Genomic DNA, 54,234 nt, shown 5'->3' on the forward strand with positions numbered 1-54,234 from the left:
GTGGGTCACGCGCGACTCGTTCTTGCCCATGGTGCTCGAGCCATGGTTGCGTGATTCGCTCTTGAGCATGACCAGGCGGTCCGCGACAAAGCCGAACTGCTGTTCCTCCTCGCCCTGGCTCTCGAAGCTGAAGACCAGGAAGGCACGGCCGGACACGGACTCGCGCACCTTGGCCGCCAGCGGCACCCCCTGCGGACCGACCCACAGCTCCAGCGTGCCGCTGTAGTTCTTGACTGCATCGGCGAATTGGCCGCTCATCTTCTGCTTCTCCAGGTCGAAGCTCAGCAGCGTGGCCGGTTTGCCCTGCCAGGCCTCGACCTTCTCGCCCTTGAGCTTGGCCCGGTCCAGCAGACGGCCCAGCTTGGCAGCCGGATTGAGCAGCTCGCGCAGATTGCTGTTGTCCAGCTTGGCGATGCCGCTCAGGGTCACGGTCTTGGTCTTGGGGTCGCGGGCCTTGTTCTGTGCCTCGGCTTCGCCGCGCTGCAGCAGCTCGCGCGCATACATCACCCGCAAGCCCTGGGGGCCGTCCTCGACCTGGACCGCGGCCTCGCCCTGCTGCTCTTCCAGGTCCTTGCCCTCGCCATTGCGGCTCAGCGACTTGACCTCGATCACGGCCTTGACCGAGGCCTGGCCCTGTTGGGCCAGCACGGCGCGGACATCGGCCAGCGTGTCGGCCTGGGCCAGCAGCGGCAGGCTGCAAAAGGCCAGCGCGGCCAACGAGATGGGGTTCTTCTTGTTCAGCATGGGGCTCCCTCGGGTTTCAGGTCGTGCGCTCATCGCACGGGCGCCGAAGTATAGGAGGCGATCCAATCCAGCCAGCGCCCGTGCGGATGCGACCAGGCCAGCGGCTCGTGGATCAGCTCGCCCTGCTCGGCACGCTGCAGACTCCAGAGCGTGGCGCTGCCGGCTTCGGGGCCTTCGGGAGAAAGATCCGGCCGCACCAGGCCGGGCGGATGCAGGGCAGCCATCTCGGCATTCAGCCAGACCAGGCCGCGGCTGCGCACCAGCTCGGCGACCCGCTGGTAGTGCAGTGCCAGGCCGTCCTTGTCGAAGTAGAAGAGCACCCAGCTGTTGAGCAGCACCGGCTGGACGCCGGCCGGCAGCCGGTCCAGCCATTCGACCAGCAAGCCCAGGCCATCGGCCGCCCGCTGCACCGGCCAGGCCGAGGCTCGGGCCAGGCCAATGGCCAGCTTTAGCCTCAGTGTGCGCTCACGTTCGCTGGGCCAGAGGCAGGCCTGCAGCCAGCGGACCTCGGCCGGATCCGCCAGGTCGATCGGATGAGGATCCACGCCCAGGCGGTCGCCGAGCCGGAAACCGGCAGCCTCGCCCGGCGGCGGCCCGCCGCGCCATTCGCAGCGAATCAGCGGCCGGCCGGGCTCGGGGTGGGCGCCGCGCTGGAAGTCGCCGTAGTCGTAGCGGTAGGCATCGACGCCCAGGTTCAAGCCGGCGCTGCTGCCGAAGTCGAACAGGGCCAGGTCCGGCCGACCGGTGACGCGGGCGATGTGCTGCAAGGCCGGCCAGAGCACGGCGCAGCGGCCGGTCTCGTTGGTCTGTGTGCTGCGTCGGCGCAGCGTCTCGACGAGTGCATGCCGATGGCGTTCGACGAAGTCGAGCAACAGGGCTGGCAGCTCGGCGTCGGGCGCCCGTTCGCCGCCGACGCTGCCGTAGTAGGCCGCCAGCCCATGTCCCACCGCGGCCAGTACTTGCTCATGCAAGGCGGCCAGCAACAGCACGGGCTTGCGCTGCGTGGGCGGGGCTTCGTCCATCAGGGCCAGCAGCTCCGGCGTCGCGGCGATGCAGCGGCTCAGCGCCTGGTAGAGAGGATCGTGGGGGCATTCGCGCTCGGCGAACCGGCGAAAGAATTCGGCGATGTCCATGGCCCGCAGCCTAGGGCCAGGTCGGGTAGCGCCAGGCAGCCGATCCGGCATGAAGCCATGCGCCCGGGTTTGCGCCAATGACGGGGCCGTCCGCTCGGCCGGACACTGCCGCCCAGTCCGGGCTTGCAGGAAAGAGTGACATGAACGACGTCGTCAGCACCAACGACAGCAACGACCGCACGCTGGCCATCCTGGCCCACATAGGCGGGCTGTTGACGACCTGGGTCGCGCCGCTGGTGATCTATCTGATCAAGAAGGGCGAGCCCGGCGGCGGCGGCTTCGCTGCCGACCAGGCCCGCGAGGCCCTGAACTTCCAGCTCACCGTTTTCATCGCCTACTGCGTCTGCTGGGTGCTGGCCTTCGTGCTGATAGGTATCCTGCTGTTCTGGGTGGTCGGCCTGGTGAACCTGGTGTTCTGCATCGTGGCCGCGGTCAAGGCCAGCAGCGGCGTGGCCTACCGCTACCCGTTCGCCTTCCGGCTGATCAAGTAATCAAGCGCCCAGCGCCGCCTCGATGTCGGCGCGCAGCTTTTCCGGTTCGTCGCCGGGCGCATAGCGCTTGAGCACCTGGCCATTGCGGCCGACCAGGAACTTGGTGAAGTTCCACTTGATCAGCTCGGTGCCCAGCAGGCCGGGCTTCTCGCCCTTGAGCCATTGCCACAGCGGATGGGCGCCTTTGCCGTTGACCTTGACCTTGGCCATCATCGGGAACGAGACCCCGTAGTTCAGCTCGCAGAACGAGGCGATCTCGTCGTTCGTGCCCGGGTCCTGGCCGCCGAACTCGTTGCTGGGGAAGCCGATCACCACCAGGCCGCGGGCGGCGTAGTCCTTCCACAGCTGCTCCAGGCCCTGGAACTGGGGCGTGTAGCCGCAGGCGCTGGCGGTGTTGACGATCAGCAGCACCTTGCCGCGCTGGCTTGCCAAGTCGGCCGGCTTACCCTCGATGGACAGGGCGTGGAAGTCGTAGATGCTGCTTTCGGCCATGGCCATGCTCCGCGGGAGAAAGGGGCGATATTAGGGCCGGTTGGATCGCCGCAACACTTGGGTCTTGTCCTCACGATCAGGGCTGGCAAAGCCAGGGGCCACCGCCACAATGCCCCCCGGGGTTTACCGCATGGCGGACCGAGGGAGGCAGGCCTTCCAATCGGGGCGCCGTTCAATCCCTCGCTGTACTTCGATAGTCTCGCGATATGGAGCCTGCCTTTGGATCACCTGGCCTGTTTCTCGCCTGAAGATTTGCGGTCCAAACCGGCCGCCCTCGAGGGTTTCCGCTGGCGCCTCTTGGCCCAAGGTGATTCGTGGTTCTCCACCGCTGCGGCGCAAGCCCACGGCAATCTGCTGCAGGAGCTGATGTTCAAGCAGCCGGCCGCGGCGCTGAATTGCGCGGGCCGGGGCGAATCACTGTCCCATGTGGTGGATCTGGAAGCGGCCCCCGAATTCGTGCGCCTGCTGGGCGACACCTCGGCGCCGGCGTGGGACGGCATCCTGCTGTCGGTCGGCGGCAATGACGTGATCGCCGCCGCTCAGACCCCCGCCCATCTGCCCGACGGCAGCGAGGTGCCGCTGGAAAAGCGCCTGCTGCGCCGCCAGACCGAATGGGGCCCGCCCTCGGCCGGCGTCGGCCGCTATTTCTCGGAGCCGGGCTGGACCACGCTGGCCGACTACCTGCGCACCAATCTGCGCCACCTGATCAGCCTGCGCGACCAGGGACCCAGCGCCGGCAAGCCGATGTTTGTCCACTGCTATGCCGTGCCCATGCCGCGCCCGGCGGCTGCCGAGGACGGTCGCGGCCCCTGGCTCTATCCCATGCTCAAGGCCTATGCCGTGCCCAGCGCCGACTGGCTGGCCGTGAGCCGCCTGATGGTGATGCACCTGGCCCAGCTGCTGAAGAGCCTGGCGGCCGACAAGGAGCAGTTCCCGCACCTGCATGTGTTCGACAGCACCTCGGTGCCCCTGGCCACGGCCACACCGGGCTCCAGCGGCGTCAGCGGCGACTGGCACAACGAGATCCATCTGAACCACAGCGGCAGCTTCAAGATTGCCCGGGCCTGGTCCGAGGCGATCGAGAACGTGCTGGTGGGGCCGCCGCCCAAGCCGGTCAAGGCAGGCAAGGGTCGCTAGGCAACTCATTCGGGCCGAGCGCCGGGCCGCTCCCAAGCCGGCCCCTTGTGGCGATGTGATTGCCGGTCGATCCGGCAAGCATCGCCGTCCCCTCGGGGGACCGGCCAAGGTACCCCTTGGCCGAGGGGCTCAATCAATGCCCGCAGTCGCTGCGGGCGATCTCCAGCAGGCGTTCGACCTCGGGGCCGTGCTTGACGCAGTTGTTCTGGTGCCAGCGGCGTATCAGCCACATGGTGCCGGCCACGATCAGGCCGAACACGGCGATCGCCGCGAAGGCCGACAGGCCGCCCTTGGTCATGCCGGTGTAGAGCGCGCCCAGGGCCAGGATGCAGGCCTGTTCGTTGAAGTTCTGCACCGCGATGGAACGACCGGCGCCCATCAGGTTGTGGCCGCGGTGCTGCAAGAGCGCATTCATGGGCACGACCAGGTAGCCGCCCACCAGGCCCAGCACGATCAGGAAGGGCACGGCCACGTAGAGACTTGTCGCCACATTCAGGCCCATCACCAGCAGGCCCATCGCAATGCCCAGCGGGATCACCGCGGTAGCCCGCTCCAGCCGCATATACATAGAGGCCACCACGGCACCGACCGCCGTGCCTATGGCGACGACGCCGCCCAGGTTGGAGGCCTGGGTGGTGGTGTAGCCCAGGGCCGCCGCGGCCCAGGGGAAAAGAATGATGCGCAGATTGCCCGACACGCCCCAGAACAGCGTGGTCGTGGCCAGCGAGATCTGGCCCAGCTTGTCCTGCCACAGCCGCGAATTGCAGCTGGCGAAGTCGCGCACCAGCTCCAGCGGGCTGGTCGAGAGCCTTTGCAGCGGTGTGCTGGTGCGCGGAATGTAGAGATTGAAGACGGCGGCAATCGCATACAGCGCCACCAGGCTGCAGATCGCGGCCTCGGGCGGCGTGTCTATGCCGGTATCGAAGAAAGGCAGGTCCAGGCCCAGCAGCATGGGCGAGAGCTGCGGGCCGACCAGCTGGCCGCCCAGCAGGATGCCCAGGATGATGGAGGCGATGGTCAGGCCCTCGATCCAGCCATTGGCCTTGACCAGCTGCGAAGGCGGCAGCAGCTCGGTGAGGATGCCGTACTTGGCCGGCGAGTAGGCGGCGGCACCCAGGCCCACCACCGAATAGGCCAGCAGCGGATGCATGCCCAGCAGCATCATCAGGCAGCCCGCCACCTTGATCGTGTTCGAATAGAACATGACCTTGCCCTTGGGCACGGCGTCGGCGAAAGCGCCCACGAACGGGGCCAGCAGCACATAGAACAGCGCGAACATCGGGCCCAGAGCCGGAATCTGCCAGGCGGGCGCATGCGTGCTCTTCAGCAGTTCGATGGCTCCAACCAGCAAAGCCTGATCAGCCAGCGAGCTGAAGAACTGCGCTGACATGATGGTGTAGAAGCCTTTTTTCATGTACCCATCGATTACTGCGGGGGGTCGGCCCTGCACCCGGTGGGCACAAGCTCTCTCGATCTGTCCAGGCCGCGAAAAGGCTGGCTGAGGCCGTTCGCAGCAGCGGGTTTATAGCATGCCCCCCATAGGTGGGACAGTCGAATAGCGCCCGCGTTCGCGGGTGTCTGGAGGGGCCTGGAGCCTGGCCGCAACGATCGGCAGGCCCGGGGCCGGATGCCACAATTCCGACATGCCGCGCCCCATCGAAGCCCTGATCCATCAACGATCCCTCGCCCACAACCTGGCCCGCGCCCGCGCCTCGGCCCCGGACGCCCGGGTCTGGGCCGTGGTCAAGGCCAATGCCTACGGCCATGGCATTGACAACGTGTTCGAGGCGCTGCGCGGCGCCGACGGCTTTGCCTTGCTGGACCTGGACGAGGCCCAGAAGCTGCGCGAGCTGGGCTGGCGCGGCCCCATCCTCTTGCTGGAAGGCTGCTTCGAGACCCGCGACCTGGAGCTGTGCTCGCGGCTGCACCTCTGGCATGCGGTGCATTGCGAGCAGCAGATCGACTGGCTGGCGATGCACAAGACGCACGAGCCGCACCGGGTCTTCCTCAAGCTCAACAGCGGCATGAACCGCCTGGGCTTCACGCCCGCCGCCTTCCGCGCCGCCTGGACCCGGCTGAACGCCCTGCCCCAGGTCGACGAGATCTCGCTGATGACCCATTTCTCCGATGCCGACGCGCTGCGCAAAGGCACGGATGGCATCGCCCACCAGCTCGCCGCCTTCGAGGCCGCCTGCGCCGACCTGCCCGGCGAGCGCTCGGCCTGCAACAGCGCAGCCACCTTGCGCCATGCGGCGCGCGTCGGCGGCGACTGGGTGCGCGCCGGCATCATGACCTACGGCGGCGTACCCGATTTCCCCGAGCACGATGCCGCCCATTGGGACCTGCAGCCCGGCATGACGCTGCGCTCCAAGATCATCGCCGTCCAGCAGCTGCAGCCTGGCGACACCGTCGGCTACGGCAGCAGCTTCACCGCCGACAAGGCCATGCGCATCGGCATCGTGGCCTGCGGCTATGCCGACGGCTACCCGCGCCATGCCGGCAGCGGCACGCCCGTCCTGGTCGACGGCCAGCGCTCGGCGACCGTGGGCAGGGTCTCCATGGACATGCTGGCGGTGGACCTCGACGCCCTGCCGAACAGCGGCTTCGGCAGCGAAGTCACGCTGTGGGGTCAGGGCCCCAAGGGCAACGTCCTGCCTATCGACGAGGTGGCCCAGGCCGCCGGCACGATTGGCTACGAGCTGATGTGCGCCGTGACCCGGCGCGTGCCGGTCACGGTCGAGCGGATCGAGCACTGATGAACCTGCACTGGACGCCGGCCGACTGGGAGCTGGAGTTCACGGCCATCCGCGCCAGCGGCCCCGGCGGCCAGAACGTCAACAAGGTCTCGAACGCGGTCCACCTGCGCTTCGACATCGCTCGCTCCAGCCTGCCGGCGGTCATCAAGGAGCGGCTGCTCAAGCTCTCGGACCAGCGCATCACCAACGAGGGCGAGGTCGTGATCAAGGCCCAGGACTCGCGCAGCCTGGAACAGAACCGGGCCGAGGCGGTGCGGCGCCTGGTCGAGCTGGTGCAGAGCGTGGCCCACACGCCCAAGGCGCGGCGCGCCACCAAGCCGACCTATGGCTCGCAGCAGCGCCGGCTGGAGGGCAAAAGCCAGCGCGGCGATGTCAAGCGCGGGCGGCAGCCGGTGCGCGAGTAGCCAGCCAGACGCAGCCCAGACACAGGGCCATGCCGGCCACGGCCAGCACCGTCGGCTGCCAGCCTTCCAGCAGGGCCGAGATCCCCAGCGCGATCACCGGGATCACCACGCCGGTCAGTGCCGCGCCGGCCGCGCCCTTGCGCTGGGCCAGCTTGAAATACAGCACGAAGGCCGCCACCGAGCCCAGCAGGGTCAGGTACAGCAGGCTGGCCACATAGCGCAGACTGGCATCGAAATGCAGGCCGGCACCGGTGACCAGCGACAGGAACACCAGGAACAGCGAGCCATAGCCCATGCTCCAGGCCAGGATGGGAATCAGCGGCAGCGAGCGGCGCGTCAGCGTGAGCGTCAGCACATTGCCGGTGCAGGCCGCGACCACGGCGCCCAGGCCCAGCGTGAGCCCCAGGGCGGCGGTCGGCCGTGCGCCGGTGGCGGCGATCTCGGGCCAGAAGATCATGGTCACGCCGGCCACGCCGCCGGCCGCGGCCAGCAGGAAGCGGCGCGTGACCTGCTGGCCGAAGAAGATGCGGCCCGACAGTGCATTGCCGAACACCATCAGGCAGAACAGCACGGCCACCAGGCCGCTTGGGATGTGACGCTCGGCCTCGTAGACGCCCCAGTAGTTGCCGCTGTACTGGACCACGCCGGTGGCCAGCATCAGCCAATGGGCCGAGGCCGGCAGCCGTAGCGTCTCGCCGCGCCAGGCAGCCAGGCCGAACAGCAGCAGCGAAGCCAGGGCAAAGCGCCAGGCCACCGAGTTCAAGACCGGCACCGCGCTGTCCAGCTGGAACAGGATCACATGCCAGGTGCTGGCCCAGATCAGGGTCGGGGCCCAGAACAACCAGCGGGTGGGAATGCCTTGTTGCGAGGGAGCTGCTTGATCTGCCATCGTCGTTCAGGCGCTGCGCTTGAACGTGGCCAGCAGCGCGCCGGCGGCGATGAACAGCGAGCCGAACACGCGGTTCATGGCCTTGATATGCGAAGGCGAACGCAGGGCGGCCAGCACCTTGGCGGCCAGGGCGGTGTAGCCAGCCATCACCACCAGGTCGGTGAAGCACAGCGTGGCGCCTATCACCAGATACTGCGGCGCCAGCGCGGCGTGCAGGTCGAGGAACTGCGGCACCACGGCCAGCAGGAAGACCGTGCCCTTGGGGTTGACCGCGTTCAGGCCCCAGCCGCGCAGCACCAGCTGGCGGCGCGTCACCTGGCCGGCCTCCTGATCGGCCGCCACCATGGGTTTGGCCGGCGCGCGCCACTGCGCAATGCCCAGCCAGACCAGGTAGGCCACGCCCAGCCACTTGACGATGGCAAAGCCCAGCGAGGAGGCGGCGATCAGCGCGCCCAGGCCGGCACCGACCAGCACCACCTGGGTCAGGATGCCCAGCACCAGGCCGAAGGTGGTGAAGTAGCCGCGCCGGAAGCCATGATTGAGACCCGAGCTCATCGCGGCGACAGCGCCCGCACCGGGCGAGAGGCTGATCGCCCAGGAGGCGGCGAAGAAGGTCAACCAGACAGAGAGGTCCATGGCGCTACTGCTTTGTAAGTTCGTACGTTCCAAATGAAGACAGGGCCGGCAGGCCCTGACGGAGAAGCGTTTTAGCACGGCGACGCCGGCCACGCAGCAAGTCAGGCTTTGGCCGCGACAATCGCCCCCCATGGCCAAGGACAAGACCCTCTTCAGCTGCACCGAATGCGGCGGCACCAATGCCAAGTGGCTGGGCAAGTGCCCGCACTGCGGCGCCTGGAACACGCTGACCGAGACCCTGGCCGAGACGCCGGGCAAGAACCGCTACCAGGCCCTGGCCAAGAGCCAGGCCGTGGCCACGCTTTCGGAAATCGAAGCCACCGACGTGGATCGCACGCCCACCGGCCAGGAGGAATTGGACCGGGTGCTGGGCGGCGGCATCGTGCCCGGCGGCGTGGTGCTGATAGGCGGCGACCCGGGCATCGGCAAGTCGACGCTGCTGCTGCAGGCGGTCGAAGCCCTGTCTCAACAGGTCAAGGTGCTCTACGTGACCGGCGAGGAAAGCGGTGCCCAGGTGGCTATGCGCGCCCGCCGGCTCGGCCTGGTCGGCGCCAATGTGCGCGTGCTGGCCGAGATCAGCCTGGAGAAGATACTCGCCACGATCGAAGAAGAAGCGCCGGCCTTCTGCGTGATCGACTCGATCCAGACGCTGTACTCCGAGCAACTCAGCTCGGCCCCGGGCTCGGTGGCGCAGGTGCGCGAATGCGCGGCCCAGCTGACCCGCACGGCCAAGGCCGGCGGCTGCGCCATGGTGCTGGTGGGCCATGTCACCAAGGAAGGTGCCCTGGCCGGGCCGCGCGTGCTGGAGCACATCGTGGACACGGTGCTGTACTTCGAGGGCGACACCCACAGCAGCTACCGTCTGGTGCGCGCCATCAAGAACCGCTTCGGCGCGGTCAACGAGATCGGCGTGTTTGCGATGACGGACAAGGGGCTCAAGGGTGTCAGCAACCCCAGCGCGATCTTTCTGTCCACCCATGCCGAGCCGGTGCCCGGCTCCTGTGTGCTGGTGACTCTTGAGGGCACAAGGCCGTTGCTGGTCGAGCTGCAGGCCCTGGTCGATGGTGGCGGGCCCAGCCCGCGCCGGCTCTCGGTGGGCCTGGAGCGCGACCGCCTGGCCATGCTGCTGGCCGTGCTGCACCGCCATGCCGGCGTGATGACCAACGACCAGGACGTGTTCGTCAATGCCGTGGGCGGCGTGCGCATCAGCGAGCCGGCGGCCGACCTGGCCGTGATGCTGGCCATCCAGAGTTCGCTGCGAGGCAAGGCCCTGCCCAAGGGCTTCATCGCCTTCGGCGAGGTCGGCCTGGCCGGCGAGGTGCGACCGGCGCCGCGCGGCCAGGAGCGACTCAAGGAGGCGGCCAAGCTGGGCTTCTCCATCGCCGTCGTGCCCAAGGCCAATGCGCCCAAGAAACCGATTGAAGGCCTGCGCGTGCTGGCCGTCGAGCGCATCGAGGAAGCCATCACCGCGCTGCGCGAGTTCTGACCCATTCCTCCCAACCGCCGTTCGCATGCCATGAAGCCAGGATTCGCCGCCCTCCCCGAGCCGCCCTACTACGCGGTGATCTTCACCAGCCAGCGCACGCCCGGCGATGCCGGCTACAGCGAGGCCGCCGAGCGCATGCTTGCGCTGGCAGCCCAGCAGCCGGGCTACCTGGGTGTGGAGAGCTCGCGCGGCGCCGACGGCCTGGGCATCACGGTGTCGTACTGGGCCAGCCTCGAAGCCATCGCGACCTGGCGGGCGCAGATGGAACATGCGGCCACGCGCGACCAGGGCCGGGCCCAGTGGTACGAGCACTATGAATTGCGGGTCGCCAAGGTCGAGCGCGCCTATGGCTGGAGCCGGGGCGAACCCGAACCCCGCCCGTAGAATCGGCGGCCACTGCATTCAAGCAAGCAAACCGGCTTGCGCAAGGAGTAGCCCCCATGTCCATGGAAGACCGCGACGGCAAGATCTGGATGGACGGCCAATTGGTCGATTGGCGCGACGCCAAGATCCATGTCCTGACCCACACGCTGCACTATGGCTGCGGCGCCTTCGAGGGCGTGCGCGCCTACAAGACGGACAAGGGCACGGCCATCTTCCGCCTGCGCGAGCACACCGAACGGCTGTTCAACAGCGGCAAGATCCTGCGCATGAAGATCCCCTTCACGATCGAACAGGTCGAGGAGGCGCAAAAGGCCGTGGTGCGAGAGAACCAGCTGGAAAGCTGCTACCTGCGCCCGCTGATCTGGATAGGTTCCGAGAAGCTGGGCGTCAGCCCCAAGGGCAACAAGGTCCACGCGATGGTGGCCGCCTGGAGCTGGGGCGCCTACCTCGGCGAAGAGGGTCTGAAGCGCGGCATCCGCGTCAAGACCAGCAGCTACACGCGCCATCACGTCAACATCACGATGACGCAGGCCAAGACGGTGTCCAACTACACCAACTCCATCCTGGCCAACATGGAAGCCACCGACGACGGCTACGACGAGGCCATGCTGCTGGACGCCTCGGGCTTCGTGTCCGAAGGCGCGGGCGAGAACCTCTTCGTCATCAAGAACGGCGTGGTCTATACGCCCGACCTGTCGGCCGGCGCGCTCAACGGCATCACCCGCAACACCATCTTCCACATCTGCCAGGACCTGGGCCTGAAGCTGGTGGAGAAGCGCATCACCCGCGACGAGGTCTACATCTGCGACGAGGCCTTCTTCACAGGCACGGCCGCCGAGGTGACGCCGATCCGCGAGCTGGACCGCATCGAGCTGGGCAGCGGCTCGCGCGGCCCGATCACCGAGAAGATCCAGACCGCCTTCTTCGACATCGTGAACGGCCGCAACCCCAAGTACGCTCACTGGCTGAGCCTGGTTTGAATTCGAAGTAACAAGATAGAAAGCGCAAGAGCAATGAGCAGCAGCCCAGCAGCAAAGGCCGTGGTCGAAGTGACGGCCAAGGAAGTCCAGGGCCCCGGCGTGGTGGCCTGCCCCAATCCCAAGATGCCGCTGTGGAGCAACCACCCGCGGGTCTTCGTGGACGTGACCCACGAGGGCGGCGGCAAGTGCCCCTACTGCGGCACGGTCTACCAGCTCAAGGCCGGGGAAGTGATCCACGGCCATTGAGGCCGGTGATCAGCGCGCGACGGCCCGGGTGAGCAGGTAGTCCTGGACCACCAGGTTGTCGGCGAAATACGGGGCGATCAACGCCTCAAGCTCGGCACGCACCGCCGCCAGCTTGGCGGCATCGCCGGCGAGGCTCTCGACCAGCTTCTGGATAGGTCCAATCGAGGTTTCCATGAACAGGCGGTAATGCGCCGGGCTCAGCATGGGCACGGTCATGCGGCCGCGGCCGAAGAACGGCGGCTCGAAGCCCGCCGCCAGTCGCTCGGTGACTATGGCCGGAATGCCCCAGAGCGGCGGCGGCATGGCGCCGGCCGGCGGTGGCGGCGAATGCTTGGCGACGAAGCTGAAGGTACGGCCTATCAGGTGCTCCGGTGGCCAGGTGGCGAAGGCAATCCGGCCACCCGGCTTGAGCACGCGGCGCATCTCGGCCACCGCCATTTCCGGGCGCGGCGCAAACATGTGGCCGAACTGGCTCAGCACCACGTCGAATTCGCCATGCTCGTACGGCAGTTGCTCGGCATCGCCTTCGCTGAAAGCGATGTTGCCGAAGCCGGCCAGGGCCGCGTTGTCGCGCGCATGGCTCAGCAGGGCCGGCGTCAGGTCCAGCGCCCGAACCTTGGCCCCGGCCCGCGCCGCCGAAATGGCGACCACGCCGGTGCCGCAGCCGACATCCAGCACCGCCTCGCCCGGCCGCACGCCGGCGAAGCGCACCAGGTTGGCGGCTTCCGGCGTGGTGAAGGTGGCGGTGGGAGCGAACGACGCCCACATCTCGCGCTGGCGCTGCTTCAGCTCGGCAAAGGGATCCTGGCCCATGGCGATCTCCATCTGGCGGGCCTGGACAAGGGCCGGCCCCGGACGCGCCCGCGACGCCGGGTCGGCTGAGGAAGAAGCCTCGCCCTGGATCGGGCGGGGCGTCGATATTACGCCGCGCCCCCGGCGCAAAGATGGCCTGCGCAGGCGCTCTCCCTACAATGCAGGCATGCCTCACGCCGCCGTTCCCTCCTCCGTGCTGCTCGCCTCGCCCGAGGCCACCGAGCAGCAGTTCTACGAAGCGCTGCAGCACGCGGACCTGGAAAAGCTGATGGGCGTCTGGTCGGACGAGGACGAGGTCTCCTGCGTTCATCCGGGCGGTCCGCGCCTGGTGGGCCTGCGTGCCATCCGCGCCGCGTTCGAGACCCTGTTCGGCCAGGGACCGATCACCGTCCACCCCGAACGCGTGCGCCGCCTGCAGACCGCCGAGACCGCCGTCCACCAGGTGCTGGAGCGGGTGCAGGTGGCCGGCCCCGAGGACAAGCCCCAGACCGCCTGGGTGATCGCCAGCAATGTCTACGTGAAGACGGCCCTGGGCTGGCGCATGGTGCTGCACCATGCCAGCCCCGGCAGCGCCAGCGACGTGCAGGAGCTGAGCGAAGGCCCGGCCATCCTGCATTGAGCGCATCGCAGCGACCCAGCCTGCAATACCGCGCCCCGCTGTGGTTGCCCGGTGGTCAGGCCCAGACCATCTGGCCGGCCCTGTTCTCGCGCCGCATAGAGGGCCCGGCGCCGCGGTTCCGGCGCGAGCGCTGGCACACGCCCGACGGCGACTTCATCGACGTGGACTGGCTGGACGAAGGCCAGGCCGCGCCCGGCGCGCCGCTGCTGGTGCTGTTCCACGGGCTCGAAGGCAGTTCGCAGAGCCACTATGCCCAGGCCTTTGCCTGCGTGGCCCGTGAGCGCGGCTGGGCCTTTGCGCTGCCGCATTTCCGCGGCTGCTCGGGCGAGCTGAACCTGGCGCCGCGCGCCTACCACTCGGGCGACCATGAAGAGATCGGCTGGATGCTGGGTCGCTTCAAGGCGGCGCACGACGGCGATCTGATCGCCGCCGGCGTCTCGCTCGGTGGCAATGCCCTGCTGCGCTGGGCCGAGGAGGCGGGCGACACGGCTTCAGACATCGCCCGCGCGGTCAGTTCGATCTGCTCGCCGGTGGATCTGGCGGCTTGCGGTCGCGCCATAGGCCGCGGCTTCAATCGACTGGTCTACACCCGCATGTTCCTGCGCAGCATGGTGCCCAAGGCGCTGAAGAAGCTGGACCAGCATCCCGGCCTGTTCGATGGCGAGCGCCTGCGTGAGGTGCGCGACCTCTACGAATTCGACAATCTGTTCACCGCACCGCTGCACGGCTACCGCGACACCGAGGACTACTGGGCCCGCGCCTCGGCCAAGCCGCATCTGCACCGCATCCGCATCCCGGCCCTGGTGCTGAATGCCCGCAACGACCCCTTCGTGCCAGCCGATTCCCTGCCCACGCAGGGCGAGGTCGACAACGACAGGGTGCGGCTGTGGCAACCGCCGCATGGCGGCCATGTGGGCTTCCCGGCCGGCTGGCCCCCAGGCCAAGTGATGGGCATTCCGCAGCAGGTCTGCGCCTGGCTGGCACAGGCGCTCTAGACTCGCTCGTCATGGACCCCATCGTCGAAGCCGCGCTGAAGAAGTGGCCCAACGTGCCGCATTGCTACGGCTGGCTGGCGCTGGACGCACGCGGCGATTGGTACATGCGCGACGAGCGCATCCAGCGCGCCGGCCCCTTCCCCAAGGTCAAGGGCAGCCGCATCGACCACCGCAAGCTGCTCGAGTTCATAGGCCGCAACTACGCCCATGACGAACACGGCGCCTGGTTCTTCCAGAACGGGCCGCAGCGGGTCTACGTGGAACTGGAGGCCGCGCCCTGGATCTGGCGCGTAGGCCCGGGCGGTGAACTGAGCAGCCACACCGGCTTGAGCGCCACCGCAGGGCAATGCTGGCTGGACGAGAACGACCGCCTGTTCATCAGCACCGAGCTAGGCCTGGGCCTGGTCCACAGCATGGACATGCACGAGGCGGCCGCGGCCGTCGAGCAAGGCCTCTGGGCGCCCGGGCCGGGCAACCATGCCGAGCTGCTGAACCGCCATGCGGTCCAGTTGAAGCCACACCCCTGAAAACGAGGCGGGCACAAAAAAGCCGACCCTGAGATCGGCTTCTTCCTGGGCGAGGCCCTTCGATTACTTGGCGGCCGAAGCGGCGGCTGCCGGAGCCTTGGGCTCCTCGAACTTGGCACCGCCCTGGTTGGCCATGTAGACGACGGCGCGCTTGATCTCGAAGTCGCTGAAGTCGCCACCACCCTGGGCGCCCATATTGCCCTTGCCCTTGAGGGCCGAAGTCAGCAGCGCCTCGACGCCACCCTTCAGGCGAGGGCCCCAGGCCGCGGCATCGCCCAGCTTGGGAGCACCGGCGGCGCCGGTGGCATGGCAGGCGGCGCACTGAGCCTGGAACACCTGCTCACCGGTCTTCATCGAAGCGGCATCGTTGGCATCCTTGATCTCGATCGTGCCGACCGGCTGGATGCGGGCGGCGACGGCCTGCTCATCCAGGCCCGAGCTGCCGGCAGCCGGCTTGACGGCGGCGGTCACGTACATGGCCAGCATGACGATCACCAGCACCGGCACCACGAAGGCGAAACCGACCGCCCACATCAGTTGCTTGGGCGTCTTGATCGGGCCTTCATGGGCTCCGTGGTCGTGCGCGTGGTCTTGGGTTCCGCTCATGAAATCCTCGTTGGCGTCGGCTGCTCTGGGTAATGCGGTCCGCCAGGTTGATACCTAGCAGGACACAAAGCCGGGGATTATATCTACCGGCCCGCGCCCGGCCCGGGCATCGCTCACGACGCTGCTAGAATCCGCAGCCTTCGCGCCCGTAGCTCAATGGATAGAGTACTGCCCTCCGAAGGCAGGGGTTGTTGGTTCGATCCCAACCGGGCGCGCCAGGTCTCTTCAGCGCCGCTTCATTGCCTTCAATCGAAGCTCGCGTCGCTGCTCCCTCCGGTATCCGCCCCGCCGCTCCAGTCCGAGCTGCTGTCGCCACCGCCACCCAGGTCCAGGTCCGAGCCACCGAAATCGCCACCGCCGCTGCCGAGATTGCTGCCGCCCGACAGGCGGTCGTACTCGGCATCGCGCCGGCGCATCTCGTCTTCGTCATCGCGGCTGCGGCCATGGGCATTGCTCATCGCGCTGCCAATGGCCAGGCCCACAGCGGCGGCGGCTACGGTGGGCAGCACCGACCCGACACCAGCGCCCTGGTTGAAGACCGCCGGCTGGTTGGCCCGCGCCTCCATCTGGCGCGTCCGCATGTCGCGCTCGTAAGCCAGGTTGGCCGCTTCCTGCTCGCGGCGGATGTCGCTGGGCCGCGGCTCGCCGCGCAGGTCGGCGGCCAGGTCCTTGCTGCGCTCCACCACGCGGGCGGTCTGGTCGAAGTCCTGGGCGGACGGCAGTGAAGCAATCAGCCCGTCGATCTCGGCCTTGGCCTGACGCACCCGGTCGTAATTGCCGAGCTTGGCCTCGGGGCTGAGCTGGTCGCTGGCATCGCTGAAGCGCAGCGCGTTGTCGAGGTCGCCGCTGGCTTCCTTCAGCCGGCCACGCCACAGGTCGCGATCGACCGAGAGCTGCTCGTTCTTCTGCTTGCGAATGAACAGATAAGCCAGCGGCCCGACGAAGCCCACGCCGACCAGCAGCAGCATCCAGAAGCCGAAGCCGGAGCGCCTACGTTCGCGCTCGACCGGTGCTTGCGCCGTAGGCTGCGGCGCTTCGACGCGGGCCGCCGGCTCCTGCTGCACCTGGGCGCGTGCCGGCTCTTCCGCGGCGGCCACGCGGGTCTGGCCCAGATCCAGCCGCGACTTGAGCTTGGCCAGCGCCGCCTTGTCGCCGGCGAATTTCTCGGCCGGGTCCAGTTCCACGGCCTTGGCCAGCTCGGACTTGGCCTGGTCCGCATGGCCCAGCTTGAGCTGAGTCTGGGCCCGCCAGTAGTGGGCCAGAGCGTTGTCCGGATGCTTGTCCAGGACCTGGACCAGCTGGCGGTCGGCCGCCTCCCAGCGGCCGGCCCGCATATGGGTCTGGATCTCTTCCTTGGCGCCGGCAAAGGCCGCCACGGACAGCAGCATCAGCAGCCCCAGCAGCAGGCCGCGCCAGGCGCCGCTCGGGCGGAAAGTAGTGGTGCCGTTCCTCATTCCCTCTTCTCCTTGCACGCAAGACCGCGGATGCGGCCGGGCGCAGCGTAGCAAAGCGCCAGTAGCGACAACGCCAGAAGGGATGAACAGTCGAAAGCGTGCCATGGCCAGACGGCGCGGCCGGCCATGCACCAGATGGGCGCCAGGCAGTTGCACCAGGGATGGGCACCCTGGCGGGCGGCACCAAATCCGGTCATGCTGGTACGGCTGGCCTAGTGCCCAAGCAGGCACAGGGCTTGCATTGGTCCGCAGGCAAGCCCGGAGTGATCTTGATGCACGCGCTGACCCTGCCGCCCCCTGGCCACCATGACGAGATGCTGCTGGCCGATGGCCGGCTGCGGCCCCACTACCAGGCCTTCGGCGACTGGCTGCAGGCGCAGTCGCCCGAGACCCTGGCCAAGAAGCGGACCGAGGCCGACCTGCTGTTCCACAAGGTCGGCATCACCTTTGCCGTCTACGGTGACGAGGCCGGTGCCGAGCGCCTGATCCCCTTCGACATGGTGCCCCGCATCGTGCCGGCTTCCGAATGGACGATGCTGGAGAAGGGCCTGCGCCAGCGGGTCACGGCACTGAACCGCTTCCTCTGGGACATCTACCATGACCACGAGATCCTCAAGGCCGGCCTGATCCCGGCCGAGCAGGTGCTGGGCAATGCCCAGTACCAGAAGGCCATGCAGGGCCTGGACCTGCCGCACGGCATCTACGCCCACATCACCGGCGTCGACCTGATACGCCATTCGGACGGCGGCTACTACGTGCTGGAGGACAACCTGCGCGTGCCCTCGGGCGTCAGCTACATGCTGGAGAACCGCAAGATGATGATGCGGCTCTTCCCGGAGCTGTTCTCGCGCTATTCCATCGCTCCGGTCCAGCACTACCCCACCCTGCTGCTGAACACGCTGCGCCACGCCAGCCCGGTGGACAACCCGACCGCCGTGGTGCTGACCCCGGGCCCGTTCAACTCGGCCTATTTCGAGCATGCCTTCCTGGCCCAGCAGATGGGCGTGGAGCTGGTCGAGGGCCAGGACCTGTTCGTCAAGGACGACTGGCTCTACATGCGCACCACGGTGGGCCCCAAGCGGGTGGACGTGATCTACCGCCGCATCGACGACGCCTTCCTCGACCCGCTGGCCTTCCGGCCCGACTCGATGCTGGGCGTGCCGGGCCTGCTCTCGGTCTATCAGAAGGGCCACCTGATCCTGGCCAATGCAATAGGCACGGGCGTGGCGGACGACAAGTCCATCTACCCCTATGTGCCGGACATGATCCGCTTCTACCTGGGCGAGGAGCCCATCCTCAACAACGTGCCGACCTGGCAGTGCCGCAAGGCGGCCGACCTGGACCATGTGCTGAACCACATGAAGGACCTGGTGGTGAAGGAGGTCCATGGCGCCGGCGGCTACGGCATGCTGGTCGGGCCGGCCTCGACGGCGGCCGAGGTCGAGGACTTCAAGCTCCGGGTCAAGGCCAACCCCAGCAACTACATCGCGCAGCCGACGCTGTGCTTGTCCAGTTGCCCGACCTTCGTCGAGAGCGGCATCGCGCCAAGACACATCGACTTGCGGCCCTTTGTCCTGACCGGACGAGAGATCACGATGGTGGCCGGCGGGCTGACGCGCGTCGCCCTCAAGGAAGGTTCCTTGGTGGTGAACAGCAGCCAAGGCGGCGGCACCAAAGACACCTGGATCCTGGAGACAGACGTGCAGCCCCCACATTCGCTTCGCTCATTGCCCCCCGAGGGGGCGCAGGCCTCCCTAGGGGCGGCCCGTCGGGAGTCCTGAGATGCTGAGCCGCACCGCCTCCCAGCTCTACTGGATGAGCCGCTACGTCGAACGCGCCGAGAACCTGGTGCGCATGCTGGACGTGACTCAATCGCTGTCCATGCTGCCGCAATCGCATGGCGCCCGCACCGAACTGGCGGCGCCGCTGGCCGTCACGGGCTCGCTGCAGGCCTACGGGGCGCGCCATGAGCAGCTCGACGCCCAGCAGCTGTTCGATTTCATGGCCCTGGACCTCGACAACCCGGCTTCAGTGCTGAGCTGCCTCAAGCAGGCCCGCGAGAACGCCCATGCGGTACGCGGCCAGATCACGGCCGAGATGTGGGAGGCGATCAACAGCACGTGGCTGGAGGCGCGCAGCCTGCCCAAGCGCGGCGTGGCCAGCGTGTCCAGCTTCTTCGACTGGGTCAAGGAGCGCTCGCACCTGTTCCGCGGCGCCACCTACGGCACGCTGCAGCGCAACGATGCCTACATGTTCATCCGCCTGGGCACCTTCATCGAACGGGCCGACAACACGGCGCGGCTGCTGGACGTCAAGTCGCAGCTGATAGAGCCGGCGGTGGACAGCCTGTCGCCGGTCGATGCCCCCAGCGAGAGTGCGCCCGACTTCTATGCCTGGAGTGCCCTCTTGCGTTCGCTGTCGGCCTTCGAGGCCTACCACGCGATCTACCGCGACAACCTCGACGGCCGCCGCGTCACCGAGCTGCTGATACTGCGGCCCGACGTGCCGCGCTCGCTGCGCGCCTGCAGCGACGAGATCGTGGCCATCCTGCCCCACATCGAGGCCCGCGCCGGCTCGGAAGACGCCGGCCGCGTGGCCAAGCAGCGTGCCGGCCAGCTGGCGCTGCGGCTTTCCTACGGCACGGCCGACGAGGTGCTGACCCAGGGCATCCACGGCTGGCTGACCGGCTTCCTGGAGGAGTCGGCCGGCCTGGGCGACGCGATCCGGCGCGCCTATTTCGAAGCCGGATAATCGCCGCCATGACCTATTGCGTTGCCATGCGGCTGCAGGCCGGCCTGCTGTTCGCCAGCGATTCACGCACCAATGCGGGCGTGGACCATATCGCCACCTTCCGCAAAATGAGCGTGTTCGAGCAGCCGGGCGAGCGCCTGATCGTGCTGCTGAGTGCCGGCAACCTGGCCACCACGCAAAGCGTGATCAGCCTGCTGACCCAGCGACTCAAGGGCAAGGAAGAGCATCTGTTCAACCGGCCGACCATGTACGACGTGGCCGAACTGGTGGGCCGCACGGTCAAGGAAGTGGTCGCCCGCGACGCCGATGCCCAGACCCTGGGCCAGGGCGTGGACTTCGGCGGCAACTTCATCGTCGGCGGCCAGATCCAGGGCGAGGCGCCGCGGCTCTTCCATGTCTATGCCCAGGGCAACTTCATCGAAGCCTGCGAGGACACGCCCTACTTCCAGATCGGCGAGAGCAAGTACGGCAAGCCCATCATCGACCGCGTGATCAAGCCGCAGACCTCGCTGAAGGAAGCGGCCAAGTGCACGCTGATCTCCTTCGACTCGACCATACGCAGCAACCTGTCGGTGGGCCTGCCCATCGACATGCTGCTCTACAAGACCGACAGCTTTGCGCCGGCCGACCCGCACCGCATCACGGCCGACGACCCCTACTTCAACAAGCTGCGCCGCGGCTGGGGCGAAGGCCTGCGCAAGACCTTTGAGAAGCTGCCGGACGAGGACTGGTTCAACAAGTAGCGGCAGCCGCTGCAGCGGCGTGCCGTTCGCTACTTGCGCGGACGCCGGTAGCCTGGGCCTACTGGGGCCCCAGCCCGCTGACGCGCCTTGCCAATGCCCTCCCCAGTCCGCCTGCATCGGCCTTTCTTCATCCTCGCCCTACTGGCCGTCTGCACGGCCTGCGGCGGTGGCGGTGGTGGCGGATCCGGAGCCGCCGCACCGGCCACGAGCACGCCACAGCCCGCGGTTCCCGCGACACCGAATGCCGACATCACCGTGCTGATGATGGGCAACAGCCACACCACGGTGCAGGGGCTGAACATGCAGCTGGAACAGCTGCTGCGCAACGGGTCGGGTGGCAAGACGGTGGCGCTCACGGTCGCGTCCGGCTTCATGTACCTGGATGAGCGCCTGGCCGATGCCGGCAGCATGGCCCTGCTGCGCAGCCGCAGCTGGTCCGTCGTCGTGCTGCAGGCCCAGAAGTACAGCACCTCGGGGCAGTTCTTCTACTCGACGGCCGAGGCCGAGGAGCTGGTGCGCATTGCCCGCACGGCAGGCTCGCTGCCGGTGATGTTCCCCGAGTGGCCGCGCGAAGGCGTGGATGAGACCGCGCGAATCTATGACCTGCATGTGAGCATCGCGCAGAAGCAGCCGGCCTGCGTCGCGCCCATAGGCCAGGCCTGGGAGCTTTCGCTGCAGCGCCATCCCGAGCTGCGCCTGCATTCGGAAGACGGCAACCACTCGGCCCCGGCCGGCGCCTTCCTGGCCGCCGTGATGCTCTACGCAACGATCAGCGGCACGCAGCCGGCCCAGTTGCTGGCCCTGCCCGACCTGGCCAACGGCGTCGATGCCGCGAGCCAGGCCAAGCTGCGCCAGGTGGCCGCCGACACCGCGCTGGCCTATCCTCCGCGCCGCTACTGCCCGGCCTGATTGTTCAGAGCGCGCGGAACAGTTCCGGGAACTCGCCCAGCTTCTGGCCTTCCTGCCAGGGAATGCCCAGCACATCGAGCGGGCTCGGGACCATGTTCGGCCGCTTCTTCAGACCCACGGCCTCATCGGCGTAGAGCATGGCGAAGGCGCGGCGCTTGGCATGCGGATTCATGCCCGGGCCGGCGCGGTGCAGGACGTGGTAGTTGAAGGCGACCACATCGCCGGGCTCCACCTCGTGGCCGACGATGTCGAAGCTGCCGCGCAGCGCCTCGATGGCAGGCAGTTCGGGCCGGCCGTCGGACTGCTGGTCCAGGTAGCTGAAGCCGCCGGTCTGGGTCTTGTCCTGGTTCTGCTCCAGCACCTCGATCTTGCTGGCCACCGCGTATTCCACATTCCAGCGATGCGAGCCCCGCACCACCTCGATGGTGGTGGCACGCGGCACCGGGTCCACCGGCATCCAGATGCGCACGATGTTGTGGCCGTCGAAGGGCGCATACGGCGTGTCCTGGTGCCAGGGCGTCTCGGCCACCGGACCGGCGCCCTTGTAGAACAGCTGGTCGTACATCCACCGCATGGCCACGTCGCCGGCCAGGCGCTTGGCGATCAGGGCGGCGCCCGATTCATCGACCACGCGTCGCAGCACCGGATTGAAATGCGAGGGCATCTGGTCGATCAGCATGTAGAGCGGATCGGCGTCGACGACCGTGGCCATCGGCGAGGGCGTGGCGCGCTGGGCCTCGATGCCTTCGCGGGCAATCTCCACCCATTCGGGCGCCATGATTCGGCGCAGGCAGACGACGCCGTCGCGCTGGAACTGGGCGCATTCCTCGTCGGTGACGGCGCGCAGTAGGGGGCTGTTGTTGCTCATGGTGATGACTTCCTTGTCTCGGTGGGATGGGTCTCGTGTTCAAAGGCCTTCATAGACCCTCGACAGCACGCAGCACGCGCCAGTACTGGCTGGGCAGCAGGCGCACCAGCCAGTCGACCGTGCGTGCCTTGTGGCCGACCAGGATGCGGCGCTTGCCGCGCGCCACGCCGTCGAGGATGGCGGCCGCCGCCGCGTCAGCCGGGGTCTTGAGCAGGTTGGGGATGCGCTCCAGCATCTGCTGCTCCAGCGAGCCGGCCGCAGCGACCAGCCGGGCCCGGTGGCCGATCTCGGTGGCGATGCCGCCCGGATGCACGCAGGACACCTTGACGCCGCTGTCCACCAGCTCGCGCGCCAGGCATTCGGTGAAGCCGCGCACGCCGAACTTGCTCACGTGGTACGCGCCCTGGCAGGGCACGGTGGCCAGCCCGAACAGGCTGGACAGGTTGACGATATGGCCGCCGCCCTGCTCCAGCATCTGCGGCAGGAAGGCCTTGCTGCCGTAGATCACGCCCCAGAGGTTGATGCCCAGCTGCCACTCGAATTCCTCGATCGTGGTGTTGGCGATCGAGCCCAGCACGGTCACGCCGGCGTTGTTGATCAAGAGCTGGGCCGGGCCCATCTCGCGCTTCACCTGCTCGGCATGCTCGAACACGGCATCGCGCCTGGACACGTCGAGTGAGTAGGCACGCGCCTCGACACCGGCCGGCAGCTGCTTGAGCGTCGCGGCCAGCCCCAGAGGGTCGATGTCGGACAGCGCCAGCCGCGCGCCGGCCGCTCCCAGCCGCAAGGCCAGGGCCCGGCCTATGCCGCTGCCGGCGCCGGTGATGACGGCCAGGCGGCCGTTGAAGGAAGGGGTCGTCATGCTTGTCTCCGCGGCGCACTGCATCGGCGCGCCCTGGAGACGGACTGTCAGGCCGGCGGGCCTTGCAGCGTGAGGGGAAGCCCCGCCAAGAAATCGTGTTTTTGTGACAGGATGCGGCCATGCCTGCCGTGCCCGCCGCCTGGCGCGAACCCGCCCATCACCCGGCCTATGCCCGCATCGTCTGCGCCTTCGTGCGCTCGCGCGGCGGGGATGTCGATGCGGTGCTCGAGGTGGCCGGGCTGAAGTGGGACCAGCTGCTGCGCGAGGGCCGCTACCTGGACCATAGCCGCATGGCCGCCCTCGTCGATGCGGCGAAGGCGGCCACCGGCGAGGTCGCCCTGGGGCTGGAAGTCAGCCGCCTGGTCCAGGTGCTGGCGCACGGCGAGCTCAGCGCGGTGATCGCCGCCAGCAGCGACCTGCGTCAGGCGCTCACCGCCATCGCGCGCTTCACGGCCCTGCGCACCCATGCGCTGGCGCTCAGCCTGCAGGTGGAAGGCCCATCGGCCCGGCTGCGCTTCGGCGAGCGCTTCGACCAGGGCTCGGCACGCAGCACCTCGCTGGAGCTGACGGCCGCCAATATTGCCAAGCTGGTCGACGCCTCGTTCGGCACCTCGGTCCGCCCGCCGCGGCTGGAGCTGCCCTATGGGCCGACCATGTGGGCCGAGCGCTATGCGGAGTTCTTCAAGGCCGGCGTGGACTTTTGCCGGCCGCATTGCGCCCTGGTCTTTGCCAGCGCCGACCTGGACCAGCGCAGCCTCACCGGCGATCCCACGACCTTTGCCAGCGCCCATGCGGCCTGCGAACGCGCGCTGACGCTGCAGCAGCAGGGCGAGGCCGATCTGGTGGCGCGCGTGCGCACCGCCTTGCAGGAAGCAAAGGGTGCCCTGCCCACCCAGGCCGAACTGGCCTCGCGCCTGGCCATGTCCTCGCGCACGCTGGTGAGGCGCCTGGCGCGTGCCGGTTCCAGTTTCCTGGCGCTGCGTGACGAGCACCGGCGCGAGCAGGCGTTGTGGCTATTGGAAAACGGCGAGCTGCCGGTGGCGGCGATTGCCGAGCGCCTGGGCTACGTGGATGCCTCGAACTTCAGCGCCAGCTTCCGGCGCTGGGCCGGCATCACGCCGAGCGAATGGCGGCGCCGCGCCCGCGCGGCCGCTCAGTAGCGGTAGCTGCCGCCCAGCGACCAGTAGTTGGGACCCACGCGCACCTGCAGGCCCACGCCACGCTCGCCCTCCAGGCGCAGCAGGCCGAAGCCGTCGGTCTCGCGGCCGAGCCTGAAGCCGGCGCCCAGGTGCAGGGCCATGTGCGCGTTGCCGGTCAGCATCAGGTCGCCCGACATGCTGCCCGCGTAGGCCAGGCGGCCGGCACAGAAACCGGCATAGGTGCTCTGGCCGGTCTGGGTGTCCACGCAGGCATAGCCGATGTTGCTGCCGTTGCTGCTGCTGCGCGGCTCCTGGCGGAAACGGCCGGAGCTGGAGCTCTGGTAGAGGATGCCGCCGACCGGCATCACGTTGAGGGCGAAGGCCCCGATCTGCAGGCGGTAGCCCAGCTCCATCTCCCAGCCCAGTACCGGTTCACGTCGCGCCACGGCCAACGTGCCCACCATGCCGTCGGCCGCGGCCGAGCCGCAGGCCAGGACCAGGAAAAGAACGGAAGCCAGAAAGCGCATCGCCACTCCGTGCAAGCAGGGAGTGGCGATGTTAGCGGGAGCCGGAGGCTGATCAGGCGCGCTTGCTGCCCTTGCGACGGACGGCGACGAGGCCCAGGCCGGCAGCGGCCAGCAGGGCGAGGCTGGTGGGTTCGGGCACGGCCGTGCCGTAGACCTCGAGCTTGGCCGAGTTCAGCGTGAAGTTCTGCGACAGCGGGCCGTTCTCGACGAACCACAGGTAGAACTTGTCGTTGTTGACGATGGGGTTGAACACGTCCAGCGAGCTGGTGAAGGTGAAGCTCTGGCTGATCGCGGTGCTGCCGGTGGTGTTCAGCAGGCTGTTGCTGGCGCTGCCGTGCACGGTCGAATCGGCCGGGCGAGCGGCCCACCATTCCAGCACGCCGTTGTTGCTGGCGAAGTTCAGCGTCAGCACGAACTTCTCGACGCTGCTCATGTTCAGCGCGGTGAAGTCGAACAGGTCGACGAAGCGCTGGCCGCAATTGCTGCCGTCGCGCACGGTGATCGAGTTGGTGTTCAGCGTGTCGCAGCCACCGGTGGTCGAGGCCGTGGCGATCTTGCCCGCAGCCGAACCGTATTGGTGTTCGATGCTGCCGATCAGGCCGGCGTTGGCGTTGCCGAAGGCCAGGGCCAGGGCGGCCAGGGCCAGGGTCTTGCGGGTGATGTTCTTGAGCATGGCGTCCAGCCTTCTTTCTTCCCTGTTGAGACGGGCCGGACGATAACAAGCGAAGTGCCAGGCCTTGCCCCCGCGTTCCAGGGGAAAAGACGCGCATCGCGCCCCGGCTCGGCGCATTGCGAACAATCGACGCATGCGCGTGCGAATCACGCCCAGGCTGTGCGGGGAGCAGCAGCCGGCTTCAACTCAATTGATTAGGCGCTCGCGCAGCCTCATCGCCAGGCCCACCGGCGCCATGGTGAAGGCCATCCGCTCCGGCGCCGGACCACCGTCCGGCGTACCAATGCTCTCGATGTCGAAATGGCCGAGCAGGGCCGCCATGGCCATCTTGATCTCCAGCAATGCCAGGTAGCGACCCGGACAGATGCGCGGCCCGGCACCGAAGGGCATGCTGATGCGCTTGGCCGAATGGACCGTGCCGGCCCCCTCCGCCAGCCAGCGCTCGGGCTCGAAGGCCGCTGCGCGCTCGACATGGGTTTCGCTGACGCTGTCTCGGCGCATCAGGCAGATGATCAGCGTGCCGGCCTTGACCGCCACGTCGCCGATCACCGTGTCGCGCAGCGCCTGGAACGGCATGGCCGGCGCCACCGGCTTGAGCCGCATCGTCTCCTGCGTGCAGGCCTCCAGAAAGTCGAGGCCGGCATAGCGGTCGACGTCATCCAGCCCACCGGGTGCGGCCATGGCCGCTCGCACTTCGTCACGCGCTCGCTGCAATGTCGCCGGATTGCGCCACAGCAGGTCGATCATCCAGGCCAGCGTATTCGCCGTCGTGTCCTCACCGGCCAGCAGCATGGTCAAGACATTGCCGGCCACCTGCTCGTCGTCGATGCCGCTGTCCGGCTGGTCGGCCGCGGCGATCATCGCTTCCAGCAGATTGCGCGGATGGACGCGCAGCTCGGGCTGGGCCTGCAGGCGCCCGCGCGTCTGGGCAATGAAGCCGGCCACGGCGGCCTTGATCTCGACGATGCTGAGGGCCAGCTCGCGATCGGCTCGGCTGGGCCACCAGCGCCAGGTCGGCAGCGGCCTGAGCAAGCGCTCGAAGACCGCGGGGAAGAGCTTGTCCAGATGTTGCTGGATGCGGTCGGCGTCCGACTCCAGCGTGTTGACCTCGGCGCCGAAAGCCAGGCCGGCGATGGTGTCCACCGTGTAGCGCATCAGGTCGGACTGCAGGTCAATGCTCGCGCCGGCCTGGGCCGCCTTGCGCCAGCGGCCGGTCAGCCGCTCGCTGACCCCCTGCATGCTGCCGAAATAGCTGCGCACATGGGCGGGGTCGAAACCCGCCATCACCATGCGACGCTGGCGCTTCCAGACCTCGCCGTTGGCGCCGAACAGGCCGATGGGCAGGCCCATCTCGACCCAGATCTTCTGCAGCCGGGGCGTGCGGCGGAAACCATCAGGCCGGTCGCGCAGCAACTGCGACACGGCCTGGTGGTCGCCCACCACCAGCAGCTTCTCGGGGCCCAGCTGCACGCGGTAGTACGGCCCGAGGTCACGGGCCCATTGCTCCAGTTGCTGGTGCATGCGTGCCGGCCGGACCTGCAGGGTCTGGCCCAGCCAGGGCATGCCGGGCGGTGTGGGAAGTTCCTTGAAACTGCGCAGCGCGGCGCCCATCAGACCGGGCCTTCGACGCGCATCGAATAGTCCACCGCCTTCACATCCTTGGTCAGGCGGCCGATGGAGATGCGGTCGACGCCGGTGGCGGCGATCCAGCGCAGCTGATCGATGGACACGCCGCCAGAGACCTCAAGCAGCGCGCGGCCGGCGTTCAACGCAACCGCCTCGCGCATCATGACCTCGGTGAAGTTGTCCAGCAGCACGCTGACCGCGCCGGCCTGCAGCGCCTCGTCCAGCTCGGCAATCGACTCGACCTCGACCTGGATGCCCACGTTCGCGTTCAGGGCCTGCGCCGCGCGCAGGGCCGCGCCCACGCCGCCGGCCGCGGCGATGTGGTTCTCCTTGATCAGGATGCCGTCGTACAGCGCCAGGCGCTGGTTGGCGCCGCCGCCCACGCGCACCGCGTACTTCTGCGCCAGGCGCAGGCCGGGAATGGTCTTGCGGGTGTCGAGCACGGCGCAGCCGCGCGGATTGGGACTGGCCCCTGCTATGGCGCGGGCATGCTGGCGAGTCAGCGAAGCCGTTGCGGAGAGCAGCTGCAGGAAATTCAGGGCCGGCCGCTCGGCCGACAACAGCGCGCGGCCGTCGGCCTCGATGCGGCAGGCAATGCTGTCGGCGGCCATGTCCGCGCCTTCGTCGTAGAGCCAGTCGATGCGGGCCGTGGCATCGAGCGCCGCGAACACGCCGTCGAACCAGTCGCGGCCGCACAGCACGGCGTCCTCGCGCACCCGCACATGGGCCCGCACACGACGGCCGGCCGGCACCAGCTGGGCGGTCCAGTCGCAGACGCCGATGTCCTCGAACAAGGCCTCGCCGATGTTGCGGGCCCGGGCCTGGTCCAGCGTCTCGTTGTGGTCGAACATTTGTTGTCTCGTCGCTCGCTTACTCGGGAGCGCCTATTGTCAGGCTCAGCTTGGCCACGCCTGCGACCACGCCCTCCAGTTGGTCGCCCGGCTGCACCGGCCCCACGCCCTCGGGCGTGCCGGTGTAGATCAGGTCGCCCGGGCCCAGGTGGTAGTACTGCGAGAGATTGGCCACGATCTCGGCCGGGCTCCAGATCATGTCGGCCAGGTCGCCGCGCTGCTTCTGCATGCCGTTGACTGCAAGCGTGATCGCGCCGGCGGCAGGATGGCCGATCTCGCTGGCCGGCACCAGCTCGCTGATCACGGCCGACTGCTCGAAGGCCTTGCCGAAATCCCAGGGCCGGCCGGTGGCCTTGGCTTCGTTCTGAAGGTCGCGGCGCGTCATGTCCAGGCCCGCGGCATAGCCCCAGATCGCGGCCAGGCCCTGCTCGGCCGTGGCCTTGAAGACGGGTGCGCCCAGTGCCAGCACCAGCTCCATCTCGTAGTGCAGGTTCTTGGTGCCCGGCGAATAGGCCATGCTGCCGCCCGAGGCCAGCAGGGCGCTGGCCGGCTTGCAGAAATAGAAGGGCGGCTCGCGGTCCGGATCCGAACCCATCTCGCGCGCATGGGCCGCGTAGTTGCGGCCCACGCAGAAGATGCGCGAGACGGCATAGCGCGCGCCCGTGCCGCGCACCGCCACCGAGGCCTGGAGGGCCGGGGGAAAGATGTAGTCGCTCATGCGCCAGAGGCTACCATCGCCGCCGATGCGCCGACTTGCCGCCCTCCTCTCCCTGCTGGCCCTGTTCGCCCTGCTGAGCGGCTGTGCCACGCGTGCGCCGGTGCCACCGGTCAGCGCGCCCGCGCCCGCCCCGGGCCGCGATGGCCCGGAAGCCAATCCGCCGCCCAATCTGCTGACCGTGCCCGACGCCGTGCCCAAGGTCGAGCTGCTGCGCCAGGGCGGACCGAACAAGCCCTACGAGATCGACGGCGTGCTCTACCAGCCCTTCCTCGAGGACAAGCCCTTCGTGCAGCGCGGCCTGGCCTCCTGGTACGGCAAGAAGTTCCATGGCCGGCCCACGGCCAACGGCGAGGTCTACAACATGTATGCAATGACCGCCGCCCACGCGACCATGCCCCTGCCCAGCTATGCGCGGGTGCGCAACCCGGCCAATGGCCGCGAGGTGGTGGTGCGCATCAACGACCGCGGGCCCTTCCATCCGGGCCGGGTGATCGACCTCAGCTACACCGCCGCGCTGAAGCTGGACCTCTTGCGCGGCGTGGCCCCGGTCGAGGTGGAGCGACTCACCGCCGAGGCCATACGCAGCGGCGCCTGGAAGCGCGACAGCCAGGAGCCGCCGCCGGTCTATGTGGCGCAGGAATCGGCCGGCGCCCCGCAGCGCGAGACCCTGAATCCGGCGGCCGGCAATTTCTGGCTGCAGCTGGGTAGCTACAGGCTGCTGGACGGCGCCGAGGCCATGCGCAGCCTGCTGGCCGGCGACCAGCCGGCGCTGGCGCCGCTGCTGACCGTGATCCGCGAGAACGGCCTGCACCGGCTGATGGCCGGGCCCTATGGCTCGCGCCTGGAGGCCGCCGATGCGGCCGAGCGCTTCAAGCCGCTGATGACGGAAACGCCGCTGCTGGTCGAGCGGCGCTGAGCTCAGCGTCCGCCGGCCACGTCCAGCGTCGCGCCGACGATGTAGCTGGCCGCGTCGGACAGCAGCCAGGCCACGGCCTCGGCCACCTCCTCGGCCCGGCCCAGCCGGCCGATCGGGATCTGCGCGGCGGCCACCTGCAATTGCTCGGCATCCAGGCCGCTGGTCTGGTGGATCTCGGTATCGATGATGCCGGGCCGCACGCCGTTGACGCGGATGCCCTCCTCGATCAGCTCCCGGCCCAGGCCCATGGTCAAGCTGTCCAGGGCCCCCTTGCTGGCGGCGTAGTCCACGTAGAGGCCGGGCGAACCCAGCTGGGCGGCACGCGAGGAGATGTTGACGATGGCGCCGCCCCGCCCGCCCAGCCGGGTGCTCATCCGCCGGGCCGCCTCGCGGCTGCACAGCAGGGCGCCGATCACGTTGACGTTGAACAGCCGTTGCCAGCGGGCGAGGTCCATGTCGACCAGGCGGGCGCCAGGCACGACGATGCCCGCGTTGTTGACCAGGGCGGCCAAGGGCCCCAGCTCGGCGTCGATGCGTTCGAACATCGACAAGACCTGGCCCTCGTCCGCCACATCGGCCTGCAGGCAGAGCACGCGGCGCTCGGGCCTGCGCAGCTCGGCCGCCAGGGCTTCGGCGGACTCGCGGTCGCGGGCGTAGTTCAGCGCCAGCTCGTAGCCGGCCGCGGCCAGCCGGCGGGCGATGGCCGCCCCGATGCCGCGTCCAGCCCCCGTGATCAGGGCAATCCCATGCATGGCGGCATTGTGCCGCCGCGCCGCCCTGCGCGATGATCGGACGCCCCCGGGACTCCCAAGCGAATGCAGTTCCTAGACGCCACCACGCTGCTGCTGGTCAACGCGCTGTTCAATCTCTTCGCGGCGGCGGGCTGGTCCTTGCTGGCCGGCGTGTTCCGCGTGGCGCCGCGCGCCAGCTGGATGCTGGCCGGCGCGCATCTGGCCCGCATTGCGGCCGTACGCTGTGGCGACTGCCGCGTCATCTCGCCCCTGCAGGCCTGGCCGGCACTGCCGGAACTGATGTCACTGCTCAGCCTGGCCCTGCTGTGCCTGGGTGTGCGCCAGCTGCTGAGGCTTCGATTCCGCTGGGGCGATGTGGCGATCATCATGGGCATTGCCAGCCTGGCGACGCTGCTGCTGAGTGGGCAGCCGGCCTGGATGCTGCTGGCCGGCTCGCTGGGACTGGTGCTGCTGGCGCTGCTGATCTGTCGCGACATCCTGATCGGTGCGCGGCCCCTGCTGAGTGACAACCTGCTGGCGCTGCTGGTGCTGCCCTATGTGATTCTGGTGCCGGCCCTGGCGTGGCGGGCCTGGCGCCCGTTCCAGCTCGCCGACCCAACCAGCCAATCGCCCCTGTTCCTCGGCCTCTGGCTGCTGTTGAGCCTGGCCAGCGCACTGAGCCTGATGGCCCTGATCCTGAGCCGCCTGATCCAGCGCATCACCCACCTGTCCCTGCACGACCCGCTGACCGGCGCGTTGAACCGGCGAGCCCTGACCCGCCAGCTGCATCGACTGCAATCACTGGCCCTGCGCGGTCACCCGTTCAGCGTGGTGCTGCTGGACATCGACCACTTCAAGTCGATCAATGACCAGCACGGCCATGCCGGCGGCGACGCCGCCCTGGTCCATCTGGTGCGCGAGCTGGACCAGGAGTTGCGGCAGCCCGACCTGCTGGGTCGACTGGGCGGCGAGGAGTTCTGCGTGCTGCTGCCCCATGCCAGCCTGGATGAAGCGGCCGAAGTGGCCGAGCGGCTGCGGGCACGGCTGGCAGCCCGCCCCTGCCGCTGGCGGGGCGGCGAGATCGCCCTCAGCGCCAGCTTCGGAGTCGCCGGGGCCCGTGCCGGCGAGCTGCGCGCCGAGGCGGTCCTGGTGCTGGCCGACCAGCTGCTCTATCGGGCCAAGGCCCTGGGCCGCAACAAGGTCTGCGTAGAAGGCAGGGACGAAGGCGAGGAGCCGAGCTGATGCTGGAAGCCGAACCCCTCACCCTGCTGGCCACCAACATGCTGTTCCTGCTGGCGGCCGCCCTGGTCTGGGGCGGGCTGGGCCGAGTCTTCCTGGGCAGCCAGCGACCGGCGCTGATGCTGGCCGTGGCCAATGCGCTGCTGGCGGCCTCGCTGGGCTGCAATTCGCTGCGCGGCGTGGCCTGGGACCTGCTGACCTACTGGGGCGCCAACCTGATGTCCATCGGCGCCTTCGCCCTGCTGCGCCTGGCCGTGCCGGCTGCCGTGGGCGAGACGCCGCGCTGGCGGCCGGTGGCCTTGCTCATGGCGGCGGCGGCCGTGGTGCTGGCACCGATTCCGTCGCAGAGCGACTGGATGCCCATCGCCAATTTCTCGTTCATGAGCCTGTTGATCGGCCTCACGGCGATCGACACCTGGCGGCGGCTGCGCCAGCGGCTGAAGGCAGGCCTGGCCCTCGGGCTGAGCAGCCCGCTGTTCCTGGTCGCGGCCCTGCTGCTGCTGCGCCTGGTCCAGCTGCTGGGCGGCTCGGGCGAGCGCATCCGCGATGCCAGCACCGGCAATGTCGCCTGGCTCTGGGCCGTGCTGGTGATGAGCTTGGTGCTGAACGCGACGCTGGCCTTCATGGTGCTGATGCGGCTGATCCTGCGCATTCGCCGCCTGACCGAACGCGACCCGCTGACCGATGCCCTGAACCGCCGGGCCTTCGGCGAACTGCAGGCACGCGAGCAGGGCGAGCTGGGCCGCGGCCGCGGCTATGCGCTGGTGACGCTGGACGTCGACCATTTCAAGCGCCTCAACGACACCCTGGGCCATGCAGCCGGCGATGCAGCACTCAAGCACCTGGTCCAGGTGCTGCAGGCCTGCCTGCGCGACGCCGATCAGCTGGGCCGGCTCGGCGGCGAGGAGTTCGGCGTGCTGCTGCCACTGAGCGACCAGGCTGGCGCGATCTGCGCCGCCGAGCGCATGCGCACTGCCCTGGCAGCGCGGCCGCTGCGCTGGGAAGACAAGGATTGGCCGTTGAGCGCCAGCTTCGGCGTGGCTGTGGCCAGCCGCGCGGACGAAGGCGTGGATGCGGTGATGCTGCGCGCCGACAAGGCGCTCTACCGGGCCAAGCAGGCCGGCCGCAACCGGGTGGAATTCGGCTAGGCCAGGGCGACGCGGTTGCGGCCCAGGTGCTTGGCGCGGTACATGGCGCTCTCGGCGCGCGCCACCAGCAGATCGGTCGAATGCGGGGGCGCGGTGGCCAGGCCAATGCTCAGCGTCACGTCCAGGCCCGGCGCCAGCTCGGACCAGGCGTAGGCCTCCACACAGTGGCGTATCCGTTCGCAGACCTCGACCGCCCGGTCCGGCACCGTGTCCGGCAGCACGACCAGGAATTCCTCGCCGCCGTAGCGCAGCAGCAGATCGCTGCCGCGGGTGTTGTCTTGCAGCATGCGGGCCAGGGCTTGCAGCACCTGGTCGCCGACGGCAGCACCATGCTGGGCATTGATGCTGCTGAAGTGGTCGAGATCAACCAGGGCCAGTGTCAGCGGCGCATTGCGCGCCTGCGCCTCGGCCAGCAGCTCGGGCAGCCGCTGCTCCATCAGGCGGCGGTTGCCCAGGTCGGTCAACGGGTCGCGCAACTGTGCGGCGTCTTCAGGCAGGCCGGGCGCGTCGGGTGCTCGCTGGCGTCGCGCCTCGATGCGGCTGGCGACATAGCGCGATTGGGCGATCAGCTGGGCACTGGCACGGCGCTTCTCCAGCAGCGTGCGGGCCTCGAGGTGGCGCAGGGCCTGCGCCTCCAGGCCCAGGCGCTTGGCACAGCGGTAGGCCGTGGCATGCAGACGGCGCAGCTCCTGCAGATTGGACTTGGCCACCATGTCCTGCAGCAGGCGGCCCAGCGCCGCATAGGCAGCATCGGCATGGCCGCGGGCCAGGGCCAGCTCGGCCCGCAGGCAGCCGACGCGGCCGGCCAGGGCCAGGAAACCATGGCGCTGGCAGAGCTGCTGGGCGCTGTCCAGGAACACGCCGGCCTCGTCCAGCTGGTTCAGCTGCAGAAGAGTCTCGCCCAGATGGCTGTCGCTCAGCGCGGCGGCATAGGGGTCGCCCAGCTCGCGCACAGGGGGACGGACCTGGCGGCCCAATTGCAGGGCGCGCTGCAGGGCCTGCTGCGATTCGGCCTCGCGGCCCACGTCGCGCAGCAGGTGGAAGCTGCCCATGGCCACGGTCCAGAGGTTGTTCAGGGCCACGACCTGCTCGAAAGGCGTGGCCTGCTGGCGCACCAGGGCAGCGGCCTCGGTCATCAGCTGCTCGGCCTGCCAGGGGTCGCCCATGCGTTCGAAGACCATGCCCAGGCCGTTCAGGGCCACCGCTTCGAGCCGCAGATCGCCCATCTCCTGGGCCGCGGCACGGCCTTCCTGGGCGGCGGCCAGGGCCGTCTCGAAGTCGCCCTGGTCGGCGGCCGACAGGGCCACCCAGCGCAGCATCTCGCACAGACCCTGGTTGGCGCCGCCGGCGCGCTGCAAGGGCAGCAGGGCTTCGGCCGCGGCCAGCATGTCGGCCAGCTGGCCACGCCTGAGCAGGAAGAAGCAGCGCAGCCGGCCGGCCTCGATCTGCTCGGCCAGCAGGCCTTGCGACTGGGCATGGGACCAGGCTTGCGAAGCCAGCTGCAGGCCGGCTTCCATGCGCGACTCCGCCTGGGCTGCGCGGGCCTGCGCTAGCAGGTCGGCCGTCGAAACGGCCGCGACTTCCTGGGGGACTGCGGACTGCATGGGCCCGCTAGCGTAGCGGAAGTCATGGGCCGCGCAAGCCCCTTGGAATCGGGGCTGTTGGTGTTCAGCGACTGGTGGGCATCACGAACTCGGCGCCCTTGGAAATGCTGGCCGGCCAGCGCTGCATCACGCTCTTCTGCTTGGTATAGAAGCGCACGCCCTCTTCGCCATAGGCATGCATGTCGCCGAACAGGCTGCGCTTCCAGCCGCCGAAGCCCTGCCAGGCCATGGGCACCGGAATGGGCACGTTGATGCCCACCATGCCGACCTGGATGCGGCGGGCGAATTCGCGCGCCACGTTGCCGTCGCTGGTGAAGCAGGCCACGCCGTTGCCGTATTCATGGTCGTTGACCAGCTGCACCGCCTCGGCGAAGTCATGGGCCCGCACGCAGACCAGCACCGGGCCGAAGATTTCTTCCTTGTAGATGCGCATGGTCGGCTTCACGTTGTCGAACAGCGTGCCGCCGGTGAAGAAGCCGTCCTCATGGCCGGCCACCTGGTGGCCGCGGCCGTCGACCACCAGCTGGGCGCCTTCCTCGACGCCTATGCGGATGTAGTTCTCGATGCGGTCGCGGGCCTCGCGGGTGACGATGGGGCCCATCTCGGCATCCAGCTCCATGCCGTTCTTGATCTTCAGCGTGCGGGCGCGCTCGGCCAGCTTGGGCACGATCTTGTCGGCCACGTCGCCGACCAGCACCGCCACCGAAATCGCCATGCAGCGCTCGCCGGCCGAGCCGTAGGCCGCGCCAATCAGCGCATCGACCGCCTGCTCGATGTCGGCATCGGGCATCACCACCATGTGGTTCTTGGCGCCGCCCAGGGCCTGCACCCGCTTGCCGTGGCGGGCGCCGGTCTCGTAGATGTACTGGGCGATGGGCGTGGAGCCGACGAAGCTCAGGGCCCGGACGTCGGGATGGTGCAGCAGGGCATCGACGGCGACCTTGTCGCCCTGGACCACGTTGAAGATGCCGTCGGGCAGGCCGGCCTGCTTGAACAGCTCGGCGATGAACAGGCTGGGCGAGGGGTCGCGCTCGCTGGGCTTGAGGATGAAGGCATTGCCGGTGGCGATGGCCAGCGGCGCCATCCACATGGGCACCATGAAGGGGAAGTTGAACGGCGTGATGCCGGCCACCACGCCCAGCGGCTGGCGCATCGTCCAGTTGTCAATGCCGGTGGAAACCTGCTCGGTGTAGTCGCCCTTGAGCAGCTGGGGAATGCCGCAGGCGAACTCGACGATGTCGATGCCGCGGGTCACCTCGCCCTGGGCATCGGTGAAGACCTTGCCGTGCTCGGCCGTGATCATGGCGGCGATCTCGTCGCGCTTCTGGTTCAGCAGCTCGAGGAACTTGAACATCACGCGGGCCCGGCGCAGCGGCGGCGCATCGGCCCAGGCCGGGAAGGCAGCCTTGGCGGCGGCCACGGCCTTCTCGACGTCGTCGGTGCTGGCCAGCTGCAGCTGGCGGCTCACGGCCCCGGTGGCCGGGTTGTAGACCGCCTGGCTGCGGCCCGAGGTAGCGGCCACCGGCTGGCCGGCAATGTGGTGGGTGACGTCTTCGCTGCGGGTGTAGGGGGCGGTCATGGCGGGTCTCCGACAAAAAGCCCAGCAAGTCTAGGAAGCGCCACCGCTGCTGCCAACCCGGTTGGGTCGATTTGATTGTTCGTTAATATGAACAATGGCCAAGCAAACACCGGAACTGCGGCATGAGCTGCTGTGGGGTCAGCTGCATGCGCTGACCGTGATCGCCCAGCTGGGCAGCTTCACCAAGACCGCCCAGCGGCTGGGCCTGTCCAAGGCCGCGGTCAGCCAGCGCATCGCCGAGCTGGAGCGGGCCCTGGGCCAGCAGCTGGTGCTGCGCACCACGCGCTCGGTGCGGCTGACCGAGGCGGGCCGCGAACTGGTGGAGCAGACCGAGGCCAGCTTCTCCCACATCACCGGCAGCCTGGGCCGGCTGCGCGATGCCGTGGGCCAGCCGCGCGGCCTCTTGCGGGTCACCGCGCCGGTGGCCCTGGGCCGCCAGCATGTGGCGCCGCTGCTGGCCTCGTTCTTCCAGCGCTACCCGGAGATCCGCATCGAACTGGACCTCAGCGACCGCCTGGTCCCCTTGGCCCAGGAGGGCTTTGACCTGGCGGTGCGCCACACCAGCAGTCCGCCGGACTCGCATGTGGCCGTCAAGCTCTGCGCATCCAAGGCCTTGCTGCTGGCCAGCCCGGCCTATCTGAAGGCTCGGGGCGAGCCGCGCCATCCGGAGGAGCTGGCCGCTCACGACTGCCTGCCGTACCTGCGGCCCGGTCCGGCCCAATGGCTGTTCGAGAAGCGTGGCCAGCGGCTGCGGATTCCCGTCCAAGGTCCCTTGCGCGCCGGCAACAGCGAAATCCTGCGCGACGCGGCCCTGGCCGGCCTGGGCCTGGCCCTGCTGCCCGATTTCAGCGCCGGGCCCGCGCTGCGCAGCGGCGGCCTGGTGGAGGTGCTGGCGGACTGGAAGCCGGTGGGCTTCTTCGGCGATGCCATCTACGCGGTCCATCCCTGGAGCAGCACCACGCCCCGGCCGCTCAAGCTCCTGATCGAGCACCTGCGGCAACACCTAGGTGCAGGCTTCTGAAGCCTTCATAAACTGGCCCGGATTCATCAAGGACCTTCCATGACCCAGCAGCCGCGCAGCTACAAGTACTACGACCTGATCATGGCCGCCTTCGTCACGGTGCTGCTGTGCTCCAACCTGATAGGCGCGGCCAAGGCGGCCACCTTGACCCTGCCGCTGCTGGGCCAGGTGACCTTCGGCGCCGACCTGATGTTCTTCCCGCTGTCCTACATCTTTGGGGACATCCTGACCGAGGTCTACGGCTACGGCCGCGACCGCCGCGTGGTCTGGGCCGGCTTCGGCGCGCTGGTGTTCGCGGCCTTCATGGCTTTCGTGGTCGTGCAGCTGCCGCCGGCGCAGAACGAGTTCATGGCGGTCTACCAGACCCAGATCGAGGGCGTGTTCGGCAACACCTGGCGCATCGTGGCCGGCTCGATGATCGCCTTCTGCTGCGGCAGCTTCGTCAACAGCTTCGTGATGGCCAAGATGAAGATCATCACCCGGGGCAAGCATCTTTGGGCGCGCACCATAGGCTCGACCGTGGTCGGCCAGTTCGTCGACACCAGCTTCTTCTTCGTGATCGCCTTCTGGGGCATCTGGCCGCAGGAGCAGCTGATTGCCGTGACCATCACCCAGTACCTGTTCAAGACCTGCTGGGAGGCGGCGATGACACCCATCACTTACAAGGTGGTCGGCTTCCTAAAGCGGGTCGAGGACGAGGACTACTACGACCGGCAGACCAACTTCAATCCGTTCAGCCTCAAGGTCTGAGGCCGCGCACAGGGCCCGGAAGGGGCCTATGGCTGCCGAAGGCCTGGACCCGATACTAGGGGCCGGGCTGAGGCCGAAAAAAAGGCCCGGCCGGCGAACCGGGCGGGCTTCAAGTCCTCAGAAAGGACGTCGTTGGGATCGGCGCGGTGACAAGAACTTCGTCTCACCGCATGGGAAAAGACTGTAGGCGGCGCCCCACGCCCGGACCATCCCCAAGAAGTGGGAACGCGTCGCTGCCAAGCGGGACAATCACCGGATGAATGCGCCCAAGCCCCCTGCAAAAAGTCACGCCCGCCCTGCCCCCATCGCCAAGCCCAGCCTGAAGCCGCTGAGCGAAGCCGAGATGGAGCGGCTGCAGTCCCTGCTAGACAAGCTGCCCGCACCGCTGGAGCCGCTGGATATCAGCATGCTCGACGGCTACCTCTGCGGCGTGCTGCTGCAGCCCAAGGCGGTGTCCGATGCGCAATGGCTGCCGGCCGTGTTCGACAGCGAAGGCCGCGAGCCGCCGGCCGGCCTCGATCTCGCGCCCGCCCGCGGCCTGATCCTGCGCCGCCACAAGGAGCTGAACCAGGCCATCGCCAACCGCCAATGGTTCGACCCCTGGGTGTTCGAGCTGGACGAAGAGGCCGACCTGTCCGAGACCCTGATGCCTTGGGTCGCCGGCTTCGCGCTGGCCACCGAGCTGTTCCCGGCCCTGATGCAGCAGGACGGCCTGGCCCTGCTGGAACCGCTGGCCATGCTCTACATGCACCTGGACCCCGAGGACCTGGAAGATGCCGACGAGCTGCTCGAGGAGATCGAGTCGCTGGAGCCGCCCGAGGACCTGGAGGCCGCGGTCGAAAGCCTGGTCGTCGCCACCCTGCTGCTGGCCGACGTGAGCCGGCCCCAAAGGGAGGCGTCAATGAAAACGGCGGCCCGCAGGCCGCCGCCGAGGAAGGGCCCGCCACGGGGCCGCTACTGAGTCTTACTTGGGTGCGCGCGGATCGCTGGTCTGGCGCTTCATCCAGTCGCTCATCTCGCGCAGCGTGTGGCCGATCGACTCGCGGGCCGAGTAGCCGTGCGACTCATGCGGCAGCACCACGTAGCGCACATTGCCGCCGGTACCGGCCAGGGCCTGGTAAAGGCGCGCGCTCTGGATAGGGAAGGTGCCCGGGTTGTCGTCGCTCTCGCCGTGGATCAGCAGGATGGGTTCCTTGAGCTTGTCCGCATAGTTGAACGGCGACAGGCGCAGGTAGACGTCCTGGGCCTCCCAGTAGGTGCGGCGCTCGCTCTGGAAGCCGAACGGCGTCAGCGTGCGGTTGTAGGCGCCGCTGCGCGCGATGCCGGCCTTGAACAGGTCGTTGTGGGCCAGCAGGTTGGCCGTCATGAAGGCACCGTAGCTGTGGCCGCCGACCACCATCTGCTTGGGATCGCTGACACCCAGCTCGGCCGCCTTGTCGATGATGGCCTTGGCATTGGAGGTGATCTGCTCGACAAAGCTGTCATTCACCGTCTTGGGATCACCCACCACCGGCATGGTGGCGTCCATCAGCACCACATAGCCGTCCAGCAGCAGCATCAGCGGGCTGGCGCCGGTCACCGTGGTGAAGCGGTTGGCCGAGCCGCTGACCTGGCCGGCGGTCGAGGCGTCTGTGAATTCCAGCGGATAGGCCCAGACGAAGGTCGGGCGGCGTTCGCCGGCCTTGTAGTCGGGCGGCAGGTAGAGCCAGAACGACAGCTCGACGCCATCGGCCCGCTTGAACTTGACCAGCTCGCGCTTGATATTGCGCAGCTGTGGAGCAGGGTCGGCGTTGCTGGTCAGGGCCTGCATCTGCGAGAAGTCGGCACCGCTGCGCAGCACCAGATTGGGCGGCTCGGTATAGCTCTCGCGGCTGGTCAGCACGCGGCCATCGGCCAGCAGCGTCATCGGGCGCTCGTAATGCGTCTGGCCGGAACGGAACAGGCGTGTCGCCTTGCCTTCCTTGAGGCTGTAGCTGTCGATGAAGGGCAGGTCGCCTTCGCGGCTGGCCCCCTGGCCGACAAAGATCAGCTTGTCGCCGCCATCGACGCGAACCACGCCACGGCCATTGGCCAGCACGCGGGTCAACGGCTGGCCCGGGTCGCCGTAGCGGTCGCGCATCGAGCGGTCCTGCAGGCGCTGCGGCTTGGCACTGCCGTCCAGCGTGATCAGGTCGCCGGCGATCCACAGCTTGTCGCGGTCGACGTCGCCGACGATGGCGCGGTTGCCGCCCTCGACGAAGCTCAGGCCGGCCAGGCGGCCGACGGTGCGGTGCACTTCCTTGCCCTCGCCCTGGTAGGGCGGGTCCAGGCGCATCAGCTTGTCGCGGAACGGCACCTTGTTCTTCTGGTCGCCGCCGTCCAGGGCCTCGACCCAGTAGACCGCGCCATCCGCCAGCGGCGAGCTCCAGTAGTTGCGGGGGCCGGTGATCACGCCTTCGACCGGCACGCTTTCCTTCAGCTTGATTCTCCCCAGGTCGCGCAGCAGCTTGCCGCCGGCGTCGCGCAGCTCGACCTGGCGGCCGAAGTCGTTCCAGGTGACCTGGTAGCTGTAGGGCGCGACCAGGCGTTCGGTGATCAGGGTGCCGCTCGTGCCGACGGCTTGCAGGCTGGCGTAGACGCCGGGCGTGCCGATCTCATGCGAGGCGCCGGTGCTGAGCTTGACGCGGCGCAGCGCCGAGGTGGCTACATGGGTGAACAGGGCCTCGTCCTGGCTGTTCTTCAGCAGGTCCTGCAGCGTGCGCTCGGGCGAGACGCGGCCCATGGACTCCTGGATGGACGGGCCGGTCGGCGCCTCGAACTGCGGCGCCGGGCCGCGCTTGTCCGGCACGGTCAGCACGACGATCTCGTCGGAGTTCAGCCAGGCCACGTCGGCCTCGAGGATGGTATTGAGCTTGATGCCCTTGACCTGCTGGACCTTGGCCGTGGCCACGTCGCCCAGCCACAGCTCGGTGGCATTGGCCGTGCGGCGGTTCAGCAGGAAGCGCTTGCCGTCCGGCGACCAGCGCAGCGACGAGAAAGTGCCTCCGGCCGGCAGCTTGACCTCGCGCTCGGGGGCGCCGGCGTTGGTCAGCTCGCGCAGCTTGAGGGACTCGATGTTGGCGGTCAGCTGCGGGCTGCTGGCAGCGGCGTCGATCCGCTTGCCGGCCAGGCGCAGGATGGGCCTGGCCAGTTCGGCAATGTTGCGATAGCGCTTGAGCTCGATGCTGGCCAGGGTCTTCTGGTCCGGCGAGATCGAATGGCCGGGCAGACCCTTGGCATCCAGCACGGCGCGGATTTCGGCCGAGGGTTGCTGGTAGACCTGGGACTCGGCGGCGCTTGCTCCGCCAAAGGCCAGGGCGGCCGCCAGGGCCAGGGCCGACATCGCCCATCGCTTGCTGCTGCTGCTACTGCTCATCGCGCTCGTCTCTCGTGAAGTCGAAAAGCGGGCAATCTAGCAGAGGCGGCGTGCCGGCGCGCGTGCCGAAGCGCAGCAGGCAGCGGAATTGATTCAGGTGGCAAACAGCCGTGCGGCGTGCAGACCGAGACCGGTGGCCACCGAGGCAAACCGGTCGCCGCGCACGCTGTCGGCCGCGGGGAAGCCGGCCGCAATGCGCTCGGCCAGCAGGCGCAGGCCGGTCGAGCCACCGGTGAAATAGAGCGCGTCGATCTGCTCCGGCTTCAGGCCGGCCTGGGCCACGGTCTCCTGTCCGGCCGCCACGATGCGGTCTATGTCGGCGTCCAGCGACTCTATGGCCGTGGCCTCGCTCAGGTGGACCTGCAGTCCCGCCTCGATCAGGCCCAGGTCGATCTCGGCGTCGCCGCCGCCGGAGACGTCGATCTTGGCCTGCTCGGCCCGACCGACCAGCTCATGGCCCAGGCGCTCCTCCAGCACCGTCATCAGGCGCTGGTGGTGGCGCGGCTCGGCATAGAAGGTCCGCATGCTGCGCAGCTCGGCCACGCGCTGCGGGCTGTAGACCGTGTTGATCAGGTGCCAGGTGGCCAGGTCGAAGTAAACGCCGCTGGGCACTTCCAGCGCTACGCCATCGGCACGCGGCGGGCCGAACGACCGGTAGCCGAACTCGCGCAGGATGCTGGCCAGCTCCACATGGCGGTCGAAGTCGGTGCCGGCGATGTGGACGCCGTGGTTGGCCAGGATGTCGTCGCGGCGGTCCAGGCGCCGCATGCGCTCGGGCCCCACGCGCACGACCGAGAAGTCCGAGGTGCCGCCGCCAATGTCGGCGACCAGGACCAGGCGCTCGCGGTCGATCCGGCTCTCGTAGTCGAAGGCCGCCGCAATCGGCTCGAACTGGAAATGCACCTCGCCAAAACCCACGGCATGGGCCGCCGCCTCCAGCGAGGCCTGGGCCGCGGCATCGCGCTCCGGCTCGCCATCGACGAAGAACACCGGCCGGCCCAGCACGGCGCGGCCAATGCCATGGCCGGCCTGGGCCTCGGCCACGCGCTTGAGGCGCTTGAGGTAGCCGGCCACGATGTCGAAGTACTTGGCGCCGCGGCCACCGCCCACGTCGGTGGTCTGGTCGATCAGCGAGGAGCCGAGGATGCTCTTCATCGAGCGCATCAGGCGGCCGTCCACGCCGTCCACATAGGCCGCCACGGCTGCACGGCCAAAGGCGCGTGGCGGGCCGTCGGCGTCATGCCGGCCCTCGGCGTAATAGAAGACCGCCGTCGGCATCGTTCGCTGCCCGGCCTCCAGCTCGACCAGGGCCATGCCTTCGGCGCCCGGAATCGCCACGGCCGAATTGGACGTGCCGAAGTCGATCGCACAGAAGGAATGGGGACTGCTGCTCATGGCGGGCTGGAACGGAAAAGGGGCGCGGATTGTAGGCCCGCGCCCCTTGGAATCGGAGTCCGGACTCAGGCCGTGGCCATGCTGCGGATCGGGGCCGCCGTCTGCACGTCGCCGTAGAAGCCGAAGTCCATCTCCGGGCGGCGGCCGGCCATCAGCTCGGCCAGCGCGCGGCCCGAGCCGGCACCATGCGTCCAGCCCAGCGTGCCATGGCCGGCATTGATCCACAGGTTCGAAGCCTTCTTGCTGCGGCCGATGTAGGGGATGTTGGTCGGCGTGCTGGGACGCAGTCCGGTCCAGTAGTTGCGCTCGCTCAGATCGGCCACACCGGGGAACAGCTCCTCGTAGCGGCGCACCAGGGCGTCGCAGCGTACCTTGGCCGTGGCGCTGTTCAGGTTCAGGTCGAAGCCCGACAACTCGGCTGTGCCGGCGATGCGGATCGAATCGCCCAGGCGCGAGATCGCGATCTTGCGGGTGTCGTCCAGCAGGCTCACCACGCTGGCGGCCTCGGGCTTCTTCAGCTTCAGCGTGGCCGAGTAGCCCTTGGCCGGGTAGATGTTGAGGAATTCGCCCAGCGGCTTGAGCAGGGCCGGCGTGTAGCTGGCCATGGCGGTGACGAAGGCATCGGCCTTGAGCGCCTCGGCGCGGCCCGTGGCGCGCGAGCGGATCTGCACCGAGCTGATGCTCTGGCCCTGGCGCTCCAGGCCCAGCACGTCATGGCCGTACAGGAAGGTGGCACCGCGCTCGGCGCACAGCCGAGCCAGCTTCTGGGTGAACACGCGGGCGTCGCCGGATTCGTCGCTGGGCGTGTAAGTGCCGCCATAGACGCGGCCCTGGAAGCCGGCCAGCGCCGGCTCGATCTCCAGCACCTGGTCATGGTCCAGCACCCGGCGGTCCACGCCATGGCTGCGCATGATCTCGGCCGCGGCCACGCCGTTGTCGAAGTCTTCCTGGCTGGAGAAGAAGTGCAGGATGCCGCGCTCGATGCGGTCGTATTCGATGCCGGTCTCGTTGACCAGGGCCTTCAGCGAAGCATGGCTGTAGCGGCCCAGCTGGACCAGGCTCTCGACGTTGCGCTCGAAGGCCGCCGTCGTGCACTGAGTCAGGAAGGACAGGCCCCAGCGCCATTGGGCCGGGTCCAGGCGGGGACGGAACAGCAGCGGCGAGTCATCGCGCAGCAGCCACTTGGCCACTTTGAATGGCGCGCCGGCATTGGCCCAGGGCTCGCAGAAGCAGACCGAGATCTGGGCGCCGTTGGCGAAACTGGTTTCCAGCGCCGCGTCGTCCTGGCGGTCGACCACGGTCACCTCATGGCCCTGCTCCAGCAGATACCAGGCGGTGCTGATGCCGATGATGCCGGCCCCGAGAACGACGACTTTCATGGAAATGCTCCTGCGACGCAGCCCGACCAACGAGGGTGTAGTCCGGCGCGCCAACGACTGCAAGCCGGCGCGCCACTTTTGGAAAGCGCGGATTGTCGGCAGGGCCCGGCCAATCATGAAGCCGGATTCATATTTCTAGCAGTACATTAGCCGCACTTATGAAAGACCTGGATTCCGCCGGACTCGACTGCCTGGCTGCCCTGGCGGACGAGCGCAGCTTCGAGCGCGCCGCCGAGCGGCTGGCCATCACCCAGAGCGCGGTCTCGCAGCGGCTTCGCAGCCTGGAGGCCCAGGTCGGCCAGCTGCTCGTCGTTCGGTCCAGGCCCTTGCGGCTGACCGAGGGCGGAAAGGTCCTGCTCCGCTATGCACGCCAGTTGCACGCCCTGCGCAGCGATGTGCTGAGGGAGCTAGGCGAACGCGCTGCCATTCACGAACGCATCGCCATCGCGGTCAATGCCGACAGCCTGGCGACCTGGGTGTTGCCGGCGCTGGATCCCCTGGTGCAGCGCGGACTTCAGGAAGGCTTCGGCCTGGAACTGGTGGTCGATGACCAGGACTTCACCCACGACTGGCTGCGCCAGGGCGAGGTACTGGGCTGCGTCAGCACGGTCAAGCAGGCGCTGCGGGGCTGCGTGGTCCAACCGCTGGGCGTGATGCGCTACGTGGCCGTGGCCAGTCCGGAATTCCTGAAGAAGCAGCTGGGCGGGGATCTCAATGCCGGCAATTTCGCCCACCAGCCGTTCCTCGTCTTCAACCGCAAGGACGACGCTCAGGCGCTATGGGTCAGCAAGGCGCTCGGCGTGCGCAAGCCGCGCCTGCGCGAGCGCTTCGTGCCCTCCAGCGAGGCCTATACCCGGGCGGTCTGCATGGGCTGGGGCATAGGCGTGACCACCGAACTGCTGGTGCGGCCGCTGATCAAGAGCGGCGCCCTGGTCGCCCTGCACCCGGAGGTCAGCGTCGACGTGGCGCTTTACTGGCACCAATGGAAGCTGGAAGCCCAGCAGCTGGGCGCGCCCGGACGGGTGGCCTTGCTGGATCAGATCGGGGAAGCGTTGGCGGCCGGCGCCAACCAGGCGCTGGGCAGCCGCAAGTCCTCAGCGAGGCGCTGAAGCCGCCACGGCGGCAGGCATGGCCTCGGCCAGCAACAGCGGCTTGCCGCTGTCCGGCAGCCTAGACAACTCGAAAGCGAGCACGAGGGTGGTCAGGACGACGGTGGCCACAAAGCTGGCAGCCAGCCGGTTCAAGAGTCGATGGGTCATGGTTCGCGGAGCTTAGGCGCTGGGGCGGTTTCGCCACATCCTTCGGAAGTGGGAACCCTTCACACCGGAGCCGCAGTAGACAGCGCAGATGTTGCAGTCCTTGTGTCCATGTGTTTCCGATTGTTCCTGCGTGCGTTTTTCCCCACTGCCTCAGTTTAGTCACCGAGTTTGGGGGTTTCGCGGGGGCGCATAGCGAGCACACTAGAACCCAGCCGCCGACAGAGGTCCATCATGAGATTCGCGCCCTCGCTCCGCTTCTTCCGCAAGCCCCCAGCACCGGTCATCGAGCATGACCCGGCCGATCTGGGCACCGCCTTCGGCATGGAGGCTAGCCTCGAGGGCGACGACAGCGGGCTGCGGTCCAACGGCAACTACGGACTTGAATCTGAAAGAGCCGGCGCCGACAGCGAATCACCGCTGGCCTGGCTGTCCCGTCCGCGTTCCTGAGCCTGGGCGCTCAGCGCACCACGAGCACAGGCACGCCGCATTGCGCCATCACCTTGGTGGCGACCGACCCCAGCACCAGGTTGCCCAGCATGCTGTGGCCGTGCGAGCCCATCATCACCAGGTCGTAATCCGCCTTGTCCGCTAGCGCGGCAATTGCATCCGCGGCGGGCCCGACCTTGACCACGAAGTCGGCCTGCAGCTTCTGCTTGGCGAAGAAGCTGCGGATGGGCTTGAGCACCTTCTCGGCCTCGTCCTCGTAGTAGCCTTTCAGCGTGTCCTTGTCGAGCAGCGCCACGGCGCGCGGCGGCACGGCCGGCACCGCATGGATGATGGTGTACCTGTGGGCCGGGCCCAGCCATTCGTCGTGAGCCGTCAGGTAGGCCAGCATGCGCTTGCTGTACAGACTGCCATCGACGGCAACCAGGACTTTCATCGGCATCTCCTAGCTCGTTGACGGCCAAGTCTGACACGGCTGCGGGCCTGCGCCCTTGCGATCAAGCAACAGGTTCCGCAAAGACCTCGATGAGCCGCCCGCCCTGCCAGCCGTCGGCCTCGCCCTTGCGCCGGTGGCCGCGCGCATTGCAGACCACCCGCGTGCTGCCGCCCGCATGCTCGAAGCGGTAGTCATGGCGGCAGTGCAGATGACCATGCAGCCAAAGACCGGCACGTGGCAGCAGGGCCTCGTCGTTGTTGCAGAAGCTGGCCGTGCCGGGCTGACGTCCGTAGCGCGGGTCGCAGCTCCTGAGGCTGGGCGCGAAATGGGTGACGACCACGGTGGCGTCCCATTCGGAGCCCTGCGCCGGCTGCGCCAACGCAGATTCCAGGAACGCGCGACAGCGCAGGCCCTGTTCTCGCACGGCGGCGGCGTCGAAGGGCGCGCCGGCCACGGTCGCAGCCATCACCCGCTGGAAGTAGCCGGCGGCCCGCATGGCCCGTTCGCGCTCACGCTCGCCGAACAGGTCGAAATCGCTCCAGCGGGTGCTGCCGATGAAGCGGACGCGGCGGCCTTGTTCATCGCTGACAACCCGGCTGGCGTCGTCCAGCATCGTGAACCCATGTTCGTCCGACAGGGCGTGCAAGCCGGCTCTGGCTTCGGCAATGTCGCGCCGGTCGTATTCATGGTTGCCCGGCACGAAGAGCACCGGCACCGGCCAGTCGCGGAAGTGCTTCAGGCCTTCCCAGCTGCTGTCCACGTCACCGGCCAGCACCAGCAGATCGGCCCCCGGCGCCGGTTCGGCGTCGAAGGCCTCGGTCTCCAGGTGCAGGTCAGAGAGCAGCTGCAGCCGCACGTCGCCTCAGTTGCTGCCGTGGCACTGCTTGTACTTGCGACCCGAGCCACAGGGGCAGGGATCATTGCGCCCAACCTTGGGGCCTTCGCGCCGCAGGGTATCGACCCGGTAGCGCTCGGCCTCGGTCAGGTCGGCCAGGTCGGCCACGCAGACGACCAGTTCCTCGATGGCATCGTCGAGGTCCTTGAGCGGATGCTCGCGGTCCAGCGTGGCGACGATTTCCTTCTCTTCGTCGGTCTCGGCCGGCAGGTGGCGGTAGAGACGGGCCAGGGCGGCCATCACCGCGTCGTCCGCCATCTCCGAGAGTGCCGGGAAGCACAGCTGGGCATGCTGGAAACCGGCCACCCAGGGCAGCAGGGTGCGCGAGATCGGGCTCAGTGCCGCGACCTGCTCGTCCTCGCCTTCCTCGGGGGCCGGCGGCTCGTCTTCGTCCAGGTCCAGCACGACCGGATCGAACCAGCCGTCCTCGACCAGCTGGCGGTTCAGGGCCGCATGGCGGCGCTCGACCAGCTCGCGCACGCGGGCCAGCCACTCGGAGTCCACATCGTCGGGCAGCAGGCCGCCGTCGTAGTCAAAGATGTTGGGCAGCCATTCCTCAAAGCTGATCAGCCTCGGCTGCACGATCACGCCACACAGGTAGCCGTCCAGCATGGAAGCATCCAGCGCTTGCAGGGGTTCCGGCGTGGCGGCCAGCAGTTCGTCGAGTTCGGCGAACTCGGCATCGGTCAGGTCGGTGGTGCTCATGCGCCGATTGTCGCCGCTTCCGCTGCGCGGCTGGCGGCCAGGAGCTGCTCGCGCATCCAGCGCTGCTCGGCCCGCGCGTCGTTGCGCAGATGCCAGAGCATGTCGACGTGAACCGGCCGCACCGGCATGGGCAGGCGGCGCTCGGTCAGCTGCTGGCGAAAGCCCGTGGCCTCGATGAACGAAGCCGGCAGCACGGTCAGCAGGTCGGAATGAGCCACGATGCGCCCGGCGGTGAAGAACTGGTTGACCGTCAGCTCGATGCGGCGGCTCCTGTGCAGGGCGGCCAGGGCCTCGTCGATAAAGCCATGCGGCCGGCCCGAGAAGCTGACCAGCAGATGCCGGGCAGCGCAGTAGGCGTCAAGCGTCAGCGGCTGGTCGGCCAGCGGATGGTCGCGGCGCATCACGCAGACATATTCGCTGTCGTAGAGCCGGGCCTGGCGGATGGCCGCCGCCGGGCCCTGGGCCTGGACCGCTGCTACGGCATTCGGGAAGAAGCCCAGCGCCAAGTCGGCGTCGCCCTGCTCCAGCAGGTGGCGCGGATCACGAGTGGTCAGCGGCAGCACATGGACCTGGGCCCGGGCACCTGCCGCTTCCAGCTGGCGCACCAGCGGCGGCAGCAGCAACGCCGCGGTGGCGTCGGCCATAGCCAGGCGGAAGGTGCTGTCCTGGCGCTGCGGGTCGAACTCGGCCGGATCCAGCAGCTGCTGCAGCCGGCCCAGGGCCTCGCGCACCTCGGGCCAGATCGCCTCGGCCCGGGCGCTGGGCTTCATGCCGAAGGCCTGGCGGGTGAACAGGTCCTCGCCCAGCGACTCCCGCAATCGCTTGATCGCATGGCTGACGGCCGGCTGCGTCATGGCCAGGCGCTCGGCGGCCCGCGTGAGGTTGCGCTCGGCCATCACCGCGTCGAACACCCGAAGCAGGTTCAGGTCCAGCGTACGGAAATTCATGGGAAACCTACGACATCAGATTGGCGAATATCGTAGTTCCAAAACATTCATTGGCGACATTTCAAGGGTTTACCCATACTTCAGCCATCGGCTCTACCCGAGCCCGTTTCAGGAGGAACCGCCATGAGCATCGCCACCCAAACCTACGGTCTGCCGCTCGCTCGCCAAATCGCACACGGCGGCTCGTTTGCTTCGATAGGCGCCCGCATCTGGCTGCGCCTGCTGGCTTCCATCCAGGCCCGCCTGGAAGTCGCCCGCGCCCAGCGCGCCGAACGCGAACTGCTGGCTCTGGCCGCGCAGTACGAGAGCAGCATGCCTTCGTTCGCCGCCGAGCTGCGCGCCGCCTACAACCGCCGCGGCTGATCGCTCAAGCCGGACCGGCAAAGCAAAAGGCGCCCCTCAGGGCGCCTTTCTCATTGCAGTTTGGCAAGCTCAGAGGGCCTTCAGGCGCTCTTCGATCTTGCTCTTGGTTGCCGGCAGGGCGGCCGGCAGGCCCTGTGCCAGCTGCTCGAACAGCTGCTCGTGCAAGCCCAGTTCGGCCAGCCAGGCGGCCTTGTCGATGCTGGTGACCTGCTGGAACTGCTCGCGGCTGAAGGCCAGACCGTCCCAGTTGATGTCCTCGTAGCGCGGGGTGACGCCAAAGACATTCTCCTCGCCCTGGCCCGTGCCATCGACGCGGTCCAGCATCCACTTCAGCACGCGCATGTTCTCGCCATAGCCGGGCCAGACGAACTTGCCGTCCGGGCCCTTGCGGAACCAGTTGACGCAGAAGATTTTCGGCAGCTTGCCGCCACCCGCTTCCAGCTTGGCGCCCAGTTCCAGCCAGTGACGGAAGTAGTCGGCCATGTTGTAGCCCATGAAGGGCAGCATGGCGAACGGGTCGCGGCGCACCACGCCCTGCTGGCCGGCGGCCGCAGCCGTGGTCTCGGAGCCCATGGTGGCAGCCATGTAGACACCCTCGACCCAGTCGCGCGCCTCGGTCGCCAGCGGCACCGTGGTGGAGCGGCGGCCGCCGAAGATGAAGGCATCGATGGCCACGCCGGCCGGGTTGTCCCATTCACCGTCCAGCGCCGGGTTGTTGATCGCCGCCACCGTGAAGCGGGCGTTCGGATGGGCGGCCTTGGCGCCGGTCTGCTTGGCGATCTCCGGCGTCCAGTCCTTGCCCTGCCAGTCGATCAGGTGGGCCGGCGGCGTGTCGGTCATGCCCTCCCACCAGACGTCGCCGTCATCGGTCAGCGCGACATTGGTGAAGATCACGTCCTTGCCCAGGCTGGCCATGCAGTTGGCGTTGGTCAGCGTATTGGTACCGGGGGCGACGCCGAAGTAGCCGGCTTCCGGGTTGATCGCATACAGGCGGCCATCGGCATGGGGCTTGATCCAGGCGATGTCGTCGCCGATGGTCGTCACCTTCCAGCCATTGAAGGCCTGAGGCGCGATCAGCATGGCGAAATTGGTCTTGCCGCAGGCGCTGGGGAAGGCGGCTGCCACGTGGTACTTCTTGCCGGCCGGCGAGGTGACGGCCAGGATCAGCATGTGCTCGGCCAGCCAGCCCTCGTCGCGGCCCATGGTGGAGGCGATGCGCAGGGCCATGCACTTCTTGCCCAGCAGGGCGTTGCCACCGTAGCCCGAGCCATAGGACCAGATCTCGCGGGTCTCGGGATAGTGGACGATGTACTTGGTGGCGTTGCAGGGCCAGGCCACGTCCTTCTGGCCGGCCTCCAGCGGCGCGCCGACGGTGTGGACGCAGGGCACGAAGCTGCCGTCTTCTCCCAGGATGTCCAGCACCGCGCGACCCATGCGGGTCATGATGCGCATGTTCACGGCCACATAGGGGCTGTCGGACAGCTCGACGCCGATCTGTGCGATGGGCGAACCCAGCGGGCCCATGCTGAAGGGCACGACGTAGAGCGTGCGGCCACGCATGGCACCCTTGAACAGGGCCTGGTCACCGGTCTGCAGCAGGCCGCGCATCTCGGCCGGGTCCATCCAGTTGTTGGTCGGGCCGGCGTCTTCCTTGCGGGCCGAACAGATGTAGGTGCGGTCCTCGACCCGGGCCACGTCGCTGGGGTCGGAGCAGGCCAGGAAGCTGCCAGGGCGCTTGGCGGCGTCGAGTTTCTTGAAGGTACCGGCCTCGACCAGCTTGGCGCAGAGCCGGTCGTACTCGGCCTGGCTGCCGTCACACCAGTAGACGTCGCGCGCCTCGGTCAGCGCAGCGACCTCGGCGACCCAGGCGATCAGGCGCTGGTGGCGCAGATACGCCGGCGCATTCAGGCGCAGGCCTTCCATCACGGGTTGGTTCATGGTTGTACCCATCCAAATCAATAAAAAAGCAGGATTGGGACAACCTCGGCAGGCCTCCGCCCGCAGGGCAAAAGCTGGGCCGGGGCTGGCCCAATGCCGCTCGTCGCATCGCCTCAGGGTGTCAAGGTCGGGACCGGCAACAGCTGTCGAAAACCAGGTCGCGGCGGTGGCCGCAACCTCCATGCCCGGCCGTGTCGGCGGGGTGCTGGAATTGTCGGCGCAATGTAACCATGCCGTAACCTCCCTCACCCCCGGGGTCATGCAATTCCGGAATAAGTTCATGCCCGGGCAGGTCCCGGTGTCTGCCCTTCAGCCACAATCGACCGGCGTCACAAACGCTTCACACCCACCGTCTTTCATGGCCGAGAACAAGCCCTCGAAGCTGCGCCAGCGCCTGATGCTCCTGGTCGGCCTGGTGCTTTTGCTGATGACGGCGACCGGCGTGTTCACCCTGACGCAGCTGAAGGAAGTCGCCCACAGCGCCGACACGCTCTACAAGGACCGGCTGATTCCGCTGGAGCAGATGCGGCGCATCGGCCAGACCTTCGGCACCGACCTGCCGGCCATCGTCAGCCAGCTGCGCGACGGTCGCCTGTCACTGCCGCTGGCACGCCAGCAACTGGACCGCTCGGAGCAGGCCGCACGCCGTGCCTGGGGCGATTACCTGGAAACCTATCTTGTTGACGCCGAGAAGCGCCTGATTCAGCGCGCCGAGCCCGAGCTGCAGCGCGGCTATGCCGGCCTGGCCAGGCTCCGCAAACTGCTGCAGCTCGGCCAGCTCGACCTGCTCACCGCCGCTTACGGCAGCGAGCTGCGCGCCGACGTCGAGCCGCTGATGGTGATCCTCAACGAGCTGATGGACGTGCAGCTCCAGGTCGGCCGGCGTGAGGCCGAGGACAGCCAGAAGGCCTTCAAGAAGGCCGTTCTGTGGGTCTCGATCATGGTGATCCTGACCGCCGCGCTGGGCCTGTTCCTGGCCGGCGCCGTGCTGCAGACCCATCGCGAGGAGCAGAGCGCCGCGGCGGCCAGCCGCGCCCGGGTCCAGCGCTTCTACATGGCCTTGTCGCAGACCAACCAGCTGATCGTGCGCAACCCGGAGTCGGTCCAATACCTGTTCGATGCCCTGTGCCGCATCTGCGTGGAGACCGGCCATGCCAAGCTGGCCCAGGTGGTGATGAAGACCGAGGACGGCCAGCATGAGCGCGTGGCCTGCTTCGGCCCACTCGAAAAGCTGATGCCCGGCGCACCGCGGCGCTGGCGGCCCGACGCCCCGCAGGCGGCGCTGTGCCGCGAGGCGCTCGACGAAGGCCAGCACGCAATCAGCAACCATGCGATCGCCGACGCCCGCACCTTGCGCGGGTTGATACCGCCAGGCGTCGAGGCCATGGCGGCCTTTCCGCTGCGGCGCAACGGCCAGGTGGTCGGCGCCCTGAACCTGCTGGCCGCCGAACCGGATTTCTTCGACGAGGCGCTGACGGCCCTGCTGGACGAGATGGCCGGCGATGTGTCCTTCGCGCTGGACAACCTGGATCGCGATCAGGCCCGCCGCGACGGCCTGGTCCAGGCCCAGGCCGAGCGGGCCTTGTTCGAGCGCCTGTTCAACGCCCCCTCGATGGCCGCCGCGGTGATTCGCCGCTCGGACGGCCAGATGCTGGAGGTCAACGACGAGATGTGCCGCCGCTATGGCTATGAGCGCGAGCAGCTGCTGGGCCACCGCATGCACGACCTGCATGTAGGCCTGGTCGAGACCGACCGCCAGCGCTTCAACAAGCTGTTGTCGACCGACGGCCGGGTCCGGGCCATGGAGGCTGCGGTCCGGGTGCGCGACGGCAGCCTGCGCCAGACCATCATGAACGGTGAGCTGATCGACTACCGCGGCGAGCCCTGTGTGCTGGCCACCAGCCTGGATGTGACGGAGTTGCGCGCCGTCCAGGCCCACCAGCAGCAGCAATGAGCGGCGGACTCCGCAGCCTGATCAGCCTGAACACCGGCAGTGTCCAAGACCTGGCCACGCCGCAGGGCCATGTGCCCAGCGCCATCGTCAAGCGGCCACGCGAAGGCGCGGTGCTCGCCGGCGAACTGGGCCTGGCGGGCGACGAACAAGCCGACCCGCGCTTCCACGGCGGTCCGGCCAAGGCGGTCTACGCCTACCCCTCCGAGCACTACCCGTTCTGGCAGACCGTGCGCGCCCAGGCCGGCGCGGCGCCCTGGGGCCAGGTCTTGCCCTGGGGCAGCCTGGGCGAGAACCTGACGCTGGCCGGCCTGGTCGAGAGCCAGGTCTGGATGGGCGACCGGCTGGTGTTTCCGGACTGCGAGCTGGTGGTCAGCGAACCGCGCCAGCCCTGCTTCAAGTTCAACGCCGTGATGGGCTTCGACCAGGCCGCCAAGCTGATGTGGCAAAGCGGCTGGTGCGGTTTCTACCTGGCCGTGGTCAAGCCGGGCCCGCTGCAGGCCGGCCAGGACTTCGAACTGGTCGCCGGTCCGCGTGAGCTGGGGCTCGCGGAGCTGTTCAAGTCGAAGGCAGGTCGCTCAAGCAGCTAGGGCCGGGTAGTCGATGTAGCCCTTGGCGTCGCCGCCGTACAGCGTGGCGCGGTCCAGCGGCTGCAGCGGCGCGTTCAGGCGCAGGCGGCGCACCAGGTCCGGGTTGGAGATGAAGTCGCGGCCGAAGGCTATCGCGTCGGCCTCGCCGGCGGCCACGGCTTGCAGCGCCATTTCGCGGCTGTAGCCGTTGTTGGCGATCCAGGTGCCGCCGAAGCGCTGTCGCATCGCCTGGTAGTCGAACGGCGCGATGTCACGCGGGCCGCCGGTCTGGCCTTCGACCACATCGAGGAAGGCCAGCTTCAGCGGGGCCAGCTGCTCGGCCACATGGTTGAACAGCGCCTGGGCCTGGCTGTCCTGGCCGGCGTCGTTGACCGGGGTCACCGGCGACAGGCGCAGGCCGGTGCGGCCGGGGCCGATGGCGGCGGCGATGGCCGTCATCACCTCGACCAGCAGGCGGGCGCGGTTCTCGATCGAGCCACCGTACTGGTCGGTGCGGTCATTGATGCTGTCGCGCAGGAACTGGTCGATCAGGTAGCCATTGGCGCCGTGCACCTCGACCGCATCGAAGCCCGCCTCCATGGCGCAGCGCGCGGCATGCACGAAGGCAGCCACGACGCCAGGGATCTCCTCGGTGGCCAGCGCCCGCGGCGCCGACACCGGCACCAGGCCTTCGGCCGTGAAGGTCTTGCCGTTGGCCGGCCGTGATGTCGAGGACACCGGCGCCCGCCCCTCGGGCTGGAACACCTGGTGCGAGATGCGGCCCACATGCCAGAGCTGCACGGCGATCTTGCCGCCGGCCGCATGGACCGCATCGGTCACCTCGCGCCAGGCCGCGATCTGCTCGGACGAATGGATGCCGGGCGTGTCCAGATAGCCCTGGCCCTCGGGATTGATCTGCGTGCCCTCGGTGATGATCAGGCCGGCCGCGGCGCGCTGGCGGTAGTACTCGACGGCCATGGCGCCCGGCTTCAGGCCGCGCGAGCGGCTGCGGGTCAGCGGCGCCATCACGATGCGGTTGGCAAGTATCAGGTCGCCGATCTGCATGGGGTCGAAGAGGCTGGGCATGGTGTCTTGGGTAGGCAGGAATTCAA

The 54,234-nt window shown here is 68.4% G+C and carries 56 protein-coding genes and 1 tRNA gene (1 of these 57 cut by a window edge); 28 read left to right on the forward strand and 29 right to left on the reverse strand.

Annotated elements, in window-relative coordinates; genetic code table 11:
- Together QT382_RS19765 and QT382_RS19770 are read right to left on the reverse strand one after the other, a co-directional pair.
- Window positions 1–744: the 5' portion of a hypothetical protein gene (locus QT382_RS19765; RefSeq protein ID WP_289255841.1), read on the reverse strand. Its footprint begins 21 nt before the window's first position; 744 of the gene's 765 nt are visible here — the first part of the coding sequence; its start codon is at window positions 742–744; the stop codon falls past the left edge of the window.
- A gap of 29 nt (window positions 745–773) precedes the next feature.
- Complete coding sequence (locus QT382_RS19770) at window positions 774–1,877, reverse strand: DUF2332 domain-containing protein (RefSeq protein WP_289255842.1); 1,104 nt, start codon at window positions 1,875–1,877, stop codon at window positions 774–776.
- 140 nt (window positions 1,878–2,017) lie between these two features.
- Between QT382_RS19770 and QT382_RS19775 the strand changes: the two genes are divergently transcribed.
- A complete protein-coding gene (locus QT382_RS19775) occupies window positions 2,018–2,368 on the forward strand; it encodes a DUF4870 domain-containing protein (RefSeq protein ID WP_289255843.1) in 351 nt (116 codons plus the stop codon).
- Here the strand turns inward: QT382_RS19775 and QT382_RS19780 are convergent, their stop codons facing one another.
- Window positions 2,369–2,860: a glutathione peroxidase gene (locus QT382_RS19780; RefSeq protein WP_289255844.1), complete on the reverse strand. Its 492-nt coding sequence runs from the start codon at window positions 2,858–2,860 to the stop codon at window positions 2,369–2,371. It abuts the gene before it with no gap.
- 297 nt (window positions 2,861–3,157) lie between these two features.
- Between QT382_RS19780 and QT382_RS19785 the strand changes: the two genes are divergently transcribed.
- Window positions 3,158–3,997 (forward strand): hypothetical protein, encoded by an 840-nt coding sequence (locus tag QT382_RS19785; protein ID WP_289255845.1) that lies wholly within the window; start codon window positions 3,158–3,160, stop codon window positions 3,995–3,997.
- A 133-nt stretch (window positions 3,998–4,130) separates the two neighbouring features.
- On the opposite strand, the gene lplT is transcribed toward QT382_RS19785, so the two are convergent.
- Window positions 4,131–5,411, reverse strand: coding sequence for a lysophospholipid transporter LplT (gene lplT / locus QT382_RS19790; RefSeq protein ID WP_289255846.1), 1,281 nt, complete (start codon window positions 5,409–5,411; stop codon window positions 4,131–4,133).
- A 229-nt stretch (window positions 5,412–5,640) separates the two neighbouring features.
- Here lplT and alr point away from each other — a divergent pair, with 229 nt between their 5' ends.
- A complete protein-coding gene (gene alr, locus QT382_RS19795) occupies window positions 5,641–6,753 on the forward strand; it encodes an alanine racemase (protein ID WP_289255847.1) in 1,113 nt (370 codons plus the stop codon).
- Entirely contained in the window at window positions 6,753–7,157 is a 405-nt protein-coding gene (gene arfB, locus QT382_RS19800) for an alternative ribosome rescue aminoacyl-tRNA hydrolase ArfB (RefSeq protein ID WP_289255848.1), read from the forward strand. Before alr ends, arfB begins: the two co-directional genes overlap by 1 nt.
- Here arfB and QT382_RS19805 read toward each other — a convergent pair.
- Window positions 7,126–8,046 carry a DMT family transporter gene (locus tag QT382_RS19805; RefSeq protein ID WP_289255849.1) on the reverse strand — a complete coding sequence of 307 codons (921 nt, stop codon included), beginning with the start codon at window positions 8,044–8,046 and terminating at the stop codon, window positions 7,126–7,128. The genes arfB and QT382_RS19805 overlap by 32 nt on opposite strands.
- Window positions 8,047–8,052: 6 nt before the next feature.
- The gene (locus QT382_RS19810) at window positions 8,053–8,682 is read right to left on the reverse strand and encodes a LysE family transporter (RefSeq protein ID WP_289255850.1); all 630 of its coding nucleotides are present in this window, start codon (window positions 8,680–8,682) and stop codon (window positions 8,053–8,055) included.
- 130 nt (window positions 8,683–8,812) lie between these two features.
- Between QT382_RS19810 and radA the strand changes: the two genes are divergently transcribed.
- From radA to QT382_RS19830, 4 genes are read left to right on the forward strand one after another with little or no spacing between them, the layout of a single operon-like run.
- Window positions 8,813–10,168 (forward strand): DNA repair protein RadA, encoded by a 1,356-nt coding sequence (gene radA / locus QT382_RS19815; RefSeq protein ID WP_289255851.1) that lies wholly within the window; start codon window positions 8,813–8,815, stop codon window positions 10,166–10,168.
- A gap of 30 nt (window positions 10,169–10,198) precedes the next feature.
- Window positions 10,199–10,552, forward strand: coding sequence for an antibiotic biosynthesis monooxygenase family protein (locus QT382_RS19820; protein ID WP_289255852.1), 354 nt, complete (start codon window positions 10,199–10,201; stop codon window positions 10,550–10,552).
- Window positions 10,553–10,608: 56 nt separating this feature from the next.
- On the forward strand, window positions 10,609–11,532 hold the full coding sequence (locus QT382_RS19825; RefSeq protein ID WP_289255853.1) for a branched-chain amino acid transaminase: 924 nt from the start codon (window positions 10,609–10,611) through the stop codon (window positions 11,530–11,532).
- Between the two features lie 33 nt (window positions 11,533–11,565).
- Entirely contained in the window at window positions 11,566–11,778 is a 213-nt protein-coding gene (locus QT382_RS19830) for a zinc-finger domain-containing protein (RefSeq protein ID WP_289255854.1), read from the forward strand.
- 9 nt (window positions 11,779–11,787) lie between these two features.
- Here QT382_RS19830 and QT382_RS19835 read toward each other — a convergent pair whose 3' ends face one another.
- Complete coding sequence (locus QT382_RS19835; protein ID WP_289255855.1) at window positions 11,788–12,591, reverse strand: class I SAM-dependent methyltransferase; 804 nt, start codon at window positions 12,589–12,591, stop codon at window positions 11,788–11,790.
- A 166-nt stretch (window positions 12,592–12,757) separates the two neighbouring features.
- On the opposite strand from QT382_RS19835, the gene QT382_RS19840 reads away from it, so the two are divergent.
- Genes QT382_RS19840 through QT382_RS19850 form a run of 3 tightly spaced genes read left to right on the forward strand, consistent with a single transcriptional unit; the run spans window position 12,758 to window position 14,732 of the window.
- Window positions 12,758–13,210, forward strand: coding sequence for a YybH family protein (locus tag QT382_RS19840; RefSeq protein ID WP_289255856.1), 453 nt, complete (start codon window positions 12,758–12,760; stop codon window positions 13,208–13,210).
- Entirely contained in the window at window positions 13,207–14,205 is a 999-nt protein-coding gene (locus tag QT382_RS19845; RefSeq protein WP_289255857.1) for a YheT family hydrolase, read from the forward strand. Before QT382_RS19840 ends, QT382_RS19845 begins: the two co-directional genes overlap by 4 nt.
- Before the next feature lie 11 nt (window positions 14,206–14,216).
- Window positions 14,217–14,732 carry a DUF2946 family protein gene (locus QT382_RS19850; RefSeq protein WP_289255858.1) on the forward strand — a complete coding sequence of 172 codons (516 nt, stop codon included), beginning with the start codon at window positions 14,217–14,219 and terminating at the stop codon, window positions 14,730–14,732.
- Window positions 14,733–14,795: 63 nt separating this feature from the next.
- Here QT382_RS19850 and QT382_RS19855 read toward each other — a convergent pair whose 3' ends face one another.
- Window positions 14,796–15,338: a c-type cytochrome gene (locus QT382_RS19855; protein WP_289255859.1), complete on the reverse strand. Its 543-nt coding sequence runs from the start codon at window positions 15,336–15,338 to the stop codon at window positions 14,796–14,798.
- Window positions 15,339–15,480: 142 nt separating this feature from the next.
- Here QT382_RS19855 and QT382_RS19860 point away from each other — a divergent pair.
- Window positions 15,481–15,556: transfer RNA gene (locus tag QT382_RS19860), tRNA-Arg, on the forward strand.
- A 27-nt stretch (window positions 15,557–15,583) separates the two neighbouring features.
- Here the strand turns inward: QT382_RS19860 and QT382_RS19865 are convergent.
- Complete coding sequence (locus QT382_RS19865) at window positions 15,584–16,792, reverse strand: tetratricopeptide repeat protein (RefSeq protein WP_289255860.1); 1,209 nt, start codon at window positions 16,790–16,792, stop codon at window positions 15,584–15,586.
- Window positions 16,793–17,064: 272 nt separating this feature from the next.
- On the opposite strand from QT382_RS19865, the gene QT382_RS19870 reads away from it, so the two are divergent.
- From QT382_RS19870 to QT382_RS19885, 4 genes are all read left to right on the forward strand, one after another.
- Window positions 17,065–18,573: a circularly permuted type 2 ATP-grasp protein gene (locus tag QT382_RS19870; RefSeq protein WP_353957282.1), complete on the forward strand. Its 1,509-nt coding sequence runs from the start codon at window positions 17,065–17,067 to the stop codon at window positions 18,571–18,573.
- Between the two features lies 1 nt (window position 18,574).
- Entirely contained in the window at window positions 18,575–19,543 is a 969-nt protein-coding gene (locus QT382_RS19875; protein ID WP_289255861.1) for an alpha-E domain-containing protein, read from the forward strand.
- Window positions 19,544–19,551: 8 nt separating this feature from the next.
- Window positions 19,552–20,286, forward strand: a complete 735-nt coding sequence (locus QT382_RS19880; RefSeq protein WP_289255862.1) for a proteasome-type protease — start codon at window positions 19,552–19,554, stop codon at window positions 20,284–20,286.
- Window positions 20,287–20,379: 93 nt separating this feature from the next.
- The gene (locus QT382_RS19885; protein WP_289255863.1) at window positions 20,380–21,195 is read left to right on the forward strand and encodes a hypothetical protein; all 816 of its coding nucleotides are present in this window, start codon (window positions 20,380–20,382) and stop codon (window positions 21,193–21,195) included.
- 4 nt (window positions 21,196–21,199) lie between these two features.
- Here the strand turns inward: QT382_RS19885 and QT382_RS19890 are convergent, their stop codons facing one another.
- Together QT382_RS19890 and QT382_RS19895 are read right to left on the reverse strand one after the other, a co-directional pair.
- The gene (locus QT382_RS19890; protein WP_289255864.1) at window positions 21,200–22,063 is read right to left on the reverse strand and encodes a phytanoyl-CoA dioxygenase family protein; all 864 of its coding nucleotides are present in this window, start codon (window positions 22,061–22,063) and stop codon (window positions 21,200–21,202) included.
- 49 nt (window positions 22,064–22,112) lie between these two features.
- Window positions 22,113–22,925, reverse strand: coding sequence for an SDR family NAD(P)-dependent oxidoreductase (locus tag QT382_RS19895; protein WP_289255865.1), 813 nt, complete (start codon window positions 22,923–22,925; stop codon window positions 22,113–22,115).
- A 119-nt stretch (window positions 22,926–23,044) separates the two neighbouring features.
- Between QT382_RS19895 and QT382_RS19900 the strand changes: the two genes are divergently transcribed.
- Window positions 23,045–24,085, forward strand: coding sequence for an AraC family transcriptional regulator (locus tag QT382_RS19900; protein ID WP_289255866.1), 1,041 nt, complete (start codon window positions 23,045–23,047; stop codon window positions 24,083–24,085).
- Here the strand turns inward: QT382_RS19900 and QT382_RS19905 are convergent.
- From QT382_RS19905 to QT382_RS19925, 5 genes are all read right to left on the reverse strand, one after another.
- Window positions 24,079–24,591: a hypothetical protein gene (locus QT382_RS19905; protein WP_289255867.1), complete on the reverse strand. Its 513-nt coding sequence runs from the start codon at window positions 24,589–24,591 to the stop codon at window positions 24,079–24,081. The genes QT382_RS19900 and QT382_RS19905 overlap by 7 nt on opposite strands.
- A gap of 52 nt (window positions 24,592–24,643) precedes the next feature.
- Window positions 24,644–25,264, reverse strand: a complete 621-nt coding sequence (locus QT382_RS19910) for a PEP-CTERM sorting domain-containing protein (protein ID WP_289255868.1) — start codon at window positions 25,262–25,264, stop codon at window positions 24,644–24,646.
- A gap of 186 nt (window positions 25,265–25,450) precedes the next feature.
- On the reverse strand, window positions 25,451–26,875 hold the full coding sequence (locus QT382_RS19915; RefSeq protein WP_289255869.1) for a cytochrome P450: 1,425 nt from the start codon (window positions 26,873–26,875) through the stop codon (window positions 25,451–25,453).
- On the reverse strand, window positions 26,875–27,741 hold the full coding sequence (gene nadC / locus QT382_RS19920) for a carboxylating nicotinate-nucleotide diphosphorylase (protein ID WP_289255870.1): 867 nt from the start codon (window positions 27,739–27,741) through the stop codon (window positions 26,875–26,877). Before nadC ends, QT382_RS19915 begins: the two co-directional genes overlap by 1 nt.
- Before the next feature lie 19 nt (window positions 27,742–27,760).
- Window positions 27,761–28,459 (reverse strand): fumarylacetoacetate hydrolase family protein, encoded by a 699-nt coding sequence (locus QT382_RS19925; protein ID WP_289255871.1) that lies wholly within the window; start codon window positions 28,457–28,459, stop codon window positions 27,761–27,763.
- 25 nt (window positions 28,460–28,484) lie between these two features.
- Between QT382_RS19925 and QT382_RS19930 the strand changes: the two genes are divergently transcribed.
- Window positions 28,485–29,375: a septal ring lytic transglycosylase RlpA family protein gene (locus tag QT382_RS19930; protein ID WP_289255872.1), complete on the forward strand. Its 891-nt coding sequence runs from the start codon at window positions 28,485–28,487 to the stop codon at window positions 29,373–29,375.
- Between the two features lie 2 nt (window positions 29,376–29,377).
- On the opposite strand, the gene QT382_RS19935 is transcribed toward QT382_RS19930, so the two are convergent.
- The gene (locus QT382_RS19935; RefSeq protein ID WP_289255873.1) at window positions 29,378–30,127 is read right to left on the reverse strand and encodes an SDR family oxidoreductase; all 750 of its coding nucleotides are present in this window, start codon (window positions 30,125–30,127) and stop codon (window positions 29,378–29,380) included.
- 63 nt (window positions 30,128–30,190) lie between these two features.
- Here QT382_RS19935 and QT382_RS19940 point away from each other — a divergent pair, with 63 nt between their 5' ends.
- Together QT382_RS19940 and QT382_RS19945 are read left to right on the forward strand one after the other, a co-directional pair.
- Window positions 30,191–31,348, forward strand: a complete 1,158-nt coding sequence (locus QT382_RS19940; RefSeq protein WP_289255874.1) for a GGDEF domain-containing protein — start codon at window positions 30,191–30,193, stop codon at window positions 31,346–31,348.
- Window positions 31,348–32,493 (forward strand): GGDEF domain-containing protein, encoded by a 1,146-nt coding sequence (locus QT382_RS19945; RefSeq protein WP_289255875.1) that lies wholly within the window; start codon window positions 31,348–31,350, stop codon window positions 32,491–32,493. The genes QT382_RS19940 and QT382_RS19945 overlap by 1 nt, the downstream gene beginning before the upstream one ends.
- On the opposite strand, the gene QT382_RS19950 is transcribed toward QT382_RS19945, so the two are convergent.
- The gene (locus QT382_RS19950; protein ID WP_289255876.1) at window positions 32,490–34,097 is read right to left on the reverse strand and encodes a GGDEF domain-containing protein; all 1,608 of its coding nucleotides are present in this window, start codon (window positions 34,095–34,097) and stop codon (window positions 32,490–32,492) included. The two genes, QT382_RS19945 and QT382_RS19950, sit on opposite strands and share 4 nt — an antisense overlap.
- 64 nt (window positions 34,098–34,161) lie before the next feature.
- The gene (locus QT382_RS19955; RefSeq protein ID WP_289255877.1) at window positions 34,162–35,676 is read right to left on the reverse strand and encodes a CoA-acylating methylmalonate-semialdehyde dehydrogenase; all 1,515 of its coding nucleotides are present in this window, start codon (window positions 35,674–35,676) and stop codon (window positions 34,162–34,164) included.
- A gap of 94 nt (window positions 35,677–35,770) precedes the next feature.
- On the opposite strand from QT382_RS19955, the gene QT382_RS19960 reads away from it, so the two are divergent.
- From QT382_RS19960 to QT382_RS19970, 3 genes are all read left to right on the forward strand, one after another.
- Complete coding sequence (locus QT382_RS19960; RefSeq protein WP_289255878.1) at window positions 35,771–36,697, forward strand: LysR family transcriptional regulator; 927 nt, start codon at window positions 35,771–35,773, stop codon at window positions 36,695–36,697.
- 39 nt (window positions 36,698–36,736) lie between these two features.
- On the forward strand, window positions 36,737–37,447 hold the full coding sequence (locus QT382_RS19965; protein WP_289255879.1) for a queuosine precursor transporter: 711 nt from the start codon (window positions 36,737–36,739) through the stop codon (window positions 37,445–37,447).
- Between the two features lie 256 nt (window positions 37,448–37,703).
- Window positions 37,704–38,408, forward strand: a complete 705-nt coding sequence (locus QT382_RS19970; RefSeq protein ID WP_289255880.1) for a YecA/YgfB family protein — start codon at window positions 37,704–37,706, stop codon at window positions 38,406–38,408.
- Window positions 38,409–38,411: 3 nt separating this feature from the next.
- Here the strand turns inward: QT382_RS19970 and QT382_RS19975 are convergent, their stop codons facing one another.
- The 3 genes from QT382_RS19975 to QT382_RS19985 form a co-directional block, all read right to left on the reverse strand.
- On the reverse strand, window positions 38,412–40,841 hold the full coding sequence (locus tag QT382_RS19975) for an alpha/beta hydrolase family protein (protein WP_289255881.1): 2,430 nt from the start codon (window positions 40,839–40,841) through the stop codon (window positions 38,412–38,414).
- A gap of 93 nt (window positions 40,842–40,934) precedes the next feature.
- Window positions 40,935–42,236, reverse strand: coding sequence for an Hsp70 family protein (locus tag QT382_RS19980; protein ID WP_289255882.1), 1,302 nt, complete (start codon window positions 42,234–42,236; stop codon window positions 40,935–40,937).
- Window positions 42,237–42,301: 65 nt separating this feature from the next.
- A complete protein-coding gene (locus QT382_RS19985; protein WP_289255883.1) occupies window positions 42,302–43,615 on the reverse strand; it encodes a D-amino acid dehydrogenase in 1,314 nt (437 codons plus the stop codon).
- 158 nt (window positions 43,616–43,773) lie between these two features.
- On the opposite strand from QT382_RS19985, the gene QT382_RS19990 reads away from it, so the two are divergent.
- Window positions 43,774–44,724 carry a LysR family transcriptional regulator ArgP gene (locus QT382_RS19990; protein ID WP_289255884.1) on the forward strand — a complete coding sequence of 317 codons (951 nt, stop codon included), beginning with the start codon at window positions 43,774–43,776 and terminating at the stop codon, window positions 44,722–44,724.
- Here QT382_RS19990 and QT382_RS19995 read toward each other — a convergent pair.
- Complete coding sequence (locus QT382_RS19995; RefSeq protein ID WP_289255885.1) at window positions 44,710–44,874, reverse strand: hypothetical protein; 165 nt, start codon at window positions 44,872–44,874, stop codon at window positions 44,710–44,712. The two genes, QT382_RS19990 and QT382_RS19995, sit on opposite strands and share 15 nt — an antisense overlap.
- A gap of 231 nt (window positions 44,875–45,105) precedes the next feature.
- On the opposite strand from QT382_RS19995, the gene QT382_RS20000 reads away from it, so the two are divergent.
- Window positions 45,106–45,321: a hypothetical protein gene (locus QT382_RS20000; RefSeq protein WP_289255886.1), complete on the forward strand. Its 216-nt coding sequence runs from the start codon at window positions 45,106–45,108 to the stop codon at window positions 45,319–45,321.
- A 10-nt stretch (window positions 45,322–45,331) separates the two neighbouring features.
- Here the strand turns inward: QT382_RS20000 and QT382_RS20005 are convergent, their stop codons facing one another.
- The 4 genes from QT382_RS20005 to QT382_RS20020 form a co-directional block, all read right to left on the reverse strand.
- Window positions 45,332–45,754 carry a universal stress protein gene (locus QT382_RS20005; RefSeq protein ID WP_289255887.1) on the reverse strand — a complete coding sequence of 141 codons (423 nt, stop codon included), beginning with the start codon at window positions 45,752–45,754 and terminating at the stop codon, window positions 45,332–45,334.
- Window positions 45,755–45,815: 61 nt separating this feature from the next.
- A complete protein-coding gene (locus QT382_RS20010) occupies window positions 45,816–46,610 on the reverse strand; it encodes a metallophosphoesterase (protein WP_289255888.1) in 795 nt (264 codons plus the stop codon).
- Between the two features lie 6 nt (window positions 46,611–46,616).
- A complete protein-coding gene (locus tag QT382_RS20015; RefSeq protein ID WP_289255889.1) occupies window positions 46,617–47,354 on the reverse strand; it encodes a UPF0149 family protein in 738 nt (245 codons plus the stop codon).
- Entirely contained in the window at window positions 47,351–48,301 is a 951-nt protein-coding gene (locus QT382_RS20020) for a LysR family transcriptional regulator (protein WP_289255890.1), read from the reverse strand. Before QT382_RS20020 ends, QT382_RS20015 begins: the two co-directional genes overlap by 4 nt.
- Window positions 48,302–48,424: 123 nt before the next feature.
- Here QT382_RS20020 and QT382_RS20025 point away from each other — a divergent pair, with 123 nt between their 5' ends.
- The gene (locus QT382_RS20025) at window positions 48,425–48,664 is read left to right on the forward strand and encodes a hypothetical protein (RefSeq protein ID WP_289255891.1); all 240 of its coding nucleotides are present in this window, start codon (window positions 48,425–48,427) and stop codon (window positions 48,662–48,664) included.
- Between the two features lie 69 nt (window positions 48,665–48,733).
- Here QT382_RS20025 and QT382_RS20030 read toward each other — a convergent pair whose 3' ends face one another.
- A complete protein-coding gene (locus QT382_RS20030; RefSeq protein WP_289255892.1) occupies window positions 48,734–50,602 on the reverse strand; it encodes a phosphoenolpyruvate carboxykinase (GTP) in 1,869 nt (622 codons plus the stop codon).
- Between the two features lie 358 nt (window positions 50,603–50,960).
- Between QT382_RS20030 and QT382_RS20035 the strand changes: the two genes are divergently transcribed.
- Window positions 50,961–52,556, forward strand: coding sequence for a GAF domain-containing protein (locus QT382_RS20035; protein ID WP_289255893.1), 1,596 nt, complete (start codon window positions 50,961–50,963; stop codon window positions 52,554–52,556).
- Window positions 52,553–53,143 (forward strand): MOSC domain-containing protein, encoded by a 591-nt coding sequence (locus QT382_RS20040; protein ID WP_289255894.1) that lies wholly within the window; start codon window positions 52,553–52,555, stop codon window positions 53,141–53,143. Before QT382_RS20035 ends, QT382_RS20040 begins: the two co-directional genes overlap by 4 nt.
- Here the strand turns inward: QT382_RS20040 and QT382_RS20045 are convergent.
- Window positions 53,132–54,208 (reverse strand): alkene reductase, encoded by a 1,077-nt coding sequence (locus tag QT382_RS20045; protein WP_289255895.1) that lies wholly within the window; start codon window positions 54,206–54,208, stop codon window positions 53,132–53,134. The two genes, QT382_RS20040 and QT382_RS20045, sit on opposite strands and share 12 nt — an antisense overlap.
- Between the last annotated feature and the right edge of the window lie 26 nt (window positions 54,209–54,234).

Origin of the sequence: Pelomonas sp. SE-A7, assembly GCF_030345705.1 — a bacterium.
Taxonomy (GTDB): Bacteria; Pseudomonadota; Gammaproteobacteria; order Burkholderiales; family Burkholderiaceae_C; genus JAUASW01.

Coding starts and splice junctions, on each gene's coding strand:
- QT382_RS19770 (WP_289255842.1), bottom strand. CDS start 1,877: ATGGACATCGCCGAATTCTTTCGCCGGTTCGCCGAGCGCGAATGCCCC.
- QT382_RS19775 (WP_289255843.1), top strand. CDS start 2,018: ATGAACGACGTCGTCAGCACCAACGACAGCAACGACCGCACGCTGGCC.
- QT382_RS19780 (WP_289255844.1), bottom strand. CDS start 2,860: ATGGCCGAAAGCAGCATCTACGACTTCCACGCCCTGTCCATCGAGGGT.
- lplT (WP_289255846.1), bottom strand. CDS start 5,411: ATGAAAAAAGGCTTCTACACCATCATGTCAGCGCAGTTCTTCAGCTCG.
- alr (WP_289255847.1), top strand. CDS start 5,641: ATGCCGCGCCCCATCGAAGCCCTGATCCATCAACGATCCCTCGCCCAC.
- arfB (WP_289255848.1), top strand. CDS start 6,753: ATGAACCTGCACTGGACGCCGGCCGACTGGGAGCTGGAGTTCACGGCC.
- QT382_RS19805 (WP_289255849.1), bottom strand. CDS start 8,046: ATGGCAGATCAAGCAGCTCCCTCGCAACAAGGCATTCCCACCCGCTGG.
- QT382_RS19810 (WP_289255850.1), bottom strand. CDS start 8,682: ATGGACCTCTCTGTCTGGTTGACCTTCTTCGCCGCCTCCTGGGCGATC.
- radA (WP_289255851.1), top strand. CDS start 8,813: ATGGCCAAGGACAAGACCCTCTTCAGCTGCACCGAATGCGGCGGCACC.
- QT382_RS19820 (WP_289255852.1), top strand. CDS start 10,199: ATGAAGCCAGGATTCGCCGCCCTCCCCGAGCCGCCCTACTACGCGGTG.
- QT382_RS19825 (WP_289255853.1), top strand. CDS start 10,609: ATGTCCATGGAAGACCGCGACGGCAAGATCTGGATGGACGGCCAATTG.
- QT382_RS19830 (WP_289255854.1), top strand. CDS start 11,566: ATGAGCAGCAGCCCAGCAGCAAAGGCCGTGGTCGAAGTGACGGCCAAG.
- QT382_RS19835 (WP_289255855.1), bottom strand. CDS start 12,591: ATGGGCCAGGATCCCTTTGCCGAGCTGAAGCAGCGCCAGCGCGAGATG.
- QT382_RS19840 (WP_289255856.1), top strand. CDS start 12,758: ATGCCTCACGCCGCCGTTCCCTCCTCCGTGCTGCTCGCCTCGCCCGAG.
- QT382_RS19850 (WP_289255858.1), top strand. CDS start 14,217: ATGGACCCCATCGTCGAAGCCGCGCTGAAGAAGTGGCCCAACGTGCCG.
- QT382_RS19855 (WP_289255859.1), bottom strand. CDS start 15,338: ATGAGCGGAACCCAAGACCACGCGCACGACCACGGAGCCCATGAAGGC.
- QT382_RS19865 (WP_289255860.1), bottom strand. CDS start 16,792: ATGAGGAACGGCACCACTACTTTCCGCCCGAGCGGCGCCTGGCGCGGC.
- QT382_RS19870 (WP_353957282.1), top strand. CDS start 17,065: ATGCACGCGCTGACCCTGCCGCCCCCTGGCCACCATGACGAGATGCTG.
- QT382_RS19875 (WP_289255861.1), top strand. CDS start 18,575: ATGCTGAGCCGCACCGCCTCCCAGCTCTACTGGATGAGCCGCTACGTC.
- QT382_RS19880 (WP_289255862.1), top strand. CDS start 19,552: ATGACCTATTGCGTTGCCATGCGGCTGCAGGCCGGCCTGCTGTTCGCC.
- QT382_RS19885 (WP_289255863.1), top strand. CDS start 20,380: ATGCCCTCCCCAGTCCGCCTGCATCGGCCTTTCTTCATCCTCGCCCTA.
- QT382_RS19890 (WP_289255864.1), bottom strand. CDS start 22,063: ATGAGCAACAACAGCCCCCTACTGCGCGCCGTCACCGACGAGGAATGC.
- QT382_RS19895 (WP_289255865.1), bottom strand. CDS start 22,925: ATGACGACCCCTTCCTTCAACGGCCGCCTGGCCGTCATCACCGGCGCC.
- QT382_RS19900 (WP_289255866.1), top strand. CDS start 23,045: ATGCCTGCCGTGCCCGCCGCCTGGCGCGAACCCGCCCATCACCCGGCC.
- QT382_RS19905 (WP_289255867.1), bottom strand. CDS start 24,591: ATGCGCTTTCTGGCTTCCGTTCTTTTCCTGGTCCTGGCCTGCGGCTCG.
- QT382_RS19910 (WP_289255868.1), bottom strand. CDS start 25,264: ATGCTCAAGAACATCACCCGCAAGACCCTGGCCCTGGCCGCCCTGGCC.
- QT382_RS19915 (WP_289255869.1), bottom strand. CDS start 26,875: ATGGGCGCCGCGCTGCGCAGTTTCAAGGAACTTCCCACACCGCCCGGC.
- nadC (WP_289255870.1), bottom strand. CDS start 27,741: ATGTTCGACCACAACGAGACGCTGGACCAGGCCCGGGCCCGCAACATC.
- QT382_RS19925 (WP_289255871.1), bottom strand. CDS start 28,459: ATGAGCGACTACATCTTTCCCCCGGCCCTCCAGGCCTCGGTGGCGGTG.
- QT382_RS19930 (WP_289255872.1), top strand. CDS start 28,485: ATGCGCCGACTTGCCGCCCTCCTCTCCCTGCTGGCCCTGTTCGCCCTG.
- QT382_RS19935 (WP_289255873.1), bottom strand. CDS start 30,127: ATGCATGGGATTGCCCTGATCACGGGGGCTGGACGCGGCATCGGGGCG.
- QT382_RS19940 (WP_289255874.1), top strand. CDS start 30,191: ATGCAGTTCCTAGACGCCACCACGCTGCTGCTGGTCAACGCGCTGTTC.
- QT382_RS19945 (WP_289255875.1), top strand. CDS start 31,348: ATGCTGGAAGCCGAACCCCTCACCCTGCTGGCCACCAACATGCTGTTC.
- QT382_RS19950 (WP_289255876.1), bottom strand. CDS start 34,097: ATGCAGTCCGCAGTCCCCCAGGAAGTCGCGGCCGTTTCGACGGCCGAC.
- QT382_RS19955 (WP_289255877.1), bottom strand. CDS start 35,676: ATGACCGCCCCCTACACCCGCAGCGAAGACGTCACCCACCACATTGCC.
- QT382_RS19960 (WP_289255878.1), top strand. CDS start 35,771: ATGGCCAAGCAAACACCGGAACTGCGGCATGAGCTGCTGTGGGGTCAG.
- QT382_RS19965 (WP_289255879.1), top strand. CDS start 36,737: ATGACCCAGCAGCCGCGCAGCTACAAGTACTACGACCTGATCATGGCC.
- QT382_RS19970 (WP_289255880.1), top strand. CDS start 37,704: ATGAATGCGCCCAAGCCCCCTGCAAAAAGTCACGCCCGCCCTGCCCCC.
- QT382_RS19975 (WP_289255881.1), bottom strand. CDS start 40,841: ATGAGCAGTAGCAGCAGCAGCAAGCGATGGGCGATGTCGGCCCTGGCC.
- QT382_RS19980 (WP_289255882.1), bottom strand. CDS start 42,236: ATGAGCAGCAGTCCCCATTCCTTCTGTGCGATCGACTTCGGCACGTCC.
- QT382_RS19985 (WP_289255883.1), bottom strand. CDS start 43,615: ATGAAAGTCGTCGTTCTCGGGGCCGGCATCATCGGCATCAGCACCGCC.
- QT382_RS19990 (WP_289255884.1), top strand. CDS start 43,774: ATGAAAGACCTGGATTCCGCCGGACTCGACTGCCTGGCTGCCCTGGCG.
- QT382_RS19995 (WP_289255885.1), bottom strand. CDS start 44,874: ATGACCCATCGACTCTTGAACCGGCTGGCTGCCAGCTTTGTGGCCACC.
- QT382_RS20000 (WP_289255886.1), top strand. CDS start 45,106: ATGAGATTCGCGCCCTCGCTCCGCTTCTTCCGCAAGCCCCCAGCACCG.
- QT382_RS20005 (WP_289255887.1), bottom strand. CDS start 45,754: ATGAAAGTCCTGGTTGCCGTCGATGGCAGTCTGTACAGCAAGCGCATG.
- QT382_RS20015 (WP_289255889.1), bottom strand. CDS start 47,354: ATGAGCACCACCGACCTGACCGATGCCGAGTTCGCCGAACTCGACGAA.
- QT382_RS20020 (WP_289255890.1), bottom strand. CDS start 48,301: ATGAATTTCCGTACGCTGGACCTGAACCTGCTTCGGGTGTTCGACGCG.
- QT382_RS20025 (WP_289255891.1), top strand. CDS start 48,425: ATGAGCATCGCCACCCAAACCTACGGTCTGCCGCTCGCTCGCCAAATC.
- QT382_RS20030 (WP_289255892.1), bottom strand. CDS start 50,602: ATGAACCAACCCGTGATGGAAGGCCTGCGCCTGAATGCGCCGGCGTAT.
- QT382_RS20035 (WP_289255893.1), top strand. CDS start 50,961: ATGGCCGAGAACAAGCCCTCGAAGCTGCGCCAGCGCCTGATGCTCCTG.
- QT382_RS20040 (WP_289255894.1), top strand. CDS start 52,553: ATGAGCGGCGGACTCCGCAGCCTGATCAGCCTGAACACCGGCAGTGTC.
- QT382_RS20045 (WP_289255895.1), bottom strand. CDS start 54,208: ATGCCCAGCCTCTTCGACCCCATGCAGATCGGCGACCTGATACTTGCC.